The following is a 57,671-nucleotide window of genomic DNA, read 5'->3' on the forward strand; positions in this document are numbered from 1 at the left end:
GCATTTGAATATGTAGCAAGGCCGCCAGTGTAGACGCAATATCCGTCATATATGTTTCCCTGTTGGTGGCACCATGTTTTATACCCCAACCATACCAAAGTAATGGAATATGCGAGTCGTAGGGGTTCCATAAACCGTGGGTAGTACCTGTAGAACCGCCATCATAAAAGCCAGGCTTTAAAATAAACTGGAAATCGCCGCTTCTTAAGGCATTATAGCCATTAGAAAGCATTTCTTTTTGTTTGGCATTTAGGTTGGCTTCGGCCATTTTGTTTAAGGCAAAAGCATTGGCAATACCCGGTTGTTTTTTAAGATAGGCTGCCAGCCAGTTGGTTATTTTAACATCATCTAACGAAGCTGAATCAATGGCATTATGGTTAAGGTAAATCTGGTAATTATCTTCGGCAAGAATAAGATTATCTACACCAAAAACCTGTTTTAGCTGGGTATTTACTTCCCTTGAATTAAAGTTGTAAGTGCCTGCAGGAATTTTATTTTCCTTTAAAAAATCTGCAATATGCGCAACACCATGATCGGCTGAAAGAAATACAGTGTATTGCCCTTTGCCAACAGTGGCATCTAAAAAATTGAAAAATTTGCCCAGTTCTTCGTCAAGCCTGATAAAATCATCTAATTGCTCCCATGAATTGGGGCCAAAAGAATGCCCAATATAATCTGGTGTTGATAAGCTAACCGCCAGAAAATCTGTAGCAGCAGATTTGCCCATGTTTTCAGAAATAGTAGCGGCTTTTGCCATTTCTAAGGTTAACGTGTTTCCGTAAGGTGTAACCGAAATTTTTCCATAGTCTTTACCAACAAACTGAGAAAGATTATAGGGGAAACCTAATTGGTCTTTGCCCAGTGGTTTGCTTTCGTATGGTTTTTGGTCTTCGGTGCAATAATCAGGATAAACAGCTTTATCCATAGCAATATCCCAGTTAAACTGGTAGAGAGAATCGGTAACTTTTCTGTTATTAAAATTATTTACCCAGGCAGGTAAAGCGTTCATATAATAGGTACTGGTAATAAAATTACCGGTTTTACTATCGTACCAATAGGCGGCATTGGCTGCATGGCCGGCCGGCAAAATAGCGCCCCTGTCTTTTATAGCAACCCCAATTACTTTACTTTTAAAGTTGGTTGCTAGCCTTAATTCATCGGTAATAGTGGTGGTGTAGAGGTTTTTCGGGCTCATTTCCCCGGCAGTTTTGTTGGTGCTGCCCACTGTACTAACACTGTCATCATCTGTACAATACACCGATTTTTTTAATAATTGGTCGTACCAGCTATTTCCCACCATACCATTTATTGCTGGAACTGAGCCTGTATAAATGGAGGAATGGCCAACAGCAGTAACTGTTGGCGTATAGGGAATAAAAGTATTCTCACAGGTAAAACCATTATTTAGCATGCGTTTAAACCCGCCATTAGCTTTAAATAATTTATTGTACCGGTATAAATAATCCCAGCGCATTTGGTCTATAACAATACCAACCACCAATTTAGGTCTGGCTATATCGGCTGCAGGCAGTGTATTTTGTTGGCTATATACAGTATAAAAACTGCAAAAAAGTAGTAAAATAAGTAGGTGAGTACGCTTCATAGCTAAAATATTGTTGGGCAAAAGTAAGGTTTGGCAGCTGCTTTTTTTAGTTAATAAAACGTAAACTAACCAATGGTGTATAAAAGCCTTTGCCCTTTTTATAAGAATGGGTTACTTTTGCCCCGTTTTAGCAAAAACGAATAAAAAATATTAGCGCTTACTTTAATATCAACTTAATCATGCGTTTACATTTTCAAATGGCTTTAAAAGCTTAATCGTTTGCGCTTATTGGCATTAAACTTTTAAATCTCAATCAATATGGCAGATATTTTTGAAAGGCTTATTAAGAATTATGGCCCCATTGGCCAACACAGAGAAAGGGCACATGGATATTTTGCATTTCCAAAGTTGGAAGGTGAAATTGGCAGCAGAATGATGTTTCGTGGTAAAGAAGTGATTGTATGGAGTTTGAACAACTACCTTGGTTTGGCTAATCACCCAGCAATCCGCAAAGCCGATGCAGACGCTTCTGCGGCATTTGGTTTGGCTTCTCCAATGGGTGCACGTATGATGAGTGGTAATACCAACCATCACGAGCAATTAGAAAGGGAACTAGCTGAATTTGAAGGCAAGGAAGATGCTATTTTATTAAATTTTGGCTATCAGGGCATCATGAGTACCATTGATGCTTTATGTGGCCGTCATGATATTGTTGTATACGATGCCGAAAGCCATGCCTGTATAATTGATGGTTTACGACTTCACCCCGGTCATCGTTATGTGTATAAACACAATGATATTGCCGATTTTGAAAAACAAATGGAGCGTGCTACTGCTTTAATTGAAAAGCAGGGCCGTGGCGGTATTCTGGTTATTACCGAAGGGGTATTTGGTATGGCAGGCGATCAGGGCAAGCTAAAGGAAATAGTGGGCCTTAAATCTAAATTCGAATTTCGTTTACTGGTAGATGATGCACATGGTTTTGGTACACTGGGTAAAACCGGTGCCGGTGCAGGTGAAGAGCAGGGTTGCCAGGATGGGATTGATTTATATTTTTCCACCTTTGCAAAAAGCATGGCTTCAATAGGTGCTTTTTTAGCCGGACCAAGAACCATTATTGATTATATCCGCTATAATATCCGTTCTCAAATTTTTGCCAAAAGTGTGCCCATGCCCATTGTTATTGGCAATCTTAAACGTTTGGATATGCTGCGTACCATGCCCGAACTAAAAGAAAAGCTTTGGAGCAATGCATTAAAACTGCAACAGGGTTTAAAAGACAGAGGATTTGATATTGGAAGCACCGATTCTGTAGTAACACCCATTTACATGAAAGGTGGGGTAGAAGAAGCCACCGCCATGGTAATGGATATTCGTGAAAATTATGGCATATTCTGCTCAATTGTAGTGTATCCTGTAATTCCTAAAGGTCATATTATTTATCGTTTAATTCCTACGGCAGCGCATAACGATGAGGATATTGAACGCACCTTGATTGCCTTCAGCGAAACAAAGGCCAAATTAGATTCCGGTGCCTATAAAGTAGAAGCCATTCCCGATATGGCTGATGCCAGATAAATTTTTGTAGCCAGGCATAGGAAATGCTTTTGTACTATACTTGCGTCGCACACTTGTACCGCAACAAATACAGCAGCATATAACAGCCGATACCTATAAAATATATTTTTTCCACAGCTGTTTCCCAAAAAGGAAGCAGCTGTTTTATTTGTTGCTTAGTACAAGATATTCCAGCAATAAAGCATCGTTATATGCAGGGCAATAATGATAATACAAGCCTAGCCCTTTTTGGGTGGCATATTTGCGTAAGGTGTTACCAAAATATGATGGGATATTGCCTGTAAAAAAAGCAAAATCATTTTGTTCTAATATGGTAAAAGTGGGTATTTCAAAAGTGGGCACCTTATAGCCCCATTTTATTAAGGTACTGCTCAGCATTATTTTCTCCACAGGGTTTTTAGTGGTAGCCCAAATAATAGCTGCATCAGTAACTAAAGTTGTTTTTAAGGCTTCCAAAGCAGGTATGGGTTTTATGGCCATTAACCTGGCGATATGGTATAAAATAATAGATGTTTTACCATAATATGGCGATACATAAATGGCTTCATTTTTATAATAGCCTTCGGTGATAGTTTTGGTAATTAGCTCCAAACTGGCAGAGTCGGCTTTGGTCCAGGTTAGTTTATTTTCCTGTACAAATGATAGTACATTACACAATACACTAACATCAAAAATTACGGGTAGTTTTTTGCCAAACCAGGTAGAGTAGGCAGGATAATTATTCAGGGTTGGCAGTACTGATCTTAATTCGTTAGTGCCATTATTGGTGTAATCCTGCATTACTGTATGTATGGCTGCCGCCGCAGAATCGCTAACATCTTGTGCCCACAAACTAAACACAGTATCATCCATATCATCGGGTAAGGTAACATGCTTATTAAAAGGATTTAATAACCCGGTGTAGGGGTATTCAAATGCACTATCTGTGCGCCAGAAATTATAGGTATTTCTTCCTTTTTGATTAATAAAATGCGCATAGAGTGGTCTGGCTTTTTGTTCTATGCTGTCAATAATGGTTTTATTGTTGTTGCTAAGGTATGGTTTGATATTTTTTAGGGTAAAGCTGATTAAAGCATTGTAAAAAATATTATTATCTTTTTTGGTTGAACTATATACTTCTTTACTGCTAATATAAGAAGGGAAAATACCCGGAAGAAAAAAGGCGTCTTGTTGCACCTGTTGCTGGCTAATACGATGCAACAACGCTGTTATTAATTCAGGCGATTGTGCTGTAGCCGATATACTTGCCAGAGAAAGAATAATAAATACAATTATGTTTTTCATGTGCTTTTCAAAGTAACTACATATTCTGTAATTTTTTGTGTTGTATGATCTTGTTAACAGTTGCCATGGTTGTTGCAGTACAAGTGTGCGACGCAAGTAAAGTATCATTCATCTACAACAGCCTGGCAATACATTTGTATTTTAAATGGCAAAATAAAACCCCTTTTTGAAAAGGGGCCATTCTCATATGCTTAGCATAAAACCAATTATTTTAAAATGCTTCTGCCAATAACTATTCTTTGTACTTCGCTGGTACCTTCGTATATCTGCGTTATTTTGGCATCTCGCATAAAGCGTTCTACATGGTATTCTTTTACATAACCATAGCCACCATGTATCTGAACTGCTTCTGTTGATGCCCACATAGCAGTTTCACTGGCAAATACTTTTGCCATAGATGAGCTAAGGGTATAATCCATACCATTGTCTTTTTCCCATGCAGCTTTTAGGCAAAGCAGTCGGGAAGCCTCAATTCGGGTAGCCATATCGGCCAGTTTAAATTGTATGGCCTGGTGATGCATAATTTCTTTGCCAAAGGCCTTACGTTCTTTGGTGTATTGTAATGATCTTTCAAAAGAACCACTTGCAATTCCCAATGCCTGTGATGCAATACCAATACGGCCACCAGCAAGCGTTTTCATAGCGAATTTGAAACCAAATCCATCTGCCCCAATGCGGTTTTCTTTGGGTACAACCACATCGTTAAACATAATGCTGTGGGTATCGCTGCCTCTAATGCCCATTTTATTTTCTTTTGCGCCCACTGTAACTCCTGGCCATTTTTTTTCAACAATAAATGCGTTAATTCCCTGGGCACCTTTTGACACGTCAGTTTGAGCCATTACCAGATAAACGCTGGCACTGTTACCATTGGTAATCCAGTTTTTGGTGCCATTTAATATATAGTGGTCGCCTTTATCTTCGGCAATTGTTCTTTGCGAAGTCGCGTCGCTGCCCGCTTCAGGTTCACTTAGCAGAAAGGCGCCGATATATAATTCACCATCTTTTTTACCCTGTGCTAAAGGGAAGAGGTATTTTCTTTTTTGTTCTTCTGTACCATAGGTGTCAAGTCCCCAGGTTACCAGACTATTATTTACACTCATACAAACACTAACGCTGGCGTCTATTTTACTAATTTCTTCCATAGCCAGCACATAACTAATGGTATCCATACCTGCGCCGCCATATTCGGGGTTTACCATCATGCCCATAAAACCCAGGTCGGCGAGTTTTATGATTTGATCATGGGGGAATTTTTGGTGTTCATCCCTTTCAATAACACCGGGTAAACATTCCTGTTGGGCAAAATCACGTGCAGCTTGTTGTATCATTAGCTGTTCTTCTGTTAACTGAAAATTCATAGAGAAGCAATTTGAGGAGCAAATGTAGAAGAAAGCATTAATAAACTAACAAATGATAGTGTCAAATATTTCTAAATGCAAGTTAAGTTCAGGTAATTATCACTTTTTAGAAAAAAGTAATCCTTTTTGGGGAACAAAAACCGTTAATCCTTAGAATGTAAGGGGTTCATAAAAGGCTGTTATTAGGTTTTATGATAATTCTATACATTTGCGCACCAAAAAAATGCGTATGAGTAAAATTACTGCTGCGATAACTGCAGTTGGCGGATATGTTCCTGAGTATAGATTAACCAATGCTGAACTGGAAAAAATGGTTGATACCAATGACGAATGGATTAAGTCTAGAACAGGTATTAGTGAAAGAAGAATACTTAAAGGCGAAGGGCTGGCCTGTAGCGATTTGGCTGTACCCGCAGTAATGGAAATTTTAAAGAAAAAGAACCTCGACCCCAAAGAAATAGATTGTATTATTTGTGGTACCGTTACGCCCGATATGATGTTCCCCTCAACTGCCAATATTATTGCTGATAAAATTGGTGCCACTAATGCCTGGGGTTTTGATTTAAGTGCTGCCTGTAGCGGGTTTTTATTTGCACTTGCCACTGGTGCTATGTTTATTGAAAGTGGTAAATACAAAAAGATTTTAATTATTGGTGCCGATAAAATGAGTGCCATTGTAGATTATACTGACAGGGCAACCTGTATTATTTTTGGAGATGGTGCAGGTGCGGTTTTGCTGGAACCCGATACGGAAGGTTTTGGTGTGAAAGACAGTATTTTGAAAAGTGATGGTAGTGGTAAAAATTACCTGAACATAAAAGGTGGTGGTTCTTTAAGACCTGCTTCTATTGAAACAGTTACCAATAGAGAACATTATGTATTCCAGGAAGGTAAATCTGTATTTAAATTCGCTGTAACCGGTATGGCAGATGTAAGCGCAGAAATTATGCAACGTAATAACCTGGCTGCAGATGATGTAGCCTGGCTGGTACCTCATCAGGCTAATATGCGTATTATAGATGCTACTGCAAACAGAATGGGGCTTTCTACAGAAAAAGTGATGATTAATATTGAAAAGTACGGCAATACAACGGCTGGTACTATTCCTTTGTGTTTGTGGGAGTGGGAATCTAAATTGAAAAAAGGAGATAATATTGTATTGGCTGCATTTGGTGGTGGTTTTACCTGGGGTTCTGTTTGGGTAAAATGGGCTTATGATACCAATTAATATTTTGATGATATTGTAAAAAGGTAGCCAATTGGCTACCTTTTTTATTAGGCGAATCTAATATGGGGGTTATTTCTGTACAAAATTGGCTAATTCGGTCTTTTTGGGATATTGCAAAAACCTTTTAGTTGTACAAAAGGGTGCTATAATGATAATTTTATATACGATTACGATTTAACGATTGCAAATTTCAAACTTTTTTATGCAAGCCAGTACCATCTCTCAAAACTATACGGGGCTATATGCTTTTAGAGCAGAACGTTCCAAGCAAATGAAAGCAAATAATGACTCTCATTTTGGTCGTAGAAAAACATTACTTATTTTTTTATTAGGTTATTTTGTTTTGATGGCCCTTACCGTATTTAGTTTTTTATAACTAATTACATCATCTTATTTTAAAGTTTATATGCTGCTAAACGGTAGCATATAAACTTTTTTTATTTTAAGCCCCAATAGCATTACTGCAGTACAAGAGTGCGACGCAAGAAAAGCTGCTAGCTGCCCTTGGTTGGGCCAATATATTTTGCCCTTTAATATAATAAATGATGGACCCGGCTATAAAACAAAGCCCGGCTTTACTTGCGTCGCACTCTTCAGGGTTTTGATTAATTCCAGGCATCAAAACCACTCATAGCCATACTACTTTATGAAAATCAATGCAATATGATACTGTTATCCCAGTAATTTTTGGAGATAGTTTACCGGTAATTGTACCTTTAATAGCAAAAGCATTCAAAATGGCACTTGATAAATTTGGTATTGCTAAACGAATTGCACAGGAACTTAAAGATGGTATGTATGTAAACCTGGGAATTGGTATTCCAACCCTTGTAGCCAGTTTTATCCCGGAAAACCTAACCGTTATACTACAAAGTGAAAATGGCATTTTAGGAATGGGGCCTTACCCCAACGAAGATGATATTGATGCTGACCTGATTAATGCCGGAAAAGAAACCGTATCAATTATACCAGGAGGTGTTTTTTTTGATAGTGCTGAAAGCTTTGGAATGATTAGGGCAGGAAAAATTGATTTAACGGTTTTAGGTGCCATGGAGGTTAGCGACCAGGGCGATATTGCCAATTGGAAAATACCCGGTAAAATGGTTAAAGGTATGGGCGGCGCTATGGACTTGGTGGCCAGTGCCAAAAACATAATTGTAGCCATGCAACATACCAACCCAAAAGGCGAAAGTAAATTGCTTGCCAATTGCACACTACCTTTAACAGGAGTGAAATGTGTAAAAAAAGTGGTAACAGAGCTAGCTGTTTTAGATATTACTGCCGAGGGTTTTTTGTTAAAAGAAAGGGCCCCGGGGGTATCAATTGAAGAAATTATTGCTAAAACAGCAGGTCGCCTTTTAATTGCAGAAGAGGTAATAGAAATGAATGTTTAATACAACGTTTATTCACGCTTGCGCAACTATTTTTTTGAATTTTACGTTTCTATTACTCTAAACAACACGTTGATATCAAAAAAATTAAATATTGGGTATTTATTTTTATTGCTGGTGATGTTTACCGGTTTTAGTGTTTTTGCCCAGCCTGTTGCCGATTTTTCAAGTAATGTAAACAAGGCCTGCAGCGGAACTGCGATTCAGTTCACCGATTTATCTACAGGCAACCCTACCAGTTGGTTATGGGATTTTGGAAATGGTGAAACTTCTACCCAACAAAACCCGTTGGCTGTTTTTGGCGATGCAGGTGTATTTACCGTTAAGCTGGTAGTTTCAAACGGGAATGGAATTGATTCGGTTATAAAATTGAATACGATTAGCATTGACTCAATTCCCCAAACCGGGTTTATAATTTCAAAAAATACAGGTTGTACCCCCTTAAGAGTTTTTTTTGAGGATACCAGCCATGCCGGTGGCCCTATTATAAAATGGTTATGGGATTTTGGTGATGGCAATACAGATATAAATCCAATAACCAGCCATACTTATACAAATGAAGGTATTTATTCCCCTCAATTAATTACAGAGAATGCAAACGGATGCAGGGACACCTTGCAGCTAAGTTCATTTATTCAAACAGCTGCAAAACCTGTAGCCTCCTTTTATGCCGTGCCTCTGAGTGCATGTGCTACAGATCCATTTAATTTTTTTAATACTACAACCGGAGCTGCTACTTCTTATCTGTGGAGTTTTGGTGATGGAGATACCAGTACCAGAAGAAACCCAAATCATTTTTATCAGGCCTCCAATTATATGACGGTTACCCTTGTAGCCAATAATAAGGTTTGCGCTGATACCTCTACCATCGTGGATTATGTATATGTAAAACCTCCTTTTGTAAAAATGCGCACTATTCTGGATTGTAATAGTCCATATACCAGAAGTTTTGAAGCAAAAATAATTGACGCTATTTCGTTTAAATGGGATTTTGGTGATGGTTTTACTTCTACTGATACATTTCCGGTGCATACTTTTACCAGCCCCGGCTCATATTTGGTAAAACTATTGGCTGCAGGGGCCGAATGTGCTTACAGAGATACTGCAACTATTCACATTATTGATGAAAAGCCGGACTTTAGTGTCTCTTTTCCAAATGCAATTGTTTGCAGAAATGATACGGTTATTTTTGATGCCACCGGCTTACAGGCTGGCAATATTCAAAGCTATACCTGGTCTTATGGTGATGGCATAATTGAGAAAATAAATGCCGGCAGCCAGGCCAAACATGTATATAGCAAAAATGGCTCCTTTTTCCCCACATTGATAACAAAGGATTTAAATGGCTGTAATGATACTGCCATTACCACAATTCAAATTGAAGTGTATGGCCCCAGCGCATCTTTTAAAAATGATTCGCTTATTTGTTTAACAAAACTGGCAACATTTTCTGATCAGTCGGTAAATGATGGTATTCATCCAATTATTGCATGGCAATGGGATTATGGTGATGGTTTGGTTGAAACATATGATGCGCCGCCATTTCAACATAATTATACAAGCCCCGCTTTGTATACAGTAGCGCTTAAAGTAACAGATAATATTGGTTGCGCAGATACCGTATCAAGCACTCAGGCCATCATTGTTTCTGAAAGGCCGGTAGCAAATTTTTCCATCAGTGACACGATTGCCTGTTTTGGACAGGCAGTACAATTCAATAATACATCTTCAGCTACCATACCTATTATATCTTATACCTGGAATTTTGGCGACAATACAACTGCTTCTACCCAGAACGCCAATTATATCTATAAAAATACCGGCACATTTCAGGTTGCATTGGAGCTAATCAATCAAAATGGATGTGTTGATTCCTTAATTAAACAGGTAACCGTAATTGCTTCGCCCAATGTAGATGCAGGTGTTGACTCTTTTTTATGCGCAGGTCAATCCATCGTGTTAAATGGAAATGGTGCCAACCTGTATAATTGGGTGCCCGATAATTCTTTAAGTTGTACTGCCTGTGCCAGCCCTGTCGCTACACCGCTTATTTCTTCCAAATACTTTCTAACAGGTATAGACACAACCAGTGGTTGCCCTTATAACGACTCCGTATTTGTTCTTGTAAAGCAACCGTTTAATGTTTCGGTAAATAAAAGTATTGATACAGTGTGCATAGGAAATACCATTCAACTTGCTGCAAGTGGCGCAGAACTATACAATTGGTCGCCACCGGAAGGTTTGAATGCCGTAAATATTGCCAACCCATTGGCTTCTCCGGTAAATACTAGCTTGTATACGGTAACCGGGCGTGATGATAAAAATTGTTTCACTGATAGTAAAACCATTCAGGTAATAGCAGCCCCCTTGCCTGTTTTTGATATTATTGATAATAATGTCACCTTTCCCGCAGGTACATCCTTTGTAATCAGAACCAGTAATTCCCCCGATGTGGTAAGCTGGAAATGGAGCCCTGCTACCGATCTTTCCTGTATAGATTGTGCGCAGCCAACCACCAAAGCAAATAAAAGCATTCAATATACAGGAATAGCTTCTACTGCGTTTGGCTGTAGTGCCAGCGATAAAATAAATGTAATAGGTATTTGTAAAGACGAGCTTGTTTTTGTACCCAATACGTTTTCGCCCAATGGAGATAATATAAATGATAAATTTTATCCCCGAGGTGCCGGATTTTATCAAATAAAATCGATGCGTATTTTTAATCGTTCGGGCCAATTGGTATTTGAGAAATTACACTTCGCAGCCAATAATGCAGCAGAAGGGTGGGATGGTACCTATCGTTCAAAAAAGCTGGGTGCTGATGTGTTTCTGTTTTTTATCGAAATTATCTGTAACGATGGTAAAATGTATACTTTAAAAGGCGATATCACCCTGTTGTAATAGTGAACAATAGTTCTTTCGGAGTGGTTATTAATTTTTTGGAACTAAGCTTTTGTTATTAATTAAGCTTTACTTGCCACGCTCGGTTCAAGGTTCTGTTCATCGTGGGGCATGTAAACAGTATGGTTATTTATTCATATTTAGGAAAGTGAGATAACCAAATGTGATAATTTACTAAATAAAAAACCAGCTTTTCTAATACTTTGTCTTGTTTTTGGAATAATTTTTGACTATTAATTATATCAAAATCAACAACCCTAAAAGCCTTAACGCAATTCGCTATTCATTTCAACGTTTTGTTTTATGGTGAGCGCAACAAAATATTAACTATTAACCATGGGGTTAGGGTTATATTGTATATTATGTGTTTAGCTTTGTGAAAATTTATGCCATATGCTAACAATCTAACTTACAAGTGGTTATTTGATGCCAAAGGTTATGAACGATGAACCGAGCGTGGCAAGTAAAGCTGCATTAAAATATACAGCTGATTACAAAAGCATAACTGGTTGCAACTGAAACTATTGAAATAAATAGCACTAGCTGGTTTACTATGAAGGGTAAAAAACAACAAATACGTATAAATCAATGCATTGTTTTGGCAATAGCATTGTTTTGCTATTTGGTACCTGGTGTAGTGAATGCGCAATTAAAAGCAGGGTTTAAAGCATCTGTAACAGCGGGTTGTTCTCCATTGGTGGTAAAGTTTAACGATAATTCCACCGGCGGCCCCACTTCCTGGTTTTGGGATTTGGGAAAAAACACTTCCACTGATCAAAACCCAAGTGCTATTTATATAGACCCCGGCACTTATAGTATAAAACTGATTATAAAAAACAGTACGGGTGCAGACTCTATAATTAAAACGGATTATATTACTGTATACGAAAAACCGTTGATTTTTTTTGATGCCAATATTACTAGGGGCTGCGCACCCTTAGATGTTGTTTTTACAGATACCAGTCTGGCGCAAAGTGGTGATATTGCCCAGCGTATTTGGGATTTTGGCGATGGTACATCTTCCGGAGAGCAGGCGCCGTCTCATACCTACAATATTGCAGATACATTTAATGTAGCACTAACCGTAACAAATAGTTTTGGCTGTAGCCAAACATTGGTAAAGCCAACTTATATTGAAGTGGCCAATCAGCCAGTGGCAGATTTTTCCTATCAATATACCAGCATATGTACGCTGCCTTCAACATTTAAATTTAAGAACCTTACCAGTGCTGACCCTGCCTTTACCTATCAATGGTATTTTGGTGATGGGGGCAGTTCTACCCAGGCAAATCCAAAATATGATTATTCAACAGCGGGTAAATACGATATACAACTAATTGCCACCAATACCACCGGCTGTGTTGATACCATTACCAAAAGTATTGCCATCGGCACACAATCTGCCAATATAATAATGCCTGCTTTTGGTTGTGTAAATAAAGCCATTGTTATGCAGGATTCATCTCAACCCGAAGCACTTTCAGGTGCCTGGGATTTTGGTGATGGCTTTACTGGTGCCGGCCTTACTGTTACCCATAACTATACAGCCCCGGGTAATTATACCGTAACCTATACAGCCAGTTTTGGTGATTGTTCCGGTGAAATAAAGAAAATCATCACCATAAAAGATGCTCCTGTGGCAGCTTTCTCATCGCCCGATAAATTAACAAGCTGCACTGCGCCTTTTCAGGTTTCTTTTGTAAATGAATCTTCCGGGGCAGATAGCTATTTATGGGATTTTGGTGATGGCGCCATTTCTACAGATCAAAACCCCACACATACTTATTTAGTAACAGGGGTATTTACGGTAAAACTTTTAGCATTTAATAATGCTGGGGCCTGTGCGGATACTTATATTATCAAAAATATGGTGAATATTAATCCTCCGAACATTGAGGGTTTTGTAGGCTTGCCTATATCAACCTGCGTACCAGCCACTATAAATTTTGATGCGGTAATTACTACACCAGAGCCTGTTACGGGGCACCAATGGTTTTTTGGAAATGGCGTAACTTCAACTGAAGCAAATCCCGTATACACGTACGATACGGCCGGTGAGTATTCGGTAAAGCTGATAATAACTACAGCCAGCGGTTGTAGCGATACTTTTGAACTGGAAAAAGCTGTAATTGCCACCGAAAAACCTACTGCGAGGTTTACGGCATTCCCTACAAATACCTGTGCCTATAAAGAAGTTCAATTTGCTGATGGATCTTCAAACGATGTGATTTTTTGGGATTGGAATTTTGGCGATGGTGGCACCAGTATAGAGCAAAACCCACTACACCATTATTTGGATACAGGGTATTTTAGAGTACAACTTATAGTAGCCAATAAGGGATGTAAAGACTCTTTGATAATTCCTGATTTTATTTATATTAAACCGCCGGTTGCCAGGTATATAACCAATTTTAACTGTAATAAAAGGTTTGTACGCACATTTAAGGATTTTTCTGTAGCTCCCCAAACCTGGCATTGGGATTTTGGGGATAGTACCACATCGGTATTACAAAATCCCTCTCATACTTATGCAAATCAAGGGGTATATAATGTGCAGTTGATAGTTACCAATGGAGGCTGTTCAGATACTTTAGTAACTCCTGTTACCATAATTGATGCTAACCCCGGGGCCGAAATAACCGCATTGCATTCAAATTTTTGCAAATACGATTCTATACAACTTACTGCTACTAATTACGATCCGGCTTTTATAAAAAGTTTTAAATGGAATTTTGGCGATGGTTCTATCGCAGATTTTAGCCCATTTAATAGTGTTGCATATCATGTGTATAAGCAATCGGGTACTTATGCACCCTTTCTTGTTACGAATGATTTAAATGGTTGTAACGATACGGCAAAAATCCCCAATACCATAGTTAATATTTATGGCCCTACAGCCCTATTTACCAACGATCAGGGAAACTGCATTGATAGTTTGATAAAGTTTAAAGATCAGTCTAAACCAGATATTACCAATGCGATTACTACCTGGATTTGGAATTATGGTGATGGCATAACAGATACACTAACGCAACCACCATTTGAACATAATTATTTTCAATCAGGTTTATTTACACCAATACTAAAAGTAATAGATGCCAATGGTTGCTACGATTCTCTAATAAAACCTGATGCAGTAATTATTACAAAGCCCATTGCAAACTTTAGTTTACAGGATTCCATACGATGTGCTATTGCACCGGCAGAGTTTGTTGACAGTTCAAATGGATTATCACTGAATTATTTATGGGATTTTGGTGATGGACTTACTTCTGGTGCGAGTAACCCAAAGCATTTATATGCGATGGAAGGGGAGTATGACGTAAGCCTTACCATCACTGACCGATTTGGGTGCAAGGATTCAATTACCAAAACTGGCATTATCAGTGTGTCTAACCCGGTAGCACAGTTTAGCGTTTCTGATTCTGCTGCAAATTGTCCGCCATTACCAGTACAAACCACCAATTTGTCTACCAGCATTACTTCCTCTTTTTGGGACTTTGGTGATGGTAATTCATCCAATCTTGAAAATCCATTTAGAATTTATAACGAGCCCGGTATTTATACCATGCAGTTAATAGTGCATGGATATGGCCCCTGTTACGATACCGCTACTAAGGTAATAAGCCTTAAAGGGCCTGCAGGTAGTTTTACACATACCCAGCAATCTAATTGCTTTCCTGTTACGGTAAATTTTAAAGCCAATACAAAAAATACAATTGCCTATACCTGGGATTTTGGCGATGGTGCGCTTACTAGCACTACAGCCGATTCCGTGAGCTACGATTATAAATCGCCAGGTGTTTATATTCCCAGGTTAATTATTGAAGATATTGGTGGCTGTCAGGTAGCATTAGAAAGTATTGATACCATTAAAATACTGGGTGTTAATCCTGCCTTTGAGTATTTTAATTCTGTAGGCTGCGATTCTTCAGCAGTGGTTTTTGCCGATTCTTCAAAAATTGCTTCGGTAGACCAGGTAATTTCGAGAGTTTGGGATTTTGGTGATGGCAATCAATCCACAGCCGCTACGCCCTTACATTATTATACCAATGTAGGCACTTACACCAGTACATTAACATTTTTAACCCAAAAGGGCTGCTCTGGCACCGCATCGCAGGATATTACTATTCTAATTAATCAGGCGCCATTAGTAAATGCGCAAATTCCAGATACTTTATGCCTAAATGCTACGGGTAATTTTACTGCACAGGAAGTAGCCAATATTCCAGAAGCAGTATCTTGGTTGTGGAACTTTGGCAACAATAGCACTGATGCCAACCCAACTACTACTTACGCATTTACAACAGCGGGATTATACAATGTATCCATACAGGCCACAGCTACTACTGGTTGTGCTGATACCATCACCAAACAGCTTAGGGTATTGCCTGCACCACCTGTATTCGCCGGCAGCGATACTACTGTTTGCAAGTTTGTACCCGCCATTTTGCATCCATCCGGCGCCATAGACTATGTGTGGAATGCCGATGCATTTTTAAACTGTAGCAATTGTGCCAACCCACAGGCTTTGCCTGATAGCACCCGTATTTTTATTGTAACCGGTACCGATCAGTTTGGGTGCACGGCCAGCGATTCTGTGCAAATAAATATTGTGCAGCCTGTTTATATTAATCTGGCTGCCAGCGGCGATACTTTGTGCCAGGGTAATAGTGTACAATTAAATGCCAGCGGTGCTAGTTTTTATAGCTGGCAACCTGTCACAGGTTTAAATAGTGCCAGTATTGCCAATCCCATTGCATCCCCTTCCGGCAGCATTGTGTATACTGTTATTGGCAGTTCTGATATAAACAATTGCTTTACTGATACTGCTACCGTAAATATTCTGGTGGCGCCAAACCCCGTATTTAGTATAAAAGATACCATGGTAACCATTAATGTGGGTTCTTCCTATACCATTTTAACCGATAATTCGGCCGATATTAACCAATGGTCCTGGCTGCCGCCTGCGGGTTTATCCTGTTCCAACTGTCCGCAGCCGGTGGCGCAACCAAAAGCCAGTATAAGTTATCATGTAGAAGTAGCCAACCAATTTGGCTGTAAGGCAACAGGTAATATCAGTTTCGAAGTAATTTGCAATAACACCAATATTTTTATTCCCAACACTTTTTCGCCCAATGGCGATGGGGTGAATGATTATTTCTATCCACGTGGAAAGGGGTTATACACCCTTAAATCTATACGCATATTTAATCGTTGGGGCGGGGTGGTTTTTGCAGGTAACAATATTTTGCCCGAATCGGAAAAAGATGGTTGGAATGGAAAGGTAAACAATATGCCACAACCATCAGATGTGTATGTGTATGTGATAGAAGTGTTATGTGATAATGGTACTGTACTTAATTATAAGGGCAGCCTTACATTAATAAGGTGATTTTTTGGGACAGACTGCAGATATATAATGAGGCTGCTGTTGCCACGCTCGGTTCAGGGTTCTGTTTATATGGCAGCAACAGAAAGGTAATGTGTTGTATTTATTGCTGCCATGGTTTTAACCGTACAAGTGTGCGACGCAAATGGGCATAATAGCCATTGTGTAGCCGGGTACATAATATTTAATGTTTTTAATAATCGTTTTAGCAATGATAAACGTAGATACACGTAGCAAACCATTTATAGTATTAAACCTACAAAGTTTATCAATGCAATATTACAGAGGCAAGTGCCAGGGCATAACTAACTTTACCATATTAAAACACCAGCTGGTAAAACAGCATAGTGTATTATCTGCCTAATAGTACTACCATGAAACCTACCATTTTACATATTCAAAAACTGCTGGTGCGCCTTGCCCTGTTGGGCTGTGTGCTGGTATTTGGTACTGTTGGGGTGCAGGCACAAGACCCACATATTTCACAATTTTTTGAAGCCCCTTTATTACGCAACCCTTCTTTAGCCGGATTATTTGAAGGCGATATAAGAATACAGGGTGTTTACCGTAATCAGTGGGGTAGTGTTACCACACCCTATCAAACCGGATCTTTTAATGTGGAGTATAAACAACCCATAGGGAAAGCCAATGACTATATTACTACCGGTGTAGAAGTTTTATATGATAAAGCAGGTATTACCAATTTTACCACTTCAAATATTTACCCTGCCTTAAACTACCATAAAGCCTTAAGTGGCGATAAAACAAAATATCTTTCTTTAGGTGCCATGGGAGGTTATGTTCAAAGAAGAATTGACCGTTCTAAAATGACCACAAACAGCCAATATGGCCCCAATGGTTATAACCCATCTTTACCAGATGGAGAAACTTTTTCTACCACCAATTATCATTATTGGGATGGTAGTTTTGGTATGTCGTTTAATTCATCTATAAATGGCAGTGAAATTGATAATTATTTTGTGGGACTTGCCTATCACCATTTTAACAGGCCGCTAAATTCTTTTTATAAAAACCCACCGGTGGAATTACAGCCAAAACTGGTAGCATCCGTTGGGGCCAGGTTTACAGCCAGTGAAACCTCGTATATCACTGTACAGGCTGATATTTCTAAGCAGGGCGAATACCATGAAACCATTGCCGGCGCTACCTATTCCCTAAAAATTGGGGATGATTATGATGACCCGGATTATATACTGCACCTGGGCGGTTATCTGCGTTGGAAAGATGCATTTATTCCTTTTATAAAACTGGATTATAAACCACTATCGCTGGGTTTTAGTTATGATGCCAATATATCTCAGTTAAAAACGGCCAGCCAGGGCCGCGGTGGTTTTGAGCTTTCAGTATCCTATGCCGGTTTTCTTGACCGTGGCAATAGCACCAAAGATGCTGTTGTTTGCCCAAGATTTTAAGCTTCGTTTTGGCAGAATAAAAAAGCTTTTATAAAGGTGTACAAATTGGTATAAATGCAGAAGTAAATAGCGGTTCCCTATTTTTTTAGGGTAAAATAAAAAGTACTGCCTTCGCCAAAAGTAGAATCTACCCAAATTTTTCCCTTATGTATTTCAACAATTTTTTTGCACAGGGCCAAACCAATTCCGGTTCCTGAATATTGGCTTTTGCTATGTAGCCTCTGAAATACCTCGAATATCTTTTCAAAATGTGCGGGCATTATGCCTATGCCATTATCTTTTATAAAAAATAAATGGTGCCCGGGCTCTTCTTTATATCCAATTTCTATTTGTGGTACTGTGCCATGGTGTTGGTATTTTATGGCATTCGTAATCAGGTTTTGCAATAATTCAGTTATCAAAGTTTTGTTGGCGGTAATAATGGGCATTTGTTTAATGTTTATCTCCGCTTTGCTATTGTCAATTGGATCGCTTAATACCCTAAGAATATAGGATAATAAATCGTTTATATCGATTGCTGTAAATTCTTCTTTATTGGTGCCAACTCTTGAGTACTGCAACAGGTCAGAAATTAAAATTTTCATTCTGGTTGCACCCTCAATGGCAAAATGAATGTAATCGTGTGTTTTATCTTCTGGATTACCCGGAATTTTTTTCTCCAGTAAATGCAAAAAACTGTCTATCATGCGCAATGGCTCCTGTAAATCGTGACTCGCTACATACGCAAAATTTTCAAGATCCGCATTGGAAGCTTTTAATTCATTTACATATTGCTTTAGCATTTCATCTTTAGCCTTATTAGCAGTTATATCGCGGCTAATGCCAAATAAACCGGTAACATTACCCCCGGCATCAAATAATGGCCATTTGTTGGTGTTAACCCATTTGGTATTACCCAGGGTATCTAAATAAGGATCTGTTTTATCCAATAATGGTTTTCCATCTCTAAGAACAGGTATTTCTTCTTCTGCATAAATTTCAGCAATTGAACGGGGAAAAACTTCCAGGTCGTGTTTGCCAATCATATCTTTCCAATGCTTGTGACCAGTGATATTGGCCAGTGTTTGGCTGCAAAATCTAAACCTGCTATTGATGTCTTTATAATAAATAAAATCTGTTGTATTTTCCAGGAAGTTGATAAAATCCCTGTACAGTTCATAAATTTTTTCTTCAGCCTTTTTTTGTTCGGTAATATCTTCTTTTATGGCCAGAAAATGTGTAGTGATACCTTTTTCATTTACTATAGGGGTAATTTTTGCACTCTCCCAGTATAAGTCGCCATTTTTTTTCTTGTTATTAAACTCGCCCTGCCAGGCTTTTCCGGCTATAAGTGTGTCCCACATGTTTTTGTAATCGCCTTCACTTTTATTACCTGATTTTAAAATACGTGGGGTTTTACCAATCGCTTCTGCAAAGCTGTATCCTGTAATATCAATAAATTTTTTATTTACATATTCTATATTCCCATTAATATCGGTAATTACTATTGAAACGGGGCTTTGTTCAACCGCGAGAGAAAGCTGGCGCATCCACTGCCTGTTTTTGTTATATTCAGTTGTGTCTGTAATAAACCCATGCCATAAAATGCTACCATCTGCTTCTTTTTCAGGTATGGATTTTCCGTACAATACCCTGGTGCTATCATCCTCAAATTTAACCCTGTATTCATGTTGCCATGGAGCAAGGTTTTGGGCAGAAATTTTAATACTTTCCACCACTGCTTCAATATCATCAGGGTGTATTTTTTCAAAAACTTTTGAGGCGTCGTCAATTACTTCTTCCGGGCTTAGCTGGTATATGTTTTTTATCGATTCACTGGCATAGGGAAAAGAGGAACTGCCATCTGGCTTTAACCTATATTGATAAACCACACCAGGCAATTGTTTGGCAATTTTTATCAACTTGTCCAATGCTTCCTTTTGGTTAATAGTAGCCAGTTTTTGTTCGGTTATATCCTGGTTTAGTCCTAATAATTTTATTGGCTTCCCATCCTCATAAACAAAATCTGCAATTGCTTTTACCCAACGTATGGCCCCATCAGGTCTTATTAGCCTGTATTCAATGGTTTGGCCAATACCCGTTTTCAAGGTTTGTTCTGCAGCTTCCTTTAATATGTGCCGGTCTTGTGGATGAATTATTTTTTCCAAGAGAGAAGAAAACGTTCCATCATATTCTGTATCGCTAATCCCAAAAATGTTTAAAACTTCTGGTGAATTGGTAAGCTTATCAGTAACAAAATCCCACTCCCAGCTACCAATTTTAGCCGTTTCATGTGCATGCCTCAAGTTTATTTCGCTCTCTTGTAATGCCGCTTCTATTTTTTTGTTTTCACTAATATCAATATGAATTCCAGACATTAACACCGGATAGCCGTTAGCATCCCATTCGTGTACGCAACCCCGGTCTGTTACCCACACCCAATGCCCATCCCGGTGTTTCATCCTCATGTCGCACTGGTAAAAGTCGGTTTCGTGATCAAAGTGTTTATTTAATATTGTTTCTGCCTTTTTAAAATCTTCTGGATGTGTAAATTTTTTCCAGGTTTCAATGGAAACCGGAGAAATTTCCTCCAGGCTATATCCAATTATACCAGCCCAGCGTTCATTAAAAATGGTAGCCCCGGTTTTAATATTCCATTCCCATGTAGCTGCATTGGTTCCATTTAAAATATCAAATAACCTTCTTTTGTCATTTTTAAGTATTTCATCCTTTATTTTTCGTTGGGTAATATCCCTTGCAGCAGCATATAAATATTTGTAACCCTCTAATTCAATTCCAACTGCATTTATTTCTACGTCAATGCATTCACCATTTTTGCACCTGTGTTTGGTTTCAAAAATGGCGGGCTCTTTTAAAAGTGTTGCTATTTTGTTTTGTAATGCACCTTTTTCCCAAATGGCATCCCAATCAGCTACATGTAAATGTTGTATTTCCTCATTGCTATAGCCAAGTAGATGGCAAAATTTTTCATTGGCATCTACCAGATTGCCGCTCTCATCCAATATATGCACGGCATCATTCGAAGTATTGAGTAACACCTGACAATACAATGATAAGGACGAGTTTTTTTTCTGGCGCAGAAAGAAAGCTTTTGAAGTATTATCCTTTTCCATATTTACCTCCAGGGCATTGAGGAATTTGCTGACTAATATAATCGGGTACGTAAGAAACGATAGTAAAGGTAGGCTCGTATATATTGGAATTCTATGATATTTAACAGGTAAAATGCCTGTTTTTATTTTTTACCGGGCAAATTAGCAAGATTGGACTTTACTTGCGTCGCACACTGGTGCGCTATCGCATTTGGCAGCTTTTAAAGGCAATGAAAGTTGGGCAGCTATTTATAACAAATAATTATTGCAGCAATTGAACATAGATTGGGTAAATCATGAATGCTGCTATTTAAAAAATGTTATTATAGTAAATGCTGATGTAATTTAAATTTCCTCAGCTGCCCCTTTTTTAACAATAACTGCTGAATAGAATTACCCGCCGTACAAGTGTGCGACGCAAGTAAAGCCGCCATTATATTTGCTGTTTGGGTCATAACCCAACATGCTATAATTGGGCGGTTAAATGATTATAATCTGAAAGAATGGTATGTAAAAAATCAATAGCATCTGGTTGCTGGCTCATAATCCCCAACACCTGTTCAATTTTTTCTTTGGTTTGTAATGCCAGCATGGTATTTCCTGTTTTAGCCACGTTATTTAATACTTCTTTTACCAATTGCATATCGCCATCTTTAAGATGCACAACTTCAGGATACCGTGCTATATAATTTTCGGCCACCACCGGTGTAAAAATAGTTTCCTGAATGGCTGTTTTGGGTTTTAGTTTTACCAGGGTAGTGCCTGCAACAAGGTCGCCAACTCGCTGGTGTTTTTCTGTAACGGCAATGGTAATGGTACCCACCACAAAACTAAAAGACCATAAATCTATTAACCTAAACAACCAGCGGGCCAGGTATTGCCCAAAAGAAGGTTGGTTGCCATTTAAACTTATTACTTTAATACCCATTACCCTTTTGCCCACAGTTTGGCCATTAAAAAAAATTTCGCTTAATAAGCTGTAAAAAGCAATAGGTAAAAAAAAGCTTATAAAAATCCAGCTGGATGATGTGCCCAAAGAATCACCTACAAAGCTTATAAGCATGGCGGCCACGAAAAAGTAAGCCAAAAAAATACCCAGATCTACAAGGGTTGCAACTATTCTGTCGCCAATGCTGGCAAGGGTATATTCTAATGAGATGTTTTGGGTGGTGGTAATTGCTATTGTTGCCATGCATCAAAGATGTGTAAATAAATTTTATTTTCCATGTTTGTATTGATTAAGCCTTTATTTTTATGCTACATTAAAAACCCATGCGAGAAGCTCAGTTTCTACAACAAAATGCCGAAAAATGGAAACAATACGAAGCCGAAATGGCTGCAGGTATTGCCACAGATATTATGGCAGAACGCTTTGTGGAGCTTACAGATGACCTTTCTTATGCCCGCACTTTTTACCCCGAAAGCAATACCACCCGGTATTTAAACGGATTGGCAGCTCAATTTCACCAAAAAATTTACCGGAATAAAAAGGAAAAAAAAGGACGTATTTACTGGTTTTGGCAATTTGAGTTACCCTTTTTGTTTAAACAATACCAAAAGCAGTTTTTTATTTCATTTGTATTCTTTGTGCTTTTTGCCTTAATGGGCGCCATATCTGCCAAGTACGACGATAATTTTATCAGGCTAATTCTGGGCGATGAATATGTAAACATGACCAAAAATAATATTGAAAAAGGCGACCCTTTTGGTGTTTATAAGCAGGGCGATGCGGTGGGTATGTTTTTTTCTATTGCCTATAATAATATTTCCGTTTCGTTTTTTGGGTATGTATTGGGCATATTTATTTCGCTTGGCAGCATTTGGTTGTTGTTTAATAATGGTATTATGATGGGGGCTTTTCAATATTATTTTATATCCAAACACCTGGGCACCAAATTTATGCTGGTAGTTTTTATACATGGTACGCTGGAGTTATGGAGCATAATCATTGCCGGTGCAGCCGGTATGATTTTGGGCAACAGTATTCTCTTTCCAGGTACCTATAGCCGTGCCGCCTCTATTGCCCGTGGCGGAAAGGATGGTTTAAAAATTGTACTGGGCCTGATCCCTATGTTTTTAACTGCCGCTTTTCTGGAAAGCTTTGTAACACGTTATACCGAAATGCCTTTAGGCATAAGCCTGTTTATTTTACTGGGTTCGGCTGCCTTTATCATCTGGTATTTTATCATTTACCCCAACCGTCTGCATGCTCGTATGCAACAGGCCAAAACAAATCAATTAAACACTGCTTCAACAAATAAAAACTTTACTGCATGGCTCAACAAAAAATTCAACTTGGCAAGCTGAGGGATTTTGGCGAAAACTTTAGCGATACATTCCAGTTTATTAAACAGGAATTTAAACCTTTAATTACCTGCTTCCTGGTTATCTCAGGCTTTTTTATATTATCCAGTTCTATATTGGGTGGCTTATATCAAAAAGATGCATTTGGCTTTTTAGACCAATTCCAACCTGGTCTAAATAGTATACCGCAACGTGGTTTGTCAGAAACTTTCACCATTGGGTATTTTGCCTTTCTGATTGTTACGGTTTTAAATATTTCGGTTATGCGCACAGTAGTGGCCGTGTATATGAAATTGTACGACGAAACCGGTGAATCGCCCAGTATTCAGGAAGTATGGAATATGTTTGCCCGTTATTTTTTCCGCATTTTTTTATATTCCATTCCACAGTTTATTTTAATTATGGTAGGCATGATTTTTTGCCTTGCTCCCGGTATTTATTTTATGGTGGTTTTGTTGCCTTATCCATTTATGGTAGTAAATGAAAACGTATCATTTACCGAGTCGTTTAACCGCAGCATTTACCTCATAAAAGAAAACTTCTGGGTATCTCTGGGTACTTATTTTGTGGCTTATATCATTTATGCTGTAAGCTCTTCTGTAATTGGATTAATGATAGGCGCAATATTTGGAGTAGGTTCTTATTTATCTACCGGCGAATTAAGTTCTGCCGCTGCTTATGTAACCGCTGTATTAAGTTTGGTACAGTATGTTTTTTATATTGTATTCTTTGTATCGGTAGGCTTACATTATTATCATTTGGTAGAACAGAAAGACGGTACCGGATTAACGAAGCGCCTGGAAACTCTGGGAGATAATTCCGGAACTAATACCAGCATAGAAGAACAGTATTAATAAAAGTCCATATTGTATTAATATTTTTTTTGAACCGGGCAGTATAACAAAAATCAATTGTACTTGCGTCGCACACTTGTACGTTCAGGGCTTAACGCAGCAATCAACAGCCATTAAAGAGTATCATTCCTGAACACAGTTAAGTGGTTAATGGCGATTCGCTTTAAGCGGCTAGTAGAAAACCGGATAGAATTATAATAGGGTATAATTAAAAAAGCTATGAAAGCAGGGTTGTTTATTTTATTTTTTCTAACCTGTATTTGTTGTGGGGCACAGCAAAAACCATTGTATGATTCTGCACTGGTGCAAACCCGTGAATTTAATGCAACCACCATAGAAAAATATAAGGAAAGCAGCAGCTTTAAATACCAGAACGAACTGGCAGAATCGCCTTCTCTATGGGATATGTTTTGGCACTGGTTTTGGAAAACCTATGACAATATCATGAAAACCGAGGGTGGCAGAACTACCATGAAAGTCATCTACTGGTTACTGGCCCTGGGGGCACTTGCTTTTTTTGTATATAAAATCAGAACCATGAACCGTGTGGCATTATTTGAATCAGTTGCCAGCCAGCAAACACCCTGGTATGCAGAAGAAGAAAATATACATGCCATTTCTTTTGAAGAAGCCATTGCTAAAGCAGTAGAGGAAGAAAATTACCGGCTGGCCATACGCCTGCATTACCTGCAATGTTTAAAAATAGTAAGCGATAAAAACATTATTGCCTGGTTGCCCAATAAAACCAATAGCGCCTATTTAAACGAAATGAAAGGCACTGATTATTACCAGCCATTTAAAGCTATTACCTATATTTTTGAAAAAGCATGGTATGGTAATAGCGCAGTTTTACCACAGGAATATGAGCAAATAAGCGAACAGTTTAACCAGTTTAACAAACAAATGCAGGCATAGTGAAAGAGAAAAAGGGCAATAAAATATTCATCATCTTGTTTGCAGCATTGCTGGTGCTGTATATGATTGCGCAAGCCAATATGCCGCAAAAATTTGATTGGAGCATAAGCCTGCGCAATAACGATAAAAACCCTTTTGGAGCCTATATTACTTATACAGAATTAAATCAGTTATTTCCAAAGGCGGAAATCACCAGCCAACGAATACCAGCGTATAATCTGTTGCACGATGCAAATAAAAATAATGCAGCTTATATACTAATTAACCCCGAGTTTAACCCCGGGAAACTAGATATAGAAGCCCTGCTTGATTTTGCAGCAGCCGGCAATACAGTTTTTATTGCCGCTATTGATATTGATAAAAAACTTAAAGACACGCTGGGTATAAGTATGAACGATGGATATGAATTTGCCGCCAAAGATTCTACTTCCATCAACCTGGTAAACCCTGCATTAAAAAGCCCGGCTAATTACACTTTCTTAAAACAAACTATTGATGGATTTTTCGATACTTTAAAAACACCAGCTACTACAACCATATTGGGTGTTAAGCAAAGTAACAATCCCAATTTTATTCGGGTTAAATTTGGTAAAGGCCAAATATTGCTGCATGCGGCTCCGGTATGTTTTAGCAATTATTTTATGCTAACGGATAATAACAAAGCATACACCGCAAAAGCCTTATCCTATATTCCCTCAACTGTACAGGAAGTAATTTGGGATGAATACTATAAATCAGGCCGGTTGGGTTCGTCATCTATGGTACGCTTTTTTTTAAGTGATGCTTTTTTATCATGGGCCTGGTACCTTACCCTTGCAGCATTGGTTATTTATGTGTTATTCGAAATAAAAAGGCGGCAACGTATTATTCCTGTTATAGAACCACTACGCAACACCACTCTCGATTTTGTAGAAACCGTGTCATCAGTATATTATAGTCAGCATGATAATAACAGTATTGCCCGTAAAAAAGTGCAGTTTTGGTTCGATCATATCCGCCGGCATTATTACCTGCCCACCACCCATACAGATGAAGTATTTGTACAACAATTGCATCGCAAAAGTGGTGCGCCATTGCCTTTAATACAATCTATACTGGAACTGGTAAAAAAGGTAGAAATGCAACCGGTTGTAACAGACGATGTGTTGCTGGCTATAAGTAATAAAATAGATGAATTTTATACATTTTCCTAAACAGAATAATTATGGAAGAAATGACAAATGTGGCACAACTAAATGATGCAGTAGCAAATATTAAAACTGCCATTGGAAAGATAATAGTAGGGCAGGAGCGTATGGTTGAATTGCTGATTGCTGCCTTGCTGGCTGATGGCCATGTGCTAATTGAAGGTGTACCAGGTGTGGCCAAAACCCTTACGGCAAAATTACTGGCCCGTTGTATTCAGGTACCATTTAGCCGCATACAATTTACCCCCGATCTTATGCCCAGCGATGTGATTGGCACTTCAGTGTTTAATCCCCAAAACGGTAGCTTTAGTTTTAAGCAGGGCCCTGTATTCAGCAATATTGTGTTGATTGATGAGATAAACCGTTCTCCGGCTAAAACCCAGGCCGCTTTGTTCGAGGTAATGGAAGAAAAGCAAATTACCTACGATGGTACCCGCTATACTATGCCGCAACCTTTTATGGTGCTGGCCACCCAAAACCCCGTTGAGCACGAAGGTACTTACCGTTTACCCGAGGCTCAATTGGATAGATTTTTATTTAAAATAGAAGTAAAATACCCCACACCCGATGAGGAAGTAAAAATTTTGCAACTGGCCGATAAGGGCCTTAACCAACATTATGAAGAAGCTGTTCAGCCAGTTTTAAATGGAAACGAAATCATCTATTTCAGGCAGTTGGTAAGCAATATTCATATCGAGGAAAAAGTGATGCGCTATATAGCCAGTTTGGTGTACGAAACGCGCAATAATAAATCGCTTTTTCTGGGTGCCAGCCCACGGGCATCCGTGGCGGTTTTAAAATCGGCAAAAGCGATGGCCGCCATTAATGGCCGCGATTTTGTAAACCCCGATGATGTATTAAGCGTGTTGCATGCCGTACTTTGTCACCGCATTATTTTAACCCCCGAAAAAGAAATGGAAGGCGGTACACCGGCAGATGTAATATCCGACATTGCCAAAAAAATAGAAGTGCCGCGATAGGTTAATAAATATTTCGAGCCAGACTGTAAACAAGCATGAAGCTTTACTTGCGTCGCACTCTTGTGCGGTTGGTAATGCATGCAGCAAATGGATTTTGATAAGTAATGCTTACGAGAGTACATTTATATGAGGTATTTTAAATTCCAACTCCTGCTTTATTGATGAGCAGTTTGATGGCGTACAAGAGTGCGACGCAAGTAAAGCCCTATGATGCACTACTGCCCGGCTAATAAATCTTTCTTCACTTTTTACTCCGCAAAGTTGTTGATCACTATTATTACTAAAATATATATCAATAAATTTTTAATGTTTTTTGTTTCCCTTTTTGCATAATTTTCTACTAAGTAAGCGCATCTTTCATTTTCAACACCAAAACAATAATAACGATGCTTAAGAAAATTTTAAAATGGACAGGCATTAGCATTGCATGCCTGTTATTAATTGTGATTGCTTTTTATGCAGTAGCAGCTTATAATACCTCGCAAAGGGCCAACAAAGTGTATACGGTACAATTGCAAAAGTTAACCATTCCCACCGATTCAGCCTCTTATGAAATGGGCCGCCATACGGCCAACGTAAGAGGTTGTTTAGAGTGCCATGGCAGCAACCTAGCAGGCAAAGCATTTTTAGATGAAACAACACCACTGGGTGTATTGTATGCTTCTAATTTAACCAATGGTAAGGGCGGCATTAATTATACTGATGAAGATTGGATAAGGGCATTACGTCATGGCTTAAACAAAGAAAATAAATCGGTTTGGTTTATGCCAACAGATCATACCACCAGCCAGTTATCGAATAATGAATTAGCCGCATTGATAGGCTTTTTAAAGCAGCAGCCACCAGTAGATAATGTTGTTCCTCCACACGCATTAAAACCATTAGGTACGGTACTTACTTTTTTAGATAAATTTCCTTTGTTTCCTGCGGAAGAAATTGATCATAGCGCTACTTATGTGGATGAGGTAAAAGTAGAAGTAAGTGAAGCATATGGCAAATACCTGGCTATTAGTTGTTCTGGTTGTCATGGTCCAAATTATCTTGGTGGGCCTGGTACTGCACCCGGAGAGCCGGTTATTCCGAATCTTTCCTCAACCGGTAATTTGGGCAAATGGACTTCAGAAGAATTTATTGCAACCATTCGCACAGGCATAACACCAGAAGGCAGGCATTTAACTGATTTTATGCCATGGAAAGCTATGGCTAATGTAAATACAGATGTGGAATTACAATCAATGTATCTATACCTGCATAATTATAAATAGTTGCATAATGCTAAAAAGCCCTTACTTCAGGTAAGGGCTTTTTTTATAGTTTTATCCAAATAATTAGAGGCAACTTAATTGTATAGGTAGTAAAGAACCCGGTAGTTGAATTGATGTTTTAAGCGCATATTTTAAGGTGCTATTATAGCTTTAGAAGCCTTGTTTTGAGAAAGGATTAGCCAGGTTTTCGAACTGGTTTTTTTAAGAGCAGTTTTAATAATTCAATACAAAGTAAAGACGCTGCAGTTATTATAAGAATGGTTGACATGGCTTTCCATTCCAAAGCGGTAGTTTTAAATATGGTTTGCAGCCAGGGTATATATAGAATTGCCAGCTGCAACCCAATAGTTAATAGAATGCTACCCCAAATGGCTTTGTTGGTAAACACACCCACAGAAAGTATAGAGTGAGTGTCTGATCTAACGGATAATGCATTTGCCAATTGAACAAAACATAAGGTGGTAAAAACCATAGTATGCTGTGTTTTTAGGTTATACCCTTGCTGCACTGCCCACCATTGCGTAAAAATGGATGCAATAGTAATTACAGCGGCTGTTAATACTATTCGCTGCACGATGCCACCTGCAAAAAGGCTTTCTTTTGTGTTACGGGGTGGCCTGTTCATAATATCTTTTTCTGCTGGCTCTCCTACAAGCGCTAAACCGGGTAAGCCATCTGTTACCAAGTTAATCCAAAGAATATGTATGGGTAAAAGTGGAATGGCAAAACCAAGCAGGGGCGCTAAAAAAATGGTAAGTATTTCGCTAAGGTTGCAGGATAAAACATACAGTATAAATTTTCTGATATTCTCATAAATTCTCCTGCCTTCCAAAATCGCTTTAACAATGGTAGTAAAATTATCGTCCAGCAAAATCATGTCAGCAGCTTCTTTGGAAACATCGGTTCCTGTTATACCCATGGCTACACCAATATCAGCCTGTTGTAAAGAGGGGGCATCATTAACGCCATCACCTGTCATCGCTACAAATTCGCCATTGGTTTGCAATGTTTTTACTATAGCTAATTTTTGAGCTGGCGTTACTCTGGCATATACGGATGTTTGGGTTACTATTTCACTTAATGCTTCAGGGGAAAGTGTTTCCAAATCGGCACCTGTTTTAACTCCCTGATGGTCTGCGGCTACCATGCCTAGGCGTATGGCAATGGCAGTGGCAGTAAGTGCCTGATCGCCGGTAATCATTACTGTTTTAATGCCAGCGGTATTACATTCCTTAATTGCGTTTATTACTTCTTCTCTGGGTGGGTCTATCAAGGCCGTCATTCCTAAAAAATCAAGATCTTTTTCTATTTCTGCTGTAACATTTTCCGGTTTTTCATCAAATAATTTATAAGCAAAAAATAATACCCTCATTCCGTCTTTTGCCCAGGCTTCGTTTTTATCAACCCATGGTGTAATTTCATTTTTATAGGTTGTGCTTAATACTTCAATAATCTTAACAGGAGCACCTTTTACAAATAAAATCCATTTGCCGTCATGGGCATACAAAGTGCTCATCCGCATTCTGTTTGAATCAAAGGGTAACTTAGCCAGAAAGGGAAATGTTTTATCAGTTTCCTCTTTTGAATGACCATTATCTAATGCATATTTTACCAGCGCAGTTTCAGTAGCATCTCCCAAAAGCCCCTCGTCAACTGAAAACCTGACTTCATTGTTTAGCAACATATTATCTAATAACAAATCTTTTTTATCTGGTAGGGCTTCTAACTTTTCAACCGTCATTTTATTTTGGGTAAGGGTGCCGGTTTTATCACTGCAGATATAAGTAACTGACCCCAATGTTTCTACAGCTGGCAATTTGCGCATCAATGCTTTTTGCAATACCATTCTTCTTGCACCTTGTGCAAGGGCAATGGTAATAACGGCTGGCAAGGCTTCAGGTAATGCGGCAACAGCCAAAGAAAGCGAGGTAAGAAACATTTGAAAGGTGGGTTCGCCACGCCACAAACCAATGCCAAATACAATAGCGCAAATCACCACCACCACAATAGCCAGTTGTTTACTAAATACTGCAAGCCTCTTTTGTAATGGCGTTTTTTGGTCAGCCGAATCTAATAGCCCGGCAATTTTACCCAATTCGGTTTGCATGCCAATAGCGGTTACCATGGCTTTTGCAGTACCGTTACTAACTATCGTACCCTTAAAAACCATATTTTGTTGATCCCCCGCTACCAGGTTTTCTTTATCAATAGGGTCAGTTGTTTTTTCAACGGCATTGCTTTCTCCTGTTAAAGAGGCTTCATCTGTTTTTAATGCATGTATTTCCAATAACCTTGCATCTGCCGGCACAATATCTCCGGCTTCTAATAAAATAATATCGCCGGGTACTATCAATGTTGCTTCAATTTTGCCGGGAATATTGTTACGCAGCACCATTGCAAAAGGTGGTGCCATTTCCTGTAATAGTCGTACAGATTTTGCAGCATTATACTCTTGCGAATAACCCATCCACGCATTGCCCAAAATTATTGCCAATATCACATACGCATCAGTATGTTCCCCAACAAAAAATGAAATAACGGCAGCTAATAGCAGTATTATGATCATCACATCTGTAAACTGGCTTAGGAGTATGGATAATTTGCTTTTTTGTTTGGCAGCTTGTAGCGTATTACTGCCAAATGTTGTTTGGGCAATAGCCACTGCTTCGGTAGTTAAACCGGTTACAGATGAATGTAATTGAGTAAGGGCGCTTTCTTTACTAAGCTGGTAGAATGTAGGCATAGGTTACTATATCCTATAAAGGTAGCTTTTGTTTGGCTCCCGTTCTTAACTGTTCTTCAAAGCCACTTTAATAGCGGCTGCCTGCAAAAAAAATGCCCTCAATTGTTTTCAATTAAAAGCAAATTTTTTACTTAGGTATATCCCAATTTCTTGAGAATTGATGTGCATTTTGTTTGAGTAAAAAGAACAGATGAGGCTTTTCCTATAACTTTATTTTGAAAGGGAGTTTAACTCAAAATCCCAGATCTGCCGGCGGAAATAAAACCTCACCTGTGCTGCTGTCAGTTATGGTAATGGCACACTGAGGGCATTGTTCCGCTGTTTGAATAATGGTGGCTGCATCAGCTTTGGCAGCATCTATTATGGTGGATTGCCCATTTGCATTTAATGTGAAAACACCCGGCAAGAAATATACACATAACTGAGCGCCCACACAACGATTGTGATTCACTTCTATTTTTACCTGTGCCATAACAGTTTATATTTTTGCTTGAAAGGATATAGGTAACACTTTTAAGGCCCGGTGTACTACGGATGGGTAATAATCCAGTGCCGTTCCCTGCTGTAACACAGGACAACTTATACGCTTTACCAATCCTGCAAAAGCTTCTTCAACCTCCAGCCTTGCCAGTGAAGCGCCCAGGCAAACATGTATGCCATGCGCAAATGCAACATGCAGGTTGGGGTCTCTTGTTATGTCAAGTGTGTCTGGATTTGCAAATTGTAATGGGTCCCGGTTGGCGCCTGAAAGGCTTACGAGCAGGCGCTCTCCCTGCTTTATTAGTTTATCACCAACCATCCAGTCTACCTTGGCCCATCGTACAGTAGACTTTACTGAACCATCAAACCGTAAAAGCTCTTCTACACCTTTTTTTAATAAGGATGGGTTGCTACTTAGCATTTCCCATTGTTCGGGGTGTTGCATAAGGGCAAGCGTACCATTGGCAATCAGGTTCATGGTTGTTTCGTGACCACCAAAAATTAACAGCACGCAGGTAGCCAATACATCATTATAAGTAATTTGTCCTGCTTCCTCGGCAGATATCAGCAGACTTATCAGGTCAATACCCGGATGCTCTCTTCGGTGTTCTATTATTGGGGTAATATATTCTACCAGGGCATTTATACCTTCACAGGCAATTTCACGCCGGCGGGGTTCATCAGCTTTAATAAAAAAGAAAACACCTATTTTTTCCGACCATTCTTTTATTTTATCCCGGTCAAGATCTGGTGCGCCTATTAATTCCAATATAACCGACATAGGCACTTCATAGGCAAAATCATGTATCAACTCCATTTTGCCGCTGTCAATTACTTTGTCCAGTGTTTTTTGAACAATTTTTCTCACCATGGGCCGGTAACGTTCAATGGCTACAGGCGTAAATAATTTATTTAGTAACATACGTAATACCGTATGATCCGGCGGGTCGCGAAATACCATCCAATATTTTAAAATGCGGAAAATAGGTGCTATAGATTCCTGCTCTTCCTGCGTTAATTCTGCTTCCAGATACCCCATACGGTCCGACGAGAAATGTTCAGCATCTCTTAATACATCTACCACTTCCTTATAACCTGTAAGTACCCAGCCTTTCCAGCGTTCATTCCAATGTATTTTTTCTGTGTTGCGCAGGTTATGGTAATAGGCATGCGGATTGGCAATAACTGCGGGAGCCATCAGGTCGTCGTTTAATACAGTTGCATTCATGTGTGCTTTATTAGGTAGAACAAAGTTGCCTGCTTTGTAAAACGCAAACAATGATTACTGTCATGTTTAATACAAATTGTGGTTCAGACTAATTGTTTTATGGGCCCTGCAGTTGAATGCCACTGCAGCTTTACTTGCGTCGCACACTTGTACGGCAACAAATTGTTCGGCTTATAAACAGCCGGGTAGAGGTGAAATAAAAAACGGGTTAGCATGTTCTAACCCGTTATATTTTTAAATAAATAGACTGTACTACCAATTCTAAAAATGCATTTTGCTGCATAGCATTACCAAGCGTACAAGTGTGCGACGCAAGAATGCTGCTACTTGATTTTAGTTGGGTTAATAACCTGCATTTTAGCCACTATTTTTTTGCTGCCAAAGAATTAATCCATGCAGCAATTTTTCGGGCATCGCTGGCGGGTACATTGGGCATTGGTGCCATGGGCGTAGCATAATCAGGCCAGTTTTTTGGTTGTGGATTTTTTATTAACTGTAATATTTTATCAATAGAATACTGCCTTTTTGCAATATCAATAAAGCCTGGTCCCACCTGCTTTTTATCAGGATTATGGCAGGCAACGCAAGTATATTTTACCAGCAATGGTTTTATTTGAGCATAGGTATATACCCCGTTTACAGCAGTTGTATTACTGATGGTTTTGGCAGTGTTTTTGGTGCTAACTTCTGCCATAGATAGTTTGCTGCCTTCGGGAATATTGTTCAGCGTATAATAACAACTGGGGTGTACCAGCGAATACTTGTTTTCCATGTCGCGTATGCCTTCCAACGTAATATGATGAATATAGTTTTTACGCAGGTTGCCAACAATTATTCTTGCAGTTAAACCATCGGCAGATACTTTAACACCTTTGATAGGGCATTTTTCTGTGTTAACCATTGGGCTGCCATATACCGATTGGTATTTGTAAATAAAACTTTCAATAGTATAGGAAGAAAGGTCTTCTGCATATTTTTTGTCAACCGGTTTGGTAAAGCTAATTTCAAAACCATCGGGCATGGCTTTTACAGTGCGCATTTCAAAAGGTACCTGATTGTTCCAGAACAGGCGTTGCAAGCCTTGGTTGGCATCGCCGGCCGAGCCCCAGCCGCGGTTGGTTTCGCCAACATATAAAGAACCTTCGTTGCCCCAGGTTAAACGTACAATGCCTGACTGAAATCCGCTTCTAAAATCCCATGCACAACCCTGCATTTCACCATTTACTTTCTCCATAAAAACCCGCATAATTTTGCTTTGTCCCTGATCGCCCACCAGTAGTTGCTCCTCAAATGGGCCAAAAACGCCTTTAGGTATTTTTACAATTTCTGAATTGGAAATGCCGTAAATACCATGTGGTAGCCAAACTGCAGGTAATTGTAATTGAGGAATTACCGATTTGATCTGATACTCGGTAGCAAATTTTTCGTTTACAATATTTTGAGGTTTTACCGCCTGGTTGTTAGCATCAAACTCCAGTCTTGGATTTACATATTTGTAAACCTCTTCTGTGGTTAGGTGTAGGGGAGAGTTGGGCAATCCAGTCCAACGCAAACCTCCCGGATGGCCGGTAAATGCACCTTTTTTTATAGGCATTAAACTACCCGATCCAACCCAGTCTCCCTGGTTATCGGTATACCATAATTCACCATCAATCATACTAATACCGCAGGGGGAACGCATACCGGTGGCCCAAGGTTCCATAGTGCCGTCTTCAAAAATATGAAGTGTCCAGCCACGCCATGGTACAAAGCTTTGGGCATGCCACCATACATCGGGGAAGCCCAGATTAAGGGTTACAAAGAAAGAACCATCGGGGGCAATTTTTGGTCCGAAACTATATTCATGGTAATTGCCCGATAAAGGCCAGGCATAAATGGTTTCAAACACATCTGCTTTGCCATCCATATTAGAATCGTATAAGCGGGTTAGTTCGCCTCTTTGCACAACATAGAGAGAGCCATTTTTATAGGCTACTCCCAGTACCTCATGCAGGCCACTGGCAAATTTTCTAAAATAGGGTTTAGCGCTGGAAGGATTTTCTACAATAAAAATATCGCCCCGGCGGGTAGTTACTGCAATGTCGCCATTGGGTAAAGTGCATAAGCCGCCAACTTCGAGTATAGTACCTTCAGGAGAACTTACCTTGGCTATTTTAAAGAAATCTTCTTCTTTGGCCGATTCCTGTGCATAGGCAATATTCATTGCCAATGCCAAAGTGCACAATAGCAAAGCGGCTGGAATATGTTGGGAAAAATATGTGATCAATGATTTCATAACAACTGATAATAAAATTTAAAAAAGAATATCGTAACTAATGGTATTGCTAAATGGTACTAACATTTCCTTATGGCCATTTATATCCCTGATAAGGGGTTTAATATCTGCAATACGGAGGTAATAAGCTTTATCGTTTATTAGAAATAAACCATTTCCGGCATCCTCAATATTGTCGGCTTCTGCCAGGCGTACATATAAATTGGGGGCGGCATTTTCTATGCTTAAAACCCTGTGCAATCCCTCATTTCCTTCTAATACTGTAATGCCATCGTTAATGCTTGCGCCAAAAGAACGGTATTTAAAAACCGGTAGATTCTTCTCATTGGTAATATATCCTTTTGGAATAAAGCTGCTGCCAAGCGTATCGGCCGGCCAGCTGTTATTTGCAGAAGATAATTGTTGTACCATCAAAGCCGGTTTGCCAAAATATTGTACAGCGCCCACAGGTTTTGAAGAACCATCACCTCTTTCATGCCACATGGGTGTGGCATCTAAAAACCCTCCGCGCCAAACCTGTACAATCATGCCATTATCCATATCATAGGTGTAATGCACGTTAGACGGGCTGCCTACAGATATAGAATGTGTTACCCTAAAACTGCCCGGTAAGTCAATAAAGCTGCGGTGAATAATATTTTCGGTGGCATTAATTAATATGGGGTCTACATCATCATTGCTGATGGCCGTAGCATCGCTTAATATAAAAGGCCTGATGCCGGGCCCACTTAATTCCATTGCCAGGTAGGGTTTTGCCCAGTCAACATTCTTACAGTATACCAAATCAACATCAACAGTGCCGGCGGGTAAATTGGCCGTGCCCTTACTGTTCCATTCAGTATATGGAATAATGGTATTGCCATTGAGTTTTAAAATGCCACCACCACCAAAACTGTTTAGCTTAAAATTGTAGTTGCCGGGGGTAGTGATAAGCAGCTTGCTGTTATAATGAATCATAAACATATTCCCGGGCAGGTTGGGAATATTGGCACTTAATACCTGCTGTGCATTTTTATTTATTACAGGTTTAAGCGTTTTGAAATCGGGCTGCTGTTTAAAAGCACCTGCATACACACTATATTCAATATTGGTTAATGCAGGCGATGGATTGTTGTAATTGGTTACAACTATATTCCTGAATGCCACTGCACCATGGTCTCCCTGAAAGCGCAAAGGGGCTTCCGGAACTTCCTCTTCGCTGATAGCACCCCGCGTTACGCCGGAAAGCGATACGTTTTCCTGTATCAATACGCCATTTAATTCTACCCTTAAAAAGCGGGCATTTTCTATTTTTTTGCCACCGGCAAATCTTGGTGCCCTAAATGCAATTTTTAGGTGCTGCCAAAGCCCGGGAGCCTTACTTACATTTTGTCGGGGGGCATGGCCATCATAACCTTTGGCACCCTCGGGGCGTTGTTCATCCCATCTTTCATAAATGCCGCCATTGTCGCCAGATCGTGGGTTTACCACTTTCCAGCTGTCTAATAATTGCACCTCATACCTTCCCTGCAAATAAATGCCTGAGTTGGATGAAAGCGCCATCATATAATCCAATTCTATGTCCATGTCGCCATGAGAAAAATTGGTAAACAGATCGCCACGGGCATCCGCTACAGGTATATTTACCAATACCCCTTTTCCTGCTGTAAATAACAAAACATTTTGAGTGTTGAGATCTGCTTTTACATCGCCGGCAATATGCCAGTTGGCACTTGCATTATTGAAATCGGCTGAGGTGCTGAGGTCAATTTTTTGTTGGCTAAACACCTGCAGAGCAGTGCACAATACCACAAATAGCGCCATTGTTTTTTTCGAAAACATTTTCCATTTCATAAGCAATCATTATCTGGTTTACAGTAAAGGTTACAGCCTCCCAAAGCTGTTGCACTTTTTATTGGTTTAAAAGTAGGCTAACCTGTTCTTTAAAAAAGCATACACATTAAATAAATTTGCAAAAATTGAATTCTATTTAGTGAATGTGAATATTGTACTTGTTTTTAGTAAAATAGTTTCATAGTACTGCAAGTAATAAGTGCAGTTGACAGATTTCAAGTGTATTTATTAAAGGCATTGTTTAATACCAGCTGTAACAATTATTGCATCGTCCCTTGCGTCGCAATCACTTCATCTGCAAATGGTATGGCAGCAGCAAGCGAATGAAAATAATAATTAGGGTAATTGATAGCTTTTAAATCAGCATTCGCTAATTAAGAAGCAAACTATGCCCGTTCAATTATACACATCCTATTTTAATTTACTGGGTGGTGCTTTTTTATTAGATTTGCCTTGTTGAAAAAATGGATAGCCATATTATTATTGTGCACCTATATTTTTGGTGCAACCGATGCTTATCAATTGTTAAAGATACCTGCATTGGTAAATCATTATATCCAGCATAAATCCGGCGATAGGAATATAACCCTGATGGCATTTTTAAAAATGCATTATGAAGGTGGAATAAAAATAGACGCAGATTTTCAGAAAGATATGCAGTTGCCTTTTAAAACACATGAAACAGAATGCTGCATCAGCATTGCCACTGTGTTACCTGCACCTATTCAATTATTGCATAAAACCGAAGAACCTATACAAAGAGAATATACCATTCTTAACGATGAAGTGCCCGAATATGCTAATCCACAGGGCGTTTTCCAGCCTCCCAAAGCATAATAACTGTATATTCTATTCTCTCGAATCATATGTTATACTGTTAGCCTGCAATATATTTGTATGTATGGTACCTGTTGCCGTTTACCAGAAATAAAACAGGCCGAATTGTAGCAAACTATTACACAATTGGCACAAACTGTTTTGAATATGCTGAAACAAACAGGTGTTTTTGTTGTTGGCTTACAGAATGGTTAATGCATATGATGCGGGAAAATTTGATTTAAGGTTAAATAATTTACCGCCAGCAAAAAAACTGTACACAACATGCTGAATAGTATTGTTGCCGTACAAGAGTGCGACGCAAGAAAAGCCTCGGTTAAAGTGCTTTGGCCGGGATCATCATCATTATCTAAAATAACTTTATTACTATGCTTAACAGCATTATTCATTTCTCTATAAGAAACAAACTTATTATAGGCCTCTTTATACTGGCATTGATAGGTTGGGGCTCTTACTCGGTAACGCAGCTGCCAATTGACGCTGTACCCGATATTACCAATAATCAGGTGCTGGTAATTACTTCTGCACCCAGCCTTGGCGCACCAGATGTAGAAAGGTTTATAACCGTGCCTATTGAACAGGGTACCCGCAATGTGCCGGGAATTATTGAACAAAGAAGTTTTAGCCGCTTTGGCCTAAGCCTTGTTACCATTGTGTTTGACGATAAAACTGATGTGTATTGGGCAAGGCAACAAGTAAGTGAAAGGTTGGCGCAGGTGCAACAACAAATTCCACCAGGATTGGGCTCGCCTTCATTAGGCCCTGTTACCACCGGGTTGGGTGAAGTATTTCAATACGTTGTAAAAGCAAAGCCCGGGTATGAAGGCAAATACGATCTGGCTGCTTTAAGGGATATTCAGGATTGGATTGTTAGAAGACAATTGCTGGGAACTGCCGGTGTTGCCGATGTTAGCAGCTTTGGGGGATTGGTAAAGCAATATGAGGTTGCTATTCATCCGGAAAAACTAAAGAGCTTTTCATTAACCATTAGCGATGTATTTACAGCCTTGCAGGATAATAATCAAAACACAGGTGGTGCTTATATTGAAAGGGGCCCCAATGTATTATTTATTAGAAGCGAAGGTTTGGTGAAAAACCTGGAGGACATTGGCAATATTGTAGTAAAGCAAGTGAACGGCGTACCCGTATTGGTAAAAAATGTTGCTGAGGTTCAATTCGGCAATGCAGTAAGATATGGCGCCACCTTGTTTAATGATGAAGGTGAAGTTGCTGGTGCTGTGGTAATGATGCTAAAAGGCGAAAACAGCAGCAAGGTAATTGTGAGTGTAAAAGAAAAAATTGCACAAATAGAAAAAACACTACCCGAAGGTGTGATGATTGAACCTTTTTTAGACCGTACCAAAATGGTAAATAATGCCATTGGTACCGTAGAACATAACTTACTGGAAGGTGCACTGATAGTAATATTTGTATTGGTGCTTTTTCTGGGCAATTTAAGAGCAGGTTTTATAGTAGCATCGGTTATACCATTGGCCATGTTGTTTGCCATTATTATGATGAATTTATTTGGGGTTAGTGGTAACCTGATGAGTTTGGGAGCACTTGATTTTGGCCTGTTGGTAGATGGAGCGGTAATTATTGTGGAAGCGGTGATGCATAGGCTAAGTCATAGCCGTAAGTTAGGCACAACTATAACAATTACCCAGCAAAGGATGGACGATGAAGTGGAAGGCTCTGCCAGGAAAATGATGAACAGTGCCGCATTTGGGCAAATCATTATTCTAATTGTGTATTTACCCATTCTTTCACTGGAAGGTATTGAGGGAAAAATGTTTAAGCCAATGGCAGAAACAGTTTCTTTCGCGATAATTGGTGCATTTATTTTATCACTTACTTATGTGCCCATGATGAGTGCCTTGTTATTAAGCAAAAGGCTGAATCATAAGGATACTATTTCTGATAAGATGATTAAAGCATTGGAGAAAATGTATACACCGGTACTTAAACGGGCCTTGAAAATACCGGTAGCAATTGTAATTGCTTCCTTTGTTTTGTTTGGTGCTGCAGTTGCAGTTATGAGCACACTTGGAGGTGAGTTTATTCCGCAATTGGAAGAGGGTGATTTTGCAGTTGATTCCAGGTTGTTAACAGGGTCTTCTCTTTCCAATTCTATTAATACATTTAAAAAAACGGCAAAGGTATTAAGGGATAGCTTTCCTGAAGTAGACAAGGTTGTTACCAAAATAGGTTCGGGCGAAATTCCAACAGATCCTATGCCATTAGAGGCGGCAGATATGATGGTGATTTTGAAGCCCAAAGACCAATGGACCAGTGCTAAAACCTTCCCTGAACTGGCTAATAAAATGAGTGCAGCCTTGCAACAAGTGCCGGGTGTAGCTACAGGTTTTCAATTTCCTGTGCAGATGCGGTTTAATGAGTTAATGACTGGTGCCAAACAAGATGTGGTTTGCAAAATTTATGGTGATGACCTTGATACCCTATCTGCCTATGCTGGCAAGCTCACAAAAATAATTCAAACAGTACAGGGTGCTAAAGATGTGTTTACGGAAACAGTTACGGGCATACCGCAATTAGTAATTACGTATAATCGCTCAGCTATAGCCCGTTATGGGGCTTCAATAAGTACAATTAATAACACAGTTCAGTCGGCTTTTGCAGGAGCCAGTGCAGGCCTTGTATTTGAGAATGATAAACGTTACGATTTGGTAATACGAATGAATGAAAAACAAAAGAATGATGTAAACAGTATTGGCGATTTGTTAATTGGATTGCCCAATGGAGAACAGATACCGCTTAATATGTTGGCATCTGTTGAAATAAAAGACGGCCCTTATCAAATACAAAGAGAAGACGGCAGAAGACGTATAACTGTTGGCTTTAATGTTCGTGACAGGGATGTACAAACCATTGTGGATGAACTGCAGCAAAAAGTTACTGAAGATGTAAAATTTCCGGCAGGTTATTATATTACTTATGGCGGACAATACGAGAATTTGCAGCATGCCACCCAACGGCTTAGTATAGCTTTGCCTGCGGCTTTATTGCTTATTTTTCTAATGCTGTTTTTTGCTTTTAATCAATTTAAATACTGTCTTTTAATTTTTTCTGCAATCCCTTTATCGGCTATTGGTGGTGTATTGGCGCTGTGGTTAAGAAGTATGCCATTTAGCATTTCTGCAGGTGTAGGTTTTATTGCTTTGTTTGGGGTGGCAGTATTAAATGGTATTGTGTTAATTAGTGAAATGAACCGCTTAAAACATGAAGGCATGACAGATATTAAAGAGATTATTATGCACGCCACACATTCCAGGTTAAGACCCGTTTTAATGACGGCCGCAGTTGCCTCCTTAGGCTTTTTGCCTATGGCCCTTAGCAATGGCGCCGGTGCTGAAGTGCAAAGACCTTTGGCTACAGTAGTAATTGGCGGATTAATTACAGCCACATTATTAACATTATTGGTTTTGCCTGCACTTTATCTCTTATTTGAAAAAGGAGGCACCAAAAAATCTAAAATTCCTGCGGTTGTTACTGTAATGCTTTGTATGCTTTTGCCGGTAATGGTGCAGGCGCAAACAGTTGCACAACCCATAAGCCTACAGCAGGCTATTGCCATTGCCAAAGAACAAAACCAGCAAATACTGTTGAGTAAATTACAGGAGCAGTATCATAAAGCTTTGCAACAATCAGGTACAGAGCTTCCCAAAACACAGTTTACTACCGAGATGGGTAAAATTAACAGTACCAATTTTGATAACCGCTTTACCCTGATGCAAACCTTTGCCGCACCGGTAGTTTATAAACGTCAGAAAACTGTTTTGGAGCTTAACTGGCAAACTGCTCAATTACAAACAGGAGTGCAGCAGGCAGATATTATTAGAATGGTAAAACATGCCTATCTGCAATTGCAATATTTGCAGGATAAAGAAAAACTCTTGTATAAAACTGATAGCATTTATGGCAAATATCAGCAGGTAGCACAATTAAGGTTTGAAAAAGGTGAGACCAACCTATTGGAAAAAACCACATTGGATAATATGGTGCAGCAAATAAAACTTCAGCTGCAAATGCTTGGTTCCGATAAGGAAGTGGCTGCCCGGCAGTTGGGAATTTTGCTTAACAGGGCTGTAATGTATTTTACTACAGATCAATTATCAGATGCGGCTATTATTTTTGATAGCACCACTTTAAGTCAGCATCCCTTTTTGCAATATTATAAGCAAATGGAGCAGGTTGCCGGTAGCGAAACCAATCTGGAAAAAGCCAGACTAAATCCTGATTTTTCACTAGGGTATAGTAATCAATCTATCATTGGATTTCAAAAAAATAAAGATGGCTCTGAAAGTTATTATGATGGAGGAAAGCGATTTTCAACCATGCAATTAGGTATTGGTATCCCACTTTTTAATAAGGCACAAAAGGCTAAAATAAATGCGGCAATACAAAAGCAAAATATAGCCGTGGCTTCCACTTCATTGGCGCAACAGCAGTTGCAAAATAAGCTGCAAACCAATTTTGAGGAATACAGCAAATACGCAAAGGCAATAGCCTATTATAAAACAAGTGCATTGCCGCAAAGCAATACCATTATTCAAACCGCAAATTTGAATTACAAAAATGGTTTGCTAACCTATATTGAATGGGGCACGCTGATTAGCAATGCCATTAATATTCAAAGCGAGTATACTGATGTGTTAAAAGAACTCAATGCCAGGAAAATTGAACTGGAATATTTATTACAACCAAATCAACAGTAAAAAATGAAGAAGATACTTATATATATTTCTGCTGCCATTTTAATAGTTTCCTGTAACAACAGTGCGGATGAAACTGTAGATGCCACTCAACAAAAATTACCAGGTAATACCGTAACCTTTGATAGCGCCCAGCTTAAAAATGCAGGCATACAAACAGATACAGCTTCATTGCAAATATTACATGCCACCATAAAAGCCAATGGCACTGTAGACGTGCCTCCGCAAAGTATGGTATCGGTTAGTTTTCCATTGGGAGGTTATCTAAAAAGTACATCACTGTTACCCGGTGCAGAAGTTAGAAAAGGCCAGGTATTGGGTATTATGGAAGATCAGGCTTATGTACAATTACAACAGGATTATCTTACCGCCAAAGCAAAAATGGAATACCTGAAAGCTGATGTGGAGCGCCAAAAAGAATTAACCGATGCAGAAGCCGCCAGCAAAAAAAATTATCAGTTGGTATTAAGCGATTTTAAAACGCAGCAAATATTAATCAGGGCACTGGAAGAGAAACTGAAAATCATTGGTATTGAACCAGGTAGCCTAAATGTAAATAATATTTCACGTGACGTTGCCATACATGCCCCCATCAATGGTTTTGTTAGTAAGGTAAATGTAAATATTGGAAAATATGTTAACCCGGCAGATGTGTTATTCGAGCTGATAAATCCGTCTGATATTCATGCCGCCATTACGGTATTTGAAAAAGATATTGCTGCCTTTAAAGCGGGTATGCAGGGAACAGTAACCCTTGCCGATGAACCGGGTAAAGCCTATAAGGTGGAAGTGATTCTGGTAACCCGCAACCTGGATGAAAACAGGGCCGGCATGGTGCATTGCCATTTTTTAACGCCGCAACATAACCTGCTGCCCGGCATGTTTTTAACCGGCAGTTTTGAGTTGGACAATAAAGCTGCCCAAACAATCCCTGAAGAAGCGGTATTGCGTTACGAAGGCAAAGAATTTGTTTTTCTTACCAAAGACGGCAGCACTTTTACCATGAAAGAAGTAAAAACCGGCGCCAAAGAAAATGGTTTTGTAGAGTTGTTACCCGATGATTCAACTTCGTGGATAGATAACCGGATTGTTGTAAAAGGTGCCTATTCAATTTTAGGCATGTTAAAAAATAAGTTGGAATAATTGTAGCCAGGCATAGCAATCCAATAGAGGCTTTTCTTGCGTCGCACTCTTGTACGTTTGGTAATGCTATGCAGCAAAAACCAATATAGTATATCCGTTTTAAAATCCAGTTGTATCTTAATATATTGCCGGTTAGCCATTGCTTACCGGCTTTTTTATGTACCTAACAATCTGGCTGTTCAAAAGCACCATAATTTGTTGCCGCACAAGTGTGCGACGCAAGTAAAGCCAGGATAACTACTTAATGTCTGGTTAATAAATGGTCAAGCTTGGTCACAACCCGCAATGATTTTTTCTTGTAGCTAAATAAAATGTATTTTAGTGTGTAACTTTACAAGCATGCGTAGTATTACTGTGTTCGCTATATTATTATGTTCCTTGGGGGTAAAAGCACAAATTGCTTTGCCACTTAGTTTTATGGATTATAACCAACGGCAGGTTTTTGTAAATCGCAATAAGGGTAACGATACAGTGGCAAACAAGAAATGGTTTTTTAGTGCTTATACCGGTGTTTCAACCAGTATGGCTTTTTATAAAGGCGGGCATGCTACAATGGTATCTGCGCCAATGGTGTTGCAACTAAACCATGCTTTAAATAAAAATTTATACGCTTTTGCCAATGTGTATGCTGCACCTGGATATGTAAATTTTAATCGATCTTTCTTAACTACCAACACGAATAAAGCCTGGCCCAATAATGGATTTGCCAATAGCGCCGGGTATAATATAAATGCCGGCGTTCAAATGGGCTTGATGTATGTAAATGATCAAAAAACATTTTCTATTTCGGGTAGTATTGGCATTGAAAGAAATAGTTATCCCTTGTTTCCCTATAATCAGCTCAACAACAACAGACCAATGCCTGTGCAGCCCTCCAAACTTTATTAGTTATTATTTACGCCCATTGTTACCAATTATTTGACCCTTTTAATAACTGAATGGTAATGCTTTTGCATTAAATTTACCAACACGGTAGAAATTTATTTTACCTAACTTCAAAGCACCAAAAATATAAGTGATATGCCAGTTTTTACATTACATATAAACAATAAGGAGCAGCAGGTAAATGTTGCTGCTGATACCCCTTTGCTTTGGGTGTTAAGAGACCATTTGGGGTTGGTAGGAACCAAATTTGGATGCGGTATTGCCGAGTGCGGGGCTTGTACTGTATTGCTGGATGGCAAAGCCATTAGAACCTGTGTATATCCTGTTTCTAAAATTAAAGCCACGCAAAAAATTACTACCATTGAAGGCTTATCTGAAAATGGCAACCATCCTTTGCAATTAGCCTGGGATGAAGTAGATGTACCCCAATGCGGTTATTGCCAGGCCGGCCAGATTATGACAGCAGCTGCATTGCTGATTAATAACCCCAAACCAACTGATGAAGAAATTCTTGATACCATGCACGACAATATTTGCCGTTGCGGGGCTTATCATCGTATTAGGGAAGCCGTAAAATTAGCCAGTACAAAAATGTAAAATTATGACAACATCATATAAAGCCAGCCGGAGGAATTTCTTAAAAAAAGTCAGCCTTTCTGGTGGAGGGTTGATTGTAGGTTTTAACTGGTTTACAGCAGCAGCTGAAAAACCTGTCGTTATTACCAATATGTCCATAGCAGGTGAGCTAGGTTTTAATAGTTATTTGTCAATTGCAGTTGATGGTACAATTACCATTTTTTCGCCAAATCCTGAATTGGGGCAAAACATAATGACCTCATTTCCTATGATTGTCGCAGAAGAACTGGATGCAGACTGGACCAAAGTAAAAGTGATGCAAGCTGCTCTTGATACTAAAAAGTATGACAGACAGTTAACCGGTGGTAGCGGTGCCATTCCACATTCATGGAAAAGATTGCGTGTTGCCGGGGCCACCGCCAGATACTTATTAATTGCGGCCGCTGCCAACCGCTGGAATGTTACAGCAGCCGAATGCAATACAAATAATGGGCAGGTAATACATACTGCAACCGGAAAAAAATTGGGTTATGGAGAGCTTGCAGCAGAAGCGGCAACTATTGCAGTGCCTGCAGATGTACCACTAAAAAACCGCAAGGATTTTACTATTATAGGCACAGCTGTTAAGAATGTAGAGAATAAAAAAATAATTACGGGTAAAGGTTTATTTGGCTTGGATTTTTACCGGGAAGGGATGGTGTTCGCCATGATACAGCGTCCGCCGGCATTTGGTACCAAAATACAAACAGTAGATGATGCGGCAGCCAAAGCATCCCCTGGTATTATTGATGTGGTTAGATTTAAAAATAATGTTGCGGTAGTGGGTACATCTACCTGGGAAATAATGAAAGCCCGTAAACTGTTAAAGGTTACATATGAAAAAGACGGTAATATTGAAAGTACCGAAGATCATGATACAATATTTGCAACGCTTTTAAACTCTGATAAAGCGGTAGTACGCCGTAAAGATGGAGATGTGGAAGCGGCATTTAAAACTGCGGCAAAGATTATTACAAGCGAATATCAATGTCCTTTCATACCACATAATCCACTGGAGCCAATGAATTTTTTTGCGGATGTGCGTACAGATGGGGTGGAATTGATTGGCCCAACGCAAACGCCTGGTAGTGCCAGGCAGGCAGTTTCCAAATTATTAAATATACCGGAAGATAAAATTACTGTGGATATTACCCGACTGGGTGGTGGCTTTGGCAGGCGGTTAAAATTTGACTATGTGTTGGAGGCAGCAGAGTTATCCAGTATTATTAAAAAGCCGGTAAAGCTAATATGGATAAGGGAAGATGATATGATGGGAGGAAGTTACAGACCCGCAGTAAGGTATCGTTTTCAGGCAGCGCTGGATGCCCAGGGGAATTTGATTGGCTATAAACTAAGAGGGGTAGGGATGAATCAAAATAATTCTACCCGTGAAGATAATTTCCCTTCAGGGGCAGTAGATAATTTGCTGATAGAATCGGTGGAACATATTTCTCCTATCACTACCGGTGCATGGCGTGCACCTGTTACCAATTTTTTAGGTTTTGCTGAGCAGAGTTTTATTGATGAAGTGGCCATGGCTGCCGGGAAAGACCCAATACAATTCAGGTTAGAATTGTTAGAAAAAGCCAAAACAAAACCTGTAGGCGCTATTAAATACAGTATTGACAGGATGGAAGCTGTTATAAAAATGGCCGCAGAAAAATCTGAATGGGGCAAAAAGCCCGGTGTTGCCCAGGGTTTTAGTATTTATTTTTCTCATGCCTCTTATGTAGCTCAGGTGTGCGAAGTAGAAATGGAAGGTAAATTTCCTAAAGTGAAGAAAATTATTGCCGTATCGGATTGTGGTGAAGTAGTAAATATTAGTGGTGCCAAACAGCAGGTAATGGGGGGAATTGTAGATGGTTTTGGTACTGCTATGTTTGGTAAACTTAGTTTTAAAAACGGGGCACCTGAACAAAAGAATTTTGATGAATATCGATTGATTCGTATGAAGGAAATACCTGAGATTGAACCTTATTTTGTGAATAATGGGATTGACCCAACAGGGTTGGGTGAACCTGCATTGCCTCCAACTGGAGGCGCTGTTGCCAATGCTTTATTTAAAGCCACCGGCACCCGTTTAAGAAACCAGCCTTTTATAGATGATGCTACTATAGGGAAACAACTAAGGGGATACTAATATAGATTACAGCCGTTTAAAGCTGAATAAAGTGCTAAACGTACAAGTGAGTGACACAAGGATGCTGCAATAAGTACCCATTGCTGGTAAACAAAAAATGCAGGTAAATGCCTGCATAAAAATTTTAGGCATGACGGGTTTTAATGGTAAACAAAACTTCTGGGTGAATGAAACAAGAGTTGGCACATATTGCTTTGGTTGTGGCTGACTATGATGAGGCCATTGCTTTTTATACGCAAAAATTGCATTTTACCTTAGTGGAAGACACTGTGTTAAGCGACACAAAGCGCTGGGTGTTGGTAGCGCCGCCTGGTGCTAAAGGATGCCAGCTTTTATTGGCAAAAGCGGCAACAGATGAACAGAAAAGCCGGGTAGGTAACCAAACCGGTGGCAGGGTATTTCTATTTTTGTTTACCGATGACTTTTGGCGTGACTATAACCGCATGACTGCAGATGATATACGCTTTATTCGCGGCCCAATAAAGGAAGAATATGGTACCGTTGCCGTTTTTGAAGACTTATACGGGAATCTTTGGGATTTAATTGAACCAATTAAATAAATGCTATTGGGCAGGTGTTGCCTGCTGCACCGTAATATCAAACACAAGAATACTATTCGAAGGAATATCATTGCCCAAATAGCGGATAGCATAAGCCAGTCCTGAAGGAATATACAAACGAATAGTACCGCCAACTTTACATTTAGGTACACCCAATTGCCAGCCTTTAATTAATCGATTCAATGGAAAGCTGATGGGCTTTTCGGCGGTTGAATCAAAAACAGCCCCGTTGCTAAATAAACTGCCTTTATAAAACACGGTAACAGTATCGGTTACCTGTACCGCATTGCCGGTGCCCTCTTTTAGGATGCTGTAATAAACCCCATTAACAGAACCCGTGGTATCAATTTTGCCTGCTTGTATGGCTTGAAGGATTGCGGAATTATCCAGCATGGCTTGCTGGGCACTATCTGTATTATTGCGTAAATTAAATGAAGGATGTTCTTTATTGGCTACTCGGGTTAAGCTATCACCAAAAGCTATATTGGCTGCATGAAAACCTCCATTCCATAGATAAAATTTATTGTTGGTAACGCCACCGCCAAAATCAATACGATCTTTTGCACGGCCAGTAACATCGCAGGAGAAAGTGGCTTTGGTAAGTTCTTTCCATTCGTTGTTTTCGTGCTGTACCCATTGGTTGCCATAGAATGCTTTACGGTAAAGCTGGCCATTTACGCCGCTAAAATCCTCTGTAAATGAGTAGAGATGTTTAAGATAGTTGCCATCTTTTGGCGCTTTAAATGCGGCTACAAATTTCCATGCTTTTAGCTCTGGTGCAAAGAAATAAGCAGCGTAAATAGTTGTTTTGGCAGCTGTATCCGGATAAGCAGTTACCATAAATTTGTAGGTCGAATCTGCCTGCCAGTTAAATACCCAATGGCTATGGCCGCCGGTACCTTCATTGCCAAAATCGCTGGCTTCAACATTAATACCTTTGGCCAGTAGCTGTACGCGGTTGGTATCGGCTACGTTTTTTCTGTCAACCGCTTCATTGCCGGCATCCCAAATGGAGAAAATTACACGTCTTTCTGTTGGACTGTTTACCTGAATACCAAAATAACCACGGGTAAAACCGCATGCCATATAATAGGTATGTATCAGATCAGCACCTTTGGGTACGGTAATTTCATTATAAAAGGCAATGATTTTGTCGCTATCGGTAATGGGATATAAAAGGTGTACAGAGGCGGCATTGCGTCTTTCCTTAGTGTTGATAAAAAATGCATTATTGGTGGCACTATTTAATTCAATTGACTGAATATTGGCAATTTCTTTACCATTGGCATGTAAGCAGGTAATGGATATTTTCAATGCGCCGGTATCGGCCATATTAATACTGCCTATCGTATATTTTTTTATTTTTCTTGAAGCAGGAATAACCACCTGAAATTGATTGCCTGCAATACTTACCAATAATGTAGCTCCTTTTTTTGACCTGGCATTAACGCTGATGATGGCTTTGCCGGGTTGTTGTACCACACACCAGTATTCAATTGATTGTGCAGTGTTACTCCAGTTGATTAGGCCATTTTTAGTGGTAAAAAGGGTGGTGGTTTCTTCATCTTCTGCAGGTATGGCATAACCTGTATAACCAGGAATTTGTGAAACAAATTGAGCCTGAACAGCAGAAGTGGATATGCTATATACAATGGTTATGAGCAGAATAAAATGTTTCATGTTTTTTGTTGAATGTAGTTGCAATTTACTTTACAATTTAAATAACACTTTTTACCAGGAAGCCCTTGCACTCGGGCTGGCATCCAGTGTGGTAAAATCGCCTGCAAGGTATTTATAATAGGCGGTTATGGCAATCATGCCCGCATTATCAGTGCAATATTCAAAAGGTGGGATGAAGGTGTTCCATCCATATTTTTTACCATCCTCCTGCAGGGCTTTGCGCAAACCGCTATTGGCACTTACACCACCCGCAATACAAATATTTCGTACACCGGTTTGCTGTACTGCTTTTTTTAATTTCTTCATTAATATTTGTATGATGGTATATTGCACCGAGGCGCAGAGGTCTAATATATTTGCCTGTATAAACTCAGGGGTTTGTTTTTGTAAGAAATATAAAACAGAAGTTTTTAAACCGCTAAAGCTAAAGTTCAATTCTGGTATTTGTGGCTCGGCAAATTTAAAAGCCAATGGATTGCCTTGCTGGGCATATTTATCTACCAGCGGTCCGCCGGGGTAGGGTAGCCCAAGTAATTTGGCCGTTTTATCAAATGCTTCGCCGGCGGCATCATCAATGGTTTCTCCAATTACGGTTAGGTCTAATGGCGATTTTGCCAATACTATTTGTGTATGGCCCCCGCTTACCGTTAAGCATAAAAAGGGAAAAGCAGGAGGGCTTTCGTTGATTAAATTGGCTAACACATGGGCCTGCATGTGGTGCACAGCTATTAATGGTTTGTCCAACGCCAGGGCCAGAGATTTGGCAAATTGTACGCCTACCAGTAAACTGCCAATTAAACCCGGTGCCTGCGTAAATGCAATAGCGTTTAACTGAGATAACAGATGACCTGACTGTTTTAATGCCGCATCTACCACAGGTACAATATTTTGTAAGTGTGCCCTGCTGGCCAGTTCAGGCACTACACCACCATATTTTTCGTGTACGGTTTGGTTGGCTATATAGTTAGATAGTATTTTGCCGTCCACACAAACGGAGGCAGCTGTTTCATCGCAGGAAGATTCTATGGCCAATATGGTTACAGACAAAGTAATTTACTTTTATGGCTGCAAATGTACTAGCAAAACTGTATTGAGTTAGGGATTGTAAATAAGTTTGTTGTTTTACTGCTGCATAGCAATATAGGCGTACAAGTGAGTGACACAAGTAAAGCCAAATAGCACCACTAATGATCGTAAACAAATAAACCGGAATATTATTTTGAACGGATAGCTACTACCGGATCCATTTTGGCAGCAATAGATGCCGGGATAATGCCGGATAACACACCTAATACCACACAAAGTGTAAATGCCAGCGTAATAATATTGGGAGATACCACAATTGGGAAGGGCAGTACAGAACTAAGCCCCAATGCCAGTAGCCAAACCATTAATACCCCCATTAAACCGCCAATGATGCAGAGAAATGCACTTTCCAATAAAAACTCGGTAAGTATGGTCCTTTTTTTGGCGCCAATGGCTTTCTTTAAACCTATTTGGCTGGTGCGTTCCCTTACGGTTACAAACATAATATTAGCCACGCCAAATAAACCTACAATTAAGCTAAGGCCTGCAATAGCCCAGCCACCCACATTTACCTGGCCAAAAAATCCACTTACCTGTTTGCTGAAATTATTAATATCGTTTAGGGCAAAATTATCTTCATCTGTAGGGCTTAACCTTCTTTGGGCACGCATAATGCCTTTAAGATCGTCTATAAGCGCGGCGGTGGGCACATTGTCCTGTGCATTCACCAATATTTTGGCATCAGTGTATTTACCATTTACATCGTAAATACTGGCATAGTAGCGGTAAGATAACAATATACAATGGTCGTAATCAAAACCGCCAACAAAACTTTGTCCCTGTTTTTTAATAACCCCCGTAACCACTACTTTTTTGCCATCAAAAGTTACGGTTTTATCAATAGCTTTTTCGGGGCTGCCAAAAAGTTGAATGGCAATTTCGTTGCCTATAACCCCAACGGCATTACCGCGAATAAACTCGGTAGCATTCAGGTAACGTCCATTAGATATTTCTATGGTTTGCATTTCTGCAAAATCTTCGCTTACGCAATAAATGCCAACATTATTATATTGATTGTTTTTGTAAGTAGCATTGGCATTGGTAGAGTTAAAATAACATACGTGTTTTGCCAGGGTGCTTTTTTGTTTTATAAAACTTACTTCATCGTATTTAGGCAGGGGGCGATTAATATATTTCCACCAGGGGTAATCGCCATCATCGCCTCCGCCATATTCCCATTTGTCAATATAAATAGTATTGGAACCCAGCGCATTAATATCAGATTGCACTTTGCTTTCCAGGCTGCCAACGGTGGCCAATACACCAATAATACAAAAAATGCCAAATGCGATGCCGATGAGCGACAGGGAACTTCTTAGTTTGTTATTATTCAACTCCTGAACGGATAACTTAAAACTGTTCCAGAATATAGATAGCGTTTTTAGCATAATTCAAATGTAAAGCACCCTGCAGCAAGAACCGAATTTTTTTAGATGAGCGGAAAAATTTCATTGTAAGCAGGTAATTAGCTTGCCATTGCGTATAAAAAACAGGATAAAGAAGCCTTTATGGTTATGGGCCAGGCATACAAATGCCAATTAGGCTTTAATTGCGTCGCACTCTTGTACACCGGGAATACTATGCAGCAAAACCCTTTAGATGCAACAGCCATAAGGGTTTAAATAATATGCATTTAGTTTGCATATTTTCAAATGTGTGGTATTGTAAAGGCTAAGCCAAATATCTGTTTAAAAATATTAATCATAAACAACAGAAACTGAACGTACTGCCTTACTTTTGCTGCGATTTATTCACAATCAATCTTGTTAGTATGACCTGGAAACAAGTTTTTACGTCTTCTGTAGGAAAGAAATTAACAATGGGTTTTACCGGTATCTTCCTTATTTTATTCTTAGTAATTCATGCCGGGCTTAACGCTTGTATTTGGGCAAACGATGGGGGTGAAATGTTTAATGCCGGCGCTCATTTTATGGGTTCTAACTGGGTACCCCGTATTTTGGAAATTGGCTTATTTGCAGGCCTGTTATTACACATTATTCAGGGCCTTATGCTGGAAATGAGCAACCGTAGCAAAAGGGCTACCGGTTATGCTGTGGCTTATGGCAATGGAGGCAGTAAATGGTATAGCCGTAGCATGGGTTTGCTGGGTACCATCATTTTACTGTTTTTAGTATTGCATTTGTCAGATTTCTGGTACCCTAACCGCTCAAGCCAGGGCTTTTTACTAGGTGAAGAAATTAACCTGTTTACCAAAATGCAACAGGAATTTAGCGAATTATGGGTAGTAATTGTATATGTGTTGGGTTGTATTTCTTTGGGCTATCACCTGGCACATGGTTTTCAGAGTGCATTTAGAACCGTTGGGGTACATAATAAAAGGTATAACCTTATGCTCATGACGCTGGGTTATGCTTATTCCATTGTTATTCCTTTGGCCTTTGCCATGATGCCGGTTTCTATGTATTTGGGTTGGGTACATTAATCTTATACAACCCGTTTTACTGCCGCATTACACCCGAACGTTGAAGAGTGCGACGCAAGTAAAGCAAAATTAAAAAACAAAAGCTGGGTACATGAAAATGTTTAACCAGTTTTATAGTGATATTTAAACAAGCAGCAGGCATTACTTGTTTCTTGTAAACTAATGAACTTGTAAACTTTATCTATTATGCTCGATGCAAAAATTCCTTCCGGCCCGTTAGATAGTAAATGGACAGATTATAAGGGCCATTGTAAACTGGTAAACCCGGCCAACAAACGTAAGCTGGAAGTAATAGTAGTAGGTACCGGTTTGGCCGGCGCATCTGCTGCTGCTGCCATGGGAGAACTGGGGTATAAAGTAAAAGCGTTTTGTTTTCAGGATTCTCCCCGCCGTGCACACTCAATTGCTGCACAGGGTGGTATTAATGCTGCCAAAAACTATCAGAACGATGGTGACAGTGTTTTCCGTTTGTTTTATGATACTATTAAAGGAGGCGACTATCGAGCACGTGAATCAAATGTGCATCGTCTGGCCGAAGTAAGTGCCAATATTATTGATCAGTGCGTAGCACAAGGTGTACCATTTGCCCGTGAATATGGTGGCATGTTAAGCAACCGTAGCTTTGGTGGTACCCAGGTACAAAGAACATTTTATGCTGCCGGACAAACCGGTCAGCAATTATTAATAGGTGCTTACCAGGCCCTTGAAAGGCAGGTAGCATTGGGTAATGTAAAAATGTATGCCCGCCACGAAATGCTGGATGTGGTAATGATTGATGGCAAAGCCCGTGGTATTATTGCCCGCAACCTGGTAAACGGCGAACTGGAAAGGCATTTTGGCCATGCAGTATTGTTATGTTCCGGTGGTTATGGCAATGTGTTTTATTTATCTACCAATGCAATGGGTAGTAATGTTACCGCTGCATGGAAGGCGCATGTTAAAGGTGCTGCTTTTGCCAATCCCTGCTTTACACAAATTCACCCTACCTGTATACCGGTAAGTGGCGACCATCAAAGTAAACTAACCCTGATGAGTGAAAGTTTACGTAACGATGGCAGGATTTGGGTTCCCAAAAAGCAAGGCGATAATCGCAGCCCTGTTGACATAAAAGAAGAAGAAAGAGATTATTACCTGGAAAGAAGATACCCTGCTTTTGGTAATCTGGTACCAAGAGATGTGGCCAGCCGTGCCGCCAAAGAAAGATGTGATGCCGGTTATGGTGTTGGTACTTCCAAGCAAGCTGTATACCTGGATTATGCCGATGCCATTGTACGCTATGGTAAAATTGAAATAGGTAAACAAGGCCGTGAAAATGTAAGCGAAGAAGAAATTATCAAGCTGGGTAAAGAAGTAGTAAAAGAGAAATACGGTAACCTGTTTGATATGTATGCCAAGATTACCGGCGAAAATCCTTACGAAGTACCGATGCGTATTTACCCTGCTGTGCACTATACCATGGGCGGTTTATGGGTAGATTATGAATTACAAACCACTTTACCCGGTGTATATGCATTGGGCGAAGCCAACTTTAGCGATCATGGTGCTAACCGTTTAGGTGCCAGTGCATTAATGCAGGGTTTGGCTGACGGTTACTTTGTAATTCCTTACACCATTGGCAATTACCTGGCCGATGAAATTTATAACAAACCGGTTTCCATCGAGCATCCTGCATTTAAAGAAGCAGAACAGGCCGTAAGCGACCGCATTAATACCTTAATGAATATCAAGGGCAGCCAAACTGTGGAAAGCTTCCACAAACGCCTGGGTAAAATTATGTGGGATAAATGTGGAATGGCCCGTAACGAAGCTGGTTTAAAAGAAGCTATACAGGAAATACAGGCATTGAAAAAAGAGTTCTGGAGCGATGTAAAAATACCTGGCGAAATAAACGAAATGAACCCCGAACTGGACAAAGCCGGTCGTGTGGCCGACTTTATAGAACTGGGCGAGTTAATGTGTAAAGATGCTTTAAACCGCAACGAAAGTTGTGGTGGTCACTTCCGCGAAGAATCGCAAACACCGGAAGGCGAAGCTTTACGTGATGATGCCAATTTTATGTATGTTGCCGCATGGGAATACAAAGCCGATAGCGAATGGGAACTACATAAAGAACCATTGGTGTACGATGTGGTAAAACCATCGCAACGTAGCTATAAATAGCAGTAACAACTGCCACCCATTTCAGGTTAATGAATTGTCTAATTTTTGACTAATTTTTTTATATGGAACATCAGAATATCAATCTGTCATTAAAAGTTTGGCGCCAGAAAAACAGTAACAGCAAAGGTGCTTTTGAAACATATAAGGTAAATAACATCTCTACCGAGATGAGCTTTTTGGAAATGTTCGACGTAATGAACGAAGAGCTTATTACCGAAGGCAAAGACCCCGTAACTTTCGATCATGATTGCCGTGAAGGTATTTGTGGTGCCTGCTCCATGTACATTAATGGTAAACCGCATGGTCCATGGGAAGCCAATACTACCTGTCAGTTACACATGCGTGCCTTTAAAGATGGCGAAACCATTGTGGTAGAACCATGGCGCGCCAATGCATTTCCGGTTATAAAAGATTTAATGGTAGACCGTTCTGCCTTCGATAGAATTATACAGGCAGGCGGTTATATCAGCGTAAATACTGGTAATGCCGTAGATGGTAATTCAATGCCCATAGAAAAAGATAAGGCCGATGCTTCTTTTGCAGCAGCCATGTGTATTGGTTGCGGTGCCTGTGTGGCCGCCTGTAAAAACAGCAGTGCCATGTTATTTCTTTCAGCCAAAGTATCGCACCTGGCTTTATTGCCACAGGGCGATCCTGAACGTTCTACCCGTGTAATAAACATGGTAGCGCAAATGGATAAAGAAGGTTTTGGTGCCTGTACCAATACCGGTGCCTGCGAAGCCACCTGCCCCAAAGAGATTTCTATTACCAATATTGCCCGCCTTAACCAGGAATATTTATTGGCCAGTTTTACTGCTGATAAATAGGTCAATACCAACTAAATAATACAAAGCTGTTTCTATAAAAAAGAAGCAGCTTTTTTTGTGCCCGGCAGTAGCGCCAGGCCCGGCTTTACTTGCGTCGCACACTTGTACGTCTGGTAATGCTAATCAGCAATAAAATAGGTAATTCTTTCATGAGGCGGTTGTTTCTGTATCTCCTTCCAAGTCCTCGTATTCCAACACGGAGATACTGAAATGAATTCATATATTTCGCTATTTTGGCCATTAGCCACTAGCCGTTAGCTTTTAGCCAAACAGTCAATCAGCTTTAGCTAGCAGCTAATAGGCAACAGCTCTACAGTTTTTCCAAAAAATCCCCAAACACACAAAATTCTACCCCTATATAAAGCTGCATATATAATCTAACCGTACAAGAGTGCGACGCAAGTAAAGTCTCCATATTTTTCAGTAGCTTGGCCCATCATTTTTTTAGTCTATTTATTCTACCATGAAAAAAATATTGCTTTTATTACTGTTGCCTGTAAGTCTGCCTGCACTGGCACAACAACTTACTGATTTTGTTAATCCTTTTATTGGTACGGCTGCGCATGGCCATACTTATCCTGGTGCTACCATGCCCTTTGGTATGGTGCAATTGAGTCCGGATAATGGCACACAGGAATGGGATTGGTGTAGCGGGTATCATTATAGCGATTCGGTTATTCAGGGCTTTAGTCATACCCATTTAAGCGGCACCGGCATTGGCGATTTGTGCGATATTTCGGTATTGCCCATGGTAAATAAACAGCCTATTGCAGGTAAAATTTTAAGTCCTTTTAGCCATACTACCGAGCAGGCAAAACCGGGCTATTATAGTGTGGTTTTGGAGGATAGTAAAATAAAAGCAGAATTAACGGCATCCGATTATTGTGGCTTTCACCGCTATACATTTCCTGAGGCCAGTAATGCCATCATCAGGTTCGATTTGGGTTTTGCCATTAACTGGGATGCACCCAATGAATGTTTTTTTAAACGTATAAATGACAGCACATTTGTGGGTTACCGGTACAGCACCGGCTGGGCCAAAGACCAACGCGTTTATTTTGCTGTACGTACCAGTAAACCCGTAAAAACCGTAGCCAGTTTTGAGGGTGCCAACCGCACGGCCCGCGACTCAGTAAAAAACAAAACCGTAGTAGCCTGTTTATTATTTGATACAAAAGCAAATGAAGCCATAGAAATGAAGGTGGCCCTCAGCTTTGCCAATATACAAGGCGCTATGGAAGCCTTGCAAAAAACAGGCAATATGTATTTTGATGAGGCCCGCAAAGCCGCCAATG

At 39.6% G+C, this 57,671-nt stretch carries 36 protein-coding genes (2 of these 36 cut by a window edge); 23 read left to right on the forward strand and 13 right to left on the reverse strand.

The window, feature by feature from the left end; all coding sequences use genetic code 11:
- A protein-coding gene (gene pafA / locus GD597_RS07000; RefSeq protein ID WP_171607113.1) for an alkaline phosphatase PafA crosses the window boundary here: on the reverse strand, positions 1-1,603 show its 5' portion. 47 nt of this gene lie to the left of the window's left edge; the window shows 1,603 of its 1,650 coding nt (coding positions 1-1,603); its start codon is at positions 1,601-1,603; the stop codon falls past the left edge of the window.
- Between the two features lie 258 nt (positions 1,604-1,861).
- Between pafA and GD597_RS07005 the strand changes: the two genes are divergently transcribed.
- Positions 1,862-3,121: an aminotransferase class I/II-fold pyridoxal phosphate-dependent enzyme gene (locus GD597_RS07005; RefSeq protein WP_171607114.1), complete on the forward strand. Its 1,260-nt coding sequence runs from the start codon at positions 1,862-1,864 to the stop codon at positions 3,119-3,121.
- 144 nt (positions 3,122-3,265) lie between these two features.
- On the opposite strand, the gene GD597_RS07010 is transcribed toward GD597_RS07005, so the two are convergent.
- The gene (locus GD597_RS07010; protein ID WP_171607115.1) at positions 3,266-4,405 is read right to left on the reverse strand and encodes a hypothetical protein; all 1,140 of its coding nucleotides are present in this window, start codon (positions 4,403-4,405) and stop codon (positions 3,266-3,268) included.
- Positions 4,406-4,611: 206 nt separating this feature from the next.
- Complete coding sequence (locus GD597_RS07015) at positions 4,612-5,766, reverse strand: acyl-CoA dehydrogenase (RefSeq protein WP_171607116.1); 1,155 nt, start codon at positions 5,764-5,766, stop codon at positions 4,612-4,614.
- Between the two features lie 229 nt (positions 5,767-5,995).
- On the opposite strand from GD597_RS07015, the gene GD597_RS07020 reads away from it, so the two are divergent.
- The 5 genes from GD597_RS07020 (at position 5,996) to GD597_RS07040 (ending at position 18,111) form a co-directional block, all read left to right on the forward strand.
- On the forward strand, positions 5,996-6,994 hold the full coding sequence (locus GD597_RS07020) for a beta-ketoacyl-ACP synthase III (RefSeq protein ID WP_171607117.1): 999 nt from the start codon (positions 5,996-5,998) through the stop codon (positions 6,992-6,994).
- Between the two features lie 656 nt (positions 6,995-7,650).
- Positions 7,651-8,388, forward strand: coding sequence for a 3-oxoacid CoA-transferase subunit B (locus tag GD597_RS07025; RefSeq protein WP_317170289.1), 738 nt, complete (start codon positions 7,651-7,653; stop codon positions 8,386-8,388).
- 69 nt (positions 8,389-8,457) lie between these two features.
- Positions 8,458-11,286: a PKD domain-containing protein gene (locus GD597_RS07030; protein ID WP_171607118.1), complete on the forward strand. Its 2,829-nt coding sequence runs from the start codon at positions 8,458-8,460 to the stop codon at positions 11,284-11,286.
- Positions 11,287-11,839: 553 nt separating this feature from the next.
- Positions 11,840-16,681: a PKD domain-containing protein gene (locus GD597_RS07035; RefSeq protein WP_171607119.1), complete on the forward strand. Its 4,842-nt coding sequence runs from the start codon at positions 11,840-11,842 to the stop codon at positions 16,679-16,681.
- 371 nt (positions 16,682-17,052) lie between these two features.
- Positions 17,053-18,111 (forward strand): PorP/SprF family type IX secretion system membrane protein, encoded by a 1,059-nt coding sequence (locus tag GD597_RS07040; protein WP_171607120.1) that lies wholly within the window; start codon positions 17,053-17,055, stop codon positions 18,109-18,111.
- Positions 18,112-18,188: 77 nt separating this feature from the next.
- On the opposite strand, the gene GD597_RS07045 is transcribed toward GD597_RS07040, so the two are convergent.
- Entirely contained in the window at positions 18,189-21,224 is a 3,036-nt protein-coding gene (locus tag GD597_RS07045; RefSeq protein WP_171607121.1) for a PAS domain S-box protein, read from the reverse strand.
- A 445-nt stretch (positions 21,225-21,669) separates the two neighbouring features.
- Positions 21,670-22,395 carry an RDD family protein gene (locus GD597_RS07050; RefSeq protein WP_171607122.1) on the reverse strand — a complete coding sequence of 242 codons (726 nt, stop codon included), beginning with the start codon at positions 22,393-22,395 and terminating at the stop codon, positions 21,670-21,672.
- An 80-nt stretch (positions 22,396-22,475) separates the two neighbouring features.
- Here GD597_RS07050 and GD597_RS07055 point away from each other — a divergent pair, with 80 nt between their 5' ends.
- The 6 genes from GD597_RS07055 to GD597_RS07080 all read left to right on the forward strand — a co-directional run bounded on the left by GD597_RS07055 (position 22,476) and on the right by GD597_RS07080 (position 28,708).
- Positions 22,476-23,510, forward strand: coding sequence for a stage II sporulation protein M (locus GD597_RS07055; RefSeq protein ID WP_171607123.1), 1,035 nt, complete (start codon positions 22,476-22,478; stop codon positions 23,508-23,510).
- Positions 23,477-24,361: a hypothetical protein gene (locus GD597_RS07060; protein WP_171607124.1), complete on the forward strand. Its 885-nt coding sequence runs from the start codon at positions 23,477-23,479 to the stop codon at positions 24,359-24,361. The genes GD597_RS07055 and GD597_RS07060 overlap by 34 nt, the downstream gene beginning before the upstream one ends.
- 219 nt (positions 24,362-24,580) lie before the next feature.
- Positions 24,581-25,276 (forward strand): hypothetical protein, encoded by a 696-nt coding sequence (locus GD597_RS07065; protein ID WP_171607125.1) that lies wholly within the window; start codon positions 24,581-24,583, stop codon positions 25,274-25,276.
- A complete protein-coding gene (locus GD597_RS07070) occupies positions 25,276-26,469 on the forward strand; it encodes a DUF4350 domain-containing protein (protein WP_171607126.1) in 1,194 nt (397 codons plus the stop codon). The genes GD597_RS07065 and GD597_RS07070 overlap by 1 nt, the downstream gene beginning before the upstream one ends.
- 11 nt (positions 26,470-26,480) lie before the next feature.
- A complete protein-coding gene (locus GD597_RS07075) occupies positions 26,481-27,443 on the forward strand; it encodes an AAA family ATPase (RefSeq protein ID WP_171607127.1) in 963 nt (320 codons plus the stop codon).
- Between the two features lie 386 nt (positions 27,444-27,829).
- On the forward strand, positions 27,830-28,708 hold the full coding sequence (locus GD597_RS07080; RefSeq protein ID WP_171607128.1) for a c-type cytochrome: 879 nt from the start codon (positions 27,830-27,832) through the stop codon (positions 28,706-28,708).
- A 175-nt stretch (positions 28,709-28,883) separates the two neighbouring features.
- Here the strand turns inward: GD597_RS07080 and GD597_RS07085 are convergent, their stop codons facing one another.
- The 5 genes from GD597_RS07085 to GD597_RS07105 form a co-directional block, all read right to left on the reverse strand.
- Entirely contained in the window at positions 28,884-31,451 is a 2,568-nt protein-coding gene (locus tag GD597_RS07085; protein ID WP_171607129.1) for a cation-translocating P-type ATPase, read from the reverse strand.
- Between the two features lie 232 nt (positions 31,452-31,683).
- A complete protein-coding gene (locus GD597_RS07090; protein ID WP_171607130.1) occupies positions 31,684-31,923 on the reverse strand; it encodes a ferredoxin in 240 nt (79 codons plus the stop codon).
- Between the two features lie 6 nt (positions 31,924-31,929).
- The gene (locus GD597_RS07095) at positions 31,930-33,159 is read right to left on the reverse strand and encodes a cytochrome P450 (protein WP_171607131.1); all 1,230 of its coding nucleotides are present in this window, start codon (positions 33,157-33,159) and stop codon (positions 31,930-31,932) included.
- 364 nt (positions 33,160-33,523) lie between these two features.
- A complete protein-coding gene (locus tag GD597_RS07100; RefSeq protein ID WP_216368532.1) occupies positions 33,524-35,434 on the reverse strand; it encodes a c-type cytochrome in 1,911 nt (636 codons plus the stop codon).
- Positions 35,435-35,452: 18 nt separating this feature from the next.
- Positions 35,453-37,267, reverse strand: coding sequence for a 3-keto-disaccharide hydrolase (locus GD597_RS07105; protein WP_171607132.1), 1,815 nt, complete (start codon positions 37,265-37,267; stop codon positions 35,453-35,455).
- Positions 37,268-37,723: 456 nt separating this feature from the next.
- Here GD597_RS07105 and GD597_RS07110 point away from each other — a divergent pair, with 456 nt between their 5' ends.
- The 7 genes from GD597_RS07110 (at position 37,724) to GD597_RS07140 (ending at position 48,180) form a co-directional block, all read left to right on the forward strand.
- Entirely contained in the window at positions 37,724-38,104 is a 381-nt protein-coding gene (locus GD597_RS07110) for a hypothetical protein (RefSeq protein WP_171607133.1), read from the forward strand.
- A 368-nt stretch (positions 38,105-38,472) separates the two neighbouring features.
- Positions 38,473-42,840 (forward strand): CusA/CzcA family heavy metal efflux RND transporter, encoded by a 4,368-nt coding sequence (locus tag GD597_RS07115; protein WP_171607134.1) that lies wholly within the window; start codon positions 38,473-38,475, stop codon positions 42,838-42,840.
- Positions 42,841-42,843: 3 nt separating this feature from the next.
- The gene (locus tag GD597_RS07120; RefSeq protein ID WP_171607135.1) at positions 42,844-43,980 is read left to right on the forward strand and encodes an efflux RND transporter periplasmic adaptor subunit; all 1,137 of its coding nucleotides are present in this window, start codon (positions 42,844-42,846) and stop codon (positions 43,978-43,980) included.
- 339 nt (positions 43,981-44,319) lie between these two features.
- Complete coding sequence (locus tag GD597_RS07125; RefSeq protein ID WP_171607136.1) at positions 44,320-44,868, forward strand: hypothetical protein; 549 nt, start codon at positions 44,320-44,322, stop codon at positions 44,866-44,868.
- A gap of 132 nt (positions 44,869-45,000) precedes the next feature.
- Positions 45,001-45,462 (forward strand): (2Fe-2S)-binding protein, encoded by a 462-nt coding sequence (locus GD597_RS07130; RefSeq protein WP_171607137.1) that lies wholly within the window; start codon positions 45,001-45,003, stop codon positions 45,460-45,462.
- A 4-nt stretch (positions 45,463-45,466) separates the two neighbouring features.
- Positions 45,467-47,620, forward strand: coding sequence for a xanthine dehydrogenase family protein molybdopterin-binding subunit (locus tag GD597_RS07135; RefSeq protein ID WP_171607138.1), 2,154 nt, complete (start codon positions 45,467-45,469; stop codon positions 47,618-47,620).
- A gap of 167 nt (positions 47,621-47,787) precedes the next feature.
- A complete protein-coding gene (locus GD597_RS07140) occupies positions 47,788-48,180 on the forward strand; it encodes a VOC family protein (protein WP_171607139.1) in 393 nt (130 codons plus the stop codon).
- A gap of 3 nt (positions 48,181-48,183) precedes the next feature.
- Here the strand turns inward: GD597_RS07140 and GD597_RS07145 are convergent, their stop codons facing one another.
- The 3 genes from GD597_RS07145 to GD597_RS07155 form a co-directional block, all read right to left on the reverse strand.
- Complete coding sequence (locus GD597_RS07145) at positions 48,184-49,860, reverse strand: DUF3472 domain-containing protein (RefSeq protein WP_171607140.1); 1,677 nt, start codon at positions 49,858-49,860, stop codon at positions 48,184-48,186.
- 51 nt (positions 49,861-49,911) lie between these two features.
- Entirely contained in the window at positions 49,912-50,907 is a 996-nt protein-coding gene (gene tsaD / locus GD597_RS07150) for a tRNA (adenosine(37)-N6)-threonylcarbamoyltransferase complex transferase subunit TsaD (RefSeq protein WP_171607141.1), read from the reverse strand.
- A 167-nt stretch (positions 50,908-51,074) separates the two neighbouring features.
- Positions 51,075-52,334 carry an ABC transporter permease gene (locus GD597_RS07155; protein WP_171607142.1) on the reverse strand — a complete coding sequence of 420 codons (1,260 nt, stop codon included), beginning with the start codon at positions 52,332-52,334 and terminating at the stop codon, positions 51,075-51,077.
- Between the two features lie 383 nt (positions 52,335-52,717).
- Here GD597_RS07155 and GD597_RS07160 point away from each other — a divergent pair, with 383 nt between their 5' ends.
- From GD597_RS07160 to GD597_RS07175, 4 genes are all read left to right on the forward strand, one after another.
- Entirely contained in the window at positions 52,718-53,389 is a 672-nt protein-coding gene (locus GD597_RS07160) for a succinate dehydrogenase cytochrome b subunit (protein WP_171607143.1), read from the forward strand.
- 186 nt (positions 53,390-53,575) lie between these two features.
- Positions 53,576-55,549, forward strand: coding sequence for a fumarate reductase/succinate dehydrogenase flavoprotein subunit (locus GD597_RS07165; protein WP_171607144.1), 1,974 nt, complete (start codon positions 53,576-53,578; stop codon positions 55,547-55,549).
- A gap of 62 nt (positions 55,550-55,611) precedes the next feature.
- A complete protein-coding gene (locus tag GD597_RS07170) occupies positions 55,612-56,376 on the forward strand; it encodes a succinate dehydrogenase/fumarate reductase iron-sulfur subunit (protein ID WP_171607145.1) in 765 nt (254 codons plus the stop codon).
- A 463-nt stretch (positions 56,377-56,839) separates the two neighbouring features.
- Positions 56,840-57,671, forward strand: the start of a protein-coding gene (locus GD597_RS07175; protein WP_171607146.1) for a GH92 family glycosyl hydrolase. The gene runs 1,376 nt beyond the window's last position; 832 of the gene's 2,208 nt are visible here — the first part of the coding sequence; the start codon lies at positions 56,840-56,842; its stop codon lies beyond the right edge, outside the window.

The organism is Limnovirga soli (genome assembly GCF_013106755.1).
GTDB lineage: Bacteria > Bacteroidota > Bacteroidia > Chitinophagales > Chitinophagaceae > Limnovirga > Limnovirga soli.

Bases quoted from the DNA above. Each gene is read 5' to 3' on its own strand.
- GD597_RS07005 (WP_171607114.1), top strand. From the start codon at position 1,862: ATGGCAGATATTTTTGAAAGGCTTATTAAGAATTATGGCCCCATTGGC.
- GD597_RS07010 (WP_171607115.1), bottom strand. From the start codon at position 4,405: ATGAAAAACATAATTGTATTTATTATTCTTTCTCTGGCAAGTATATCG.
- GD597_RS07015 (WP_171607116.1), bottom strand. From the start codon at position 5,766: ATGAATTTTCAGTTAACAGAAGAACAGCTAATGATACAACAAGCTGCA.
- GD597_RS07020 (WP_171607117.1), top strand. From the start codon at position 5,996: ATGAGTAAAATTACTGCTGCGATAACTGCAGTTGGCGGATATGTTCCT.
- GD597_RS07025 (WP_317170289.1), top strand. From the start codon at position 7,651: ATGCAATATGATACTGTTATCCCAGTAATTTTTGGAGATAGTTTACCG.
- GD597_RS07035 (WP_171607119.1), top strand. From the start codon at position 11,840: ATGAAGGGTAAAAAACAACAAATACGTATAAATCAATGCATTGTTTTG.
- GD597_RS07040 (WP_171607120.1), top strand. From the start codon at position 17,053: ATGAAACCTACCATTTTACATATTCAAAAACTGCTGGTGCGCCTTGCC.
- GD597_RS07045 (WP_171607121.1), bottom strand. From the start codon at position 21,224: ATGGAAAAGGATAATACTTCAAAAGCTTTCTTTCTGCGCCAGAAAAAA.
- GD597_RS07050 (WP_171607122.1), bottom strand. From the start codon at position 22,395: ATGGCAACAATAGCAATTACCACCACCCAAAACATCTCATTAGAATAT.
- GD597_RS07055 (WP_171607123.1), top strand. From the start codon at position 22,476: ATGCGAGAAGCTCAGTTTCTACAACAAAATGCCGAAAAATGGAAACAA.
- GD597_RS07060 (WP_171607124.1), top strand. From the start codon at position 23,477: ATGGCTCAACAAAAAATTCAACTTGGCAAGCTGAGGGATTTTGGCGAA.
- GD597_RS07065 (WP_171607125.1), top strand. From the start codon at position 24,581: ATGAAAGCAGGGTTGTTTATTTTATTTTTTCTAACCTGTATTTGTTGT.
- GD597_RS07075 (WP_171607127.1), top strand. From the start codon at position 26,481: ATGGAAGAAATGACAAATGTGGCACAACTAAATGATGCAGTAGCAAAT.
- GD597_RS07080 (WP_171607128.1), top strand. From the start codon at position 27,830: ATGCTTAAGAAAATTTTAAAATGGACAGGCATTAGCATTGCATGCCTG.
- GD597_RS07085 (WP_171607129.1), bottom strand. From the start codon at position 31,451: ATGCCTACATTCTACCAGCTTAGTAAAGAAAGCGCCCTTACTCAATTA.
- GD597_RS07090 (WP_171607130.1), bottom strand. From the start codon at position 31,923: ATGGCACAGGTAAAAATAGAAGTGAATCACAATCGTTGTGTGGGCGCT.
- GD597_RS07095 (WP_171607131.1), bottom strand. From the start codon at position 33,159: ATGAATGCAACTGTATTAAACGACGACCTGATGGCTCCCGCAGTTATT.
- GD597_RS07100 (WP_216368532.1), bottom strand. From the start codon at position 35,434: ATGAAATCATTGATCACATATTTTTCCCAACATATTCCAGCCGCTTTG.
- GD597_RS07105 (WP_171607132.1), bottom strand. From the start codon at position 37,267: ATGAAATGGAAAATGTTTTCGAAAAAAACAATGGCGCTATTTGTGGTA.
- GD597_RS07115 (WP_171607134.1), top strand. From the start codon at position 38,473: ATGCTTAACAGCATTATTCATTTCTCTATAAGAAACAAACTTATTATA.
- GD597_RS07120 (WP_171607135.1), top strand. From the start codon at position 42,844: ATGAAGAAGATACTTATATATATTTCTGCTGCCATTTTAATAGTTTCC.
- GD597_RS07125 (WP_171607136.1), top strand. From the start codon at position 44,320: ATGCGTAGTATTACTGTGTTCGCTATATTATTATGTTCCTTGGGGGTA.
- GD597_RS07130 (WP_171607137.1), top strand. From the start codon at position 45,001: ATGCCAGTTTTTACATTACATATAAACAATAAGGAGCAGCAGGTAAAT.
- GD597_RS07135 (WP_171607138.1), top strand. From the start codon at position 45,467: ATGACAACATCATATAAAGCCAGCCGGAGGAATTTCTTAAAAAAAGTC.
- GD597_RS07140 (WP_171607139.1), top strand. From the start codon at position 47,788: ATGAAACAAGAGTTGGCACATATTGCTTTGGTTGTGGCTGACTATGAT.
- GD597_RS07145 (WP_171607140.1), bottom strand. From the start codon at position 49,860: ATGAAACATTTTATTCTGCTCATAACCATTGTATATAGCATATCCACT.
- GD597_RS07155 (WP_171607142.1), bottom strand. From the start codon at position 52,334: ATGCTAAAAACGCTATCTATATTCTGGAACAGTTTTAAGTTATCCGTT.
- GD597_RS07160 (WP_171607143.1), top strand. From the start codon at position 52,718: ATGACCTGGAAACAAGTTTTTACGTCTTCTGTAGGAAAGAAATTAACA.
- GD597_RS07165 (WP_171607144.1), top strand. From the start codon at position 53,576: ATGCTCGATGCAAAAATTCCTTCCGGCCCGTTAGATAGTAAATGGACA.
- GD597_RS07170 (WP_171607145.1), top strand. From the start codon at position 55,612: ATGGAACATCAGAATATCAATCTGTCATTAAAAGTTTGGCGCCAGAAA.